Source organism: Pseudomonas fluvialis (assembly GCF_002234375.1).
GTDB lineage: Bacteria > Pseudomonadota > Gammaproteobacteria > Pseudomonadales > Pseudomonadaceae > Aquipseudomonas > Aquipseudomonas fluvialis.
In genome coordinates this window covers 1-55764 of record NZ_NMQV01000019.1, presented here as the reverse complement: position 1 = coordinate 55764, position 55764 = coordinate 1, and the positions used below count along the sequence as shown (strand labels likewise).

The following is a 55764-nucleotide window of genomic DNA, read 5'->3' as shown; positions in this document are numbered from 1 at the left end:
CTCGAGGGCTCGCCGACGATGCACCAGTCGAGCCGCTCGTTGCGCGCGCGCAGGCGTTCCACCACGGCGCGGGTGCCATGCTGGGCCGGCCCTTCTTCATCGCTGGTGATGAGGAAGGCAATCGCCCCCTGGTGGTTGGGATGGTCGGCAACAAAACGCTCAACGGCGGTGATCATCGCCGCCAGGCTGCCTTTCATGTCCGCCGCGCCGCGTCCGCGCAGCATGCCCTGGGCATCGATCTGCGGTTCGAAGGGCGGGTATTGCCAGGCCTCCAGGGGGCCGGTCGGCACCACGTCGGTGTGCCCGGCAAAGCACAGCACCGGGCCGTCGCCGCCGCGCCTGGCCCAGAAATTGTCCACTTCCTCGATGCGCATCGGCTCGATGTTGAAGCCCGCTGCCGCCAGGCGTTCGCACATCAGCGCCTGACAACCTTCGTCGGCCGGGGTGACCGAGGGGCGGCGGATCAGCTCGAAAGCCAGTTCCAGGGTAGGGGACAGCGCAGGCATGCAAGGCTCCAGCGGGCAGGTAAAAAAGGCCGGTCATATTAGCAGGCCAGTACCGGCCAGGGGTATCGGCCAAGCGTCGGGCACGCTGGGCTGCAAGCGCTGGGCTAGACTGTGGCAGTCCAACCAGGCAGGTGTCCTATGTTGCAGCGTGAACACTGTGGGCTGTTGATCATTGATATCCAGGGGCGTCTGGCGCAGACGGTGGAGGAGAGCGCGGCGCTGCTGGACAACTGCCGGCGGCTGATCCTCAGCGTACAGTGCCTGGGCCTGCCGATTGTCTGGGTGGAGCAGAACCCGCAGGGGCTGGGGGCGACCGTGCCTGAGCTGGCGGATTTGCTGACAGGTCTGCAGCCGATCAGCAAATACAGCTTTGATGCCTGTGGCGAACCGGCGGTTCTGCAGGCTGTGCAGGACAGCGGCCGGCAGCAGTGGCTGCTATGTGGCATCGAGGCACACATCTGTGTGTTCCAGACAGCCCGCAGCCTGTTGGCCCGCGGTTATCAGGTCGAGTTGCTGAGTGACTGCATGGCCTCGCGGCGCCTCGCCAACAAACAGCTGGCGCTGACCCGCCTGCAAGGGCTGGGGGCCACGCTGAGCAGCCTGGAGATGAGCCTCTACGAGTTGCTCGGTGATTGCCGCAGCGAGGCGTTTCGTCCCGTGCTGGCACTGCTCCGTTGAGGCTGGCGCTGCACGTATAATGCGCGCCCGGTTGGCGATGAGGTGGCGCAATGGCCCTTGATGATCAGCGTTTTGGTGGAATTGCCCGGCTGTACGGAAGCGATGGCCTGGCCCGCCTGCAGGCCGCACACGTGGCGGTGGTCGGTATCGGCGGGGTAGGCAGCTGGGTGGCCGAGGCGCTGGCGCGCACTGGCGTGGGTGAGCTGTCGCTGTTCGACCTGGATGACGTGTGCATCACCAACACCAATCGCCAGGTGCACGCCCTGCAGGGCGCGGTCGGGCGGGCCAAGGTCGAGGTCATGGCCGAGCGCATCCACGCCATCAATCCGGCCTGCCGGGTGCATGCCGTGGCGGACTTCGTGACCCGCGACAATCTCGCCGAGCTGATTACCCCGCAGCTGGACATGGTCATCGACTGCATCGATAGCGTGGCGGCCAAGGCGGCGCTGATTGCCTGGTGCAAGCGTCGCAAGATCGCCATCGTCACCACCGGCGGTGCGGGGGGGCAGATCGATCCGACCCGCGTGCAGGTGGTCGACCTGAACAAGACCTTCAATGATCCGCTGGCTGCCAAGGTGCGCTCCACCCTGCGCCGCGACTATGGCTTCTCGCGCACGCCCGGCAAGCATTACAGCGTGCCCTGTGTGTTTTCCAGCGAACAGCTGCGTTACCCCAAGCCCGACGGCACGGTCTGTCAGGCCAAGGGGTTTGTCGGCGAGGGGGTCAAACTGGACTGCGCCGGCGGTTTCGGCGCGGTGATGATGGTGACTGCTACCTTCGCCATGGCTGCCACTGCCAAGGCCGTGGAAAAACTGCTGGCCGGCGCACGTCGCCCGGCGGAACGCACGGCGTCATAACTGCCTGTCAGGCGTGCTTAAGGATGTGTTGCAGCACGGCATGCAGGCCGTTGCTGCGCGAGGGCGTGAGCTGGCGTTGCAGGCCCAGCTGGTTGAACCAGTCGGCGATATCCAGCTGGGCCAGCTCGCTGACCGGCAGTGTGTTGATGCGTGCCAGCAGTACCGCGAGCAGTCCGCGCAGCAGGCGGGCGTCGCTGTCGGCGCGCCACTGGCTGGCGCCGGCGGGGCCGTCGGCAACCAGCCAGACCTGGCTGCTGCAGCCTTGCACCTGGTTGGCCGTGCAGCGTTCGGCGTCACTGAGCGGCGCCAGGCGCTGCCCCCACTCGAGCAGCAGGCGGGCGCGCTGCTCCCAGCCGGCAGCCTGGCTGAATTGCTCAAGGGCGGTTTGCGCGGCGTCGGGTAAAGGGTTCATTGCAGCAGTGCCAGGGCGTTGTCGAGGGCGCTGAACAGCCGTGCCAGATCCTCGCCATCGTTGTACAGGCCGAGGGAGACCCGGCACGCCCCGGGCAGGCCGAGGCTGTGCAACAGCGGCTGGGCGCAGTGGTGGCCATGGCGGATGGCAATGCCCTGTTCGGCGAGCAGGTGTGCCAGATCGCTGCCATGCACGCCGTCGACGACGAAGCTGGCCAGGGCGCACTGTGGTGTGCCGAGCAGGCGCAGCGCCGGACGCTGGCGCAGGCCGTCGAGCAGCGCGTGGTGCAGGGCGGCTTCATGGCGTGCCACGGCCTGGGCATCAAGGCCATCCAGATAGCGCAAGGCCGCGCCCAGGGCGATCACCCCGGCGATGGGCGGGGTGCCGGCCTCCAGGCCCAATGGTGGCGGCAGGAAACTGGCCTGCTGGTAATCGGTGTGGCTGAGCATCTCGCCGCCGAACTGCCAGGGCCGCAACAGGCGGGCGGCCTGCTGGCGGGCGTACAGCACACCCACGCCATCGGCGCTGTACAGCTTGTGCGCGGAGAAAACGTAGAAATCGCAGCCCAGCGCGGCCAGGTCGGGGCGCTGGTGAACGCAGCCCTGGGCACCGTCCACCAGGGTCAGCGCGCCCTGTGCACGGGCCAGCTCAAGCAGTGCAGGCAGCGGGTTCCAGCGGCCCAGCACGTTGGACAGTTGGCTGACCGCGAGCAGGCGACAGCGCGGGCCGATCAGCGCGGCGGCCTGTTGCAGGTCGATCTCGCCTGCGGCGCTCAGCGGCAGGATGCGCAGGCTTAACTGCTGACGTTGTGCCAGCTGCTGCCAGGGCAGCAGGTTGGCGTGATGTTCCAGCGCGCTGATGACGATCTCGTCGCCGGCCTGCCAGGGGATGTCCAGGCTGTAGGCCAGCAGGTTGATGGCCTCGGTGCAGCTGCGCGTGAAGATGATCTCCCGGCTGTCGGCGGCGTTCAGCCAGCCGGCCAGCTGCTCGCGTACGCCTTCGAAGGCTTGGGTGGCGCGCTGTGCCGGAAGGTGCTGGGCACGGTGCACATTGGCGGCGCCGCGGCTGTAGTAGTCGCGCAGGGCGTCGAGCACGGCCTGCGGTTTCTGTGCCGTGGCCGCGCTGTCCAGATAGGTCTGGCCTTCGTCGTGCAGGGAGAGGATGCCGGGGAAGTCGGCGCGCCAGGGAGAAATGAGTGACATGGGCTGAACCGGTTCAAGCCTTCGCTACAGGCTGAAGGCGGGACGAGAGCGTGGGTTTCCTGTCCGGCCTGCAGCCTGTAGCGCTTTTATCGGCTTTTAGTTATGCGCGTGCAGAGCTTCGTTGAGCTCGATGGCCGACTTGTGGGTCTTGCACTCCACGGCGCCGCTCTGCGAGTTACGACGGAACAGCAGGTCCGGCTGGCCAGCCAGCTCGCGGGCCTTGACCACGCGCACCAGGTTGCCCTGCTCGTCGAGCAGCGCCACCTTGGTGCCGGCGGTGACATACAGGCCGGACTCCACGGTGTTGCGGTCACCCAGCGGAATGCCGATACCGGCATTGGCGCCAATCAGGCAGCCTTCGCCGACGCTGATGACGATGTTGCCGCCACCGGACAGGGTGCCCATGGTCGAGCAGCCGCCGCCGAGGTCCGAGCCCTTGCCGACGAATACCCCGGCCGAGACACGCCCTTCGATCATCCCCGGACCGGCGGTGCCGGCGTTGAAGTTGACGAAGCCTTCGTGCATGACCGTGGTGCCTTCACCGATGTAGGCGCCCAGACGGATGCGCGAGCTGTCGGCCAGGCGCACGCCACTGGGTACCACGTAGTCGGTCATCTTGGGGAACTTGTCCACGGAGAACACCTCCAGCAGCTCACCCTTCAGGCGGGCTTCCAGCTGGCGCTCGGCCAGTTCGCTGAGGTCTACCGCGCCCTGGCTGGTCCAGGCCACATTGGGCAGCAGCGGGAAGATGCCGGTCAGGTTCAGGCCATGCGGCTTGACCAGGCGATGCGACAGCAGGTGCAGCTTGAGATAGGCCTCGGGCGTCGAACTCAGCGCGCTGTCCTCGGCCAGCACGCAGACCACCAGCGGCTTTTCGCTTTCCGCGAGGCGCTTGAGCAGTGCCGACTGCAGCGGGTCGATGTGCTTCAGCGCAGCGGCCAGGTCACAGGCCTGGTTCTTGGTGATGGGCAGTGCCTGGTTGCCTTCCTGGTAACCGATCAGCGGGCAGACGGCCTCGACCAGTTCGGCGGCTGGATGCAGCAGCGGCTGGGCATAAAAGACTTCCAGCCAGGCGCCCTGGCGGTTCTGGGTGCCTACGCCGAAGGCGATGCTGAAGAGAGGAGTGGTCATGGGCAATGTCCTTGTAGCTAAGGGGGAAAAAGGTTCAGGCAAAGGCGCTGGCGTAGTGCTCGGGCTTGAAGCCCAGCAGGCTGCGTTCGCCCAGGTCGAGTACCGGGCGCTTGATCATGGACGGCTGGGCGAGCATCAGGGCAATCGCCTTGGCCTGGTCGAGATCGGCCTTGTCGGCGTCGCTGAGCTTGCGAAAGGTCGTGCCGGCACGGTTGAGTACCTTGTCCCAGCCGTGTTCCTCGCACCAGCGCTGCAGGTGCTGGGCGTCGATGCCGGCGACCTTGTAGTCGTGGAAGTGGTAGCCGATCGCCTGCTCGTCGAGCCATTGGCGGGCTTTCTTCATGGTGTCGCAGGCTTTGATGCCGTACAGGGTCGGGGTCATGGCGTGCAGATCCTGGCGCGGGATGGGGCGGCGATTATGCCACAGGCAATGGCCAGCTCAGCGGCTGGCCAGGTAGTTGCGAATGCGCTGGGCGGCTTCGATGCATTCCTCCAGCGGTGCGACCAGCGCCATGCGAATGCGCCCGGCCCCAGGGTTGATGCCCTCCACCTCGCGCGACAGGTATGAGCCGGGGACCACGGTGACATGCTGGGTGGCGAACAGCTCGCGGGTGAATTGCTGCTCGTCCATGCCGGTATTGGCCCACAGGTAGAAGCTGCCATCGGGACGCTGCACATCCAGAACCGGCGCCAGGATGTCCAGTACGGCTGTGAACTTGGCACGGTATTGCTCGCGGTTGGCGCGCACGTGCGCTTCGTCATGCCAGGCGGCGATGCTGGCCAGTTGCGTCTGCACCGGCATGGCACAGCCGTGATAGGTGCGGTAGAGCAGGAAGTCCTTGAGGATGGCGGCATCGCCAGCCACGAAGCCCGAGCGCAGCCCTGGCAGGTTGGAGCGCTTGGACAGGCTGTGGAACACCACGCAGCGGGCAAAGTCGCTACGTCCCAGTTCCACGCAGGCGCTGAGCAGACCGGGCGGCGGGTTGCCTTCGTCGAAGTACAGCTCGCTGTAGCACTCGTCGGCGGCAATGATGAAGTTGTACTGGTCGGCCAGGGCAATCAGCTGCTTGAGCGTGCTCATGGGCGTCAGCGCGCCGGTGGGGTTGCCCGGCGAGCAGAGGAAAAGAATTTGCGTGCGTTGCCATACCTCCGCCGGCACCGCGGCATAGTCCGGATTGAAGCCGTTTTCGGCCAGGCAGGGCAGGTAGTAGGGCGTAGCGCCGGCCAGCAGCGCGGCGCCTTCGTAGATCTGGTAGAACGGGTTGGGTGACAGCACCAGCGCCGGCTGCTGGCGGTCGATGACTGCCTGGGTAAAGGCGAACAGCGCCTCGCGGGTGCCGTTGACCGGTAACACATGGCGGGCACTGTCCAGCCAGCCAGCCGGCACGGCAAAGCGCCGCTGGCACCAGCCGCTGATGGCTTCGCGCAGGGCCGGCAGGCCCAGGGTGGTGGGGTACACGGCAAGCTGCGCGAGGTTGTCGGCCAGGGCCTGGGCAACGAAGGGCGGTGCCGGGTGCTTGGGCTCGCCAATCGACAGGGCGATTGGCCGCAGTTCAGCGGGGGGTTGAACATTGGCCAGCAGGGCGCGCAGCTTCTCGAAGGGGTAGGGGTGTAGCTGTTGCAGTGCGGGGTTCATCGGGCAAGGCTCCGGACAGAAGGCGGCGCGTGGCAGCACAGGCTGCCGCGCGGGTCAGAATTCGATACGTTGCGGCTCGCAGCCACCCTGGGCTTCGCTCAACTGGCCGACGATGGTCTGCTGCAGGCGGCTGCACAATTCAGGGTCGGCCAGTGGCTGGTTGTCGGCATCGGTAATGAAGAACACGTCTTCCACGCGTTCGCCGAGCGTGGCGATCTTGGCGTTCTGCAGCGACAGGTCGAAGTCGAGAAAGATGCGCCCCAGGCGGGCCAGCAATCCGGGGCGGTCGGGGGCGATGACCTCGAGAACGGTTACCGGGCGCTGTGCATCGTTATGGATGGTCACCTGCGGGGCGAAGGCGAAGTGCTTGAGCTGACGCGGTACGCGGCGCTGAATGATGGTTGGGTAGTCGTCGGGGTTCTTCAGCGCGGCGACCAGACCATCGCGAATTTCCCGGATACGCGCCGGGTTGTCGCCAATCGCTCCGCCATCGGCATCCAGCACCATGTAGGTGTCGAGGGTGAACTGACTGGTCGAGGTGATGATGCGCGCGTCCTGAATGTCCAGGTTGAGCTGACTCATGGCCGCCACGGTGACCGCGAAGAAGTCGTGCTGGTCCGGTGCGTAGATGAAGATCTGCGTCGCGCCGCCGAGTTCCTGCTGGCTGCTGCCGCGAATCAACACCAGCGGGTCCTGGCCATGGGGGTGCTGGAGAATGGCGGCGGTGTGCCAGGCCACATCGTCGGGGCTGTGGCGCAGGAAATAGTCATCGCCCAGCTGCGACCAGAGCAGCTCGGCCTGGTCAGCGTCCTGTTCGGCGGCAATCAATAGCTCGCGTGCACTGTCCTGGGTCTGGCGGATTTGCTCTTCGCGGTCCAGCGGGTTTTCCAGGCCGCGGCGCAGGGTAGCCTTGGTGGCACTGTACAGTTGGCGCAGCAGACTGGCGCGCCAGGCGTTCCAGAGGGTCGGGTTGGTGGCGTTGATATCCGCCACGGTCAGTACATAGAGGTAGTCCAGGCGGGTCTGGTCGCCGACACGCTGGGCAAAGTCGTAGATGACCTGAGGGTCGGAAATGTCCTGGCGCTGCGCGGTGGTCGACATGATCAGGTGATTGCGTACCAGCCATACCACCAGGCGGCTGTCCCAGGCCGGCAACTGGTGACGCAGGCAGAATGCCTCGGCATCCACCGCGCCGAGTTCCGAATGGTCGCCGCCACGGCCCTTGCCGATGTCGTGGTATAGCCCGGCGATGTAGATCAGTTCGGGCTTGGCCAGGGTGTCGATCAGCTCGGCGGCCAGCGGGAATTTCTCGGCCATTTCCGGCCAGCGGAACTTGCGCAGGTGCTTGATCAGGTTGAGGGTGTGCGCATCCACCGTATAGATGTGGAACAGGTCGTGCTGCATCTGTCCGACAATTCGCCCGAACTCCGGCAGGTAGCGGCCAAGAATGCCGTAGCGGTTCATGCGTCGCAGGTTGCGGTGGATGCCCTCGCGGCTCTTGAACAGCTCGATGAACAGGCTGGTGTTACGGATGTCGCGGCGGAAATCCTCGTCGATCAGGTGGCGGGCATCACGCAGCAGGCGGATAGTGCCGGCTTCCACGCCCTTGAGGTGTGGGTTTTGTGCGAGCAGTACGAAGATTTCCAGAATGGCGAAGGGCGTGCGCTGGAACACCTTGGGGTGTGCGGCGACCAGGAAGCGCCCACGCACCAGGAAACGACTGTTCAGCGGTTGTGCCAGGGGACTTTGTCCGGCATCGAGGATCACTTCCTGAAAATGCTGCATGATCAGGTCGTTCAGTTCGGCTACCGCCATCACGGCGCGGTAGTACTTCTGCATCATTTGCTCGACGGCCAGCTTGCCCGGCTGGTCGTGCAGGCCGAGCAGCTCGGCGATGCGATTCTGGTAGTCGAACAGCAGGCGGTCCTCGGCGCGGCCGGCGAGCATGTGCAAGGCATAGCGCACCTTCCACAGCAGGTCCTGGGAGGCGGTCAGCAGGCTGGCCTCGGACTCGATAAGGAATCCCTGGGCGGCCATGGCTTGCAGGTTGAGGGTGCCGAACTGGCGGCGGGCGATCCACAGGATGGTCTGGATGTCGCGTAGCCCGCCTGGCGAGCCCTTGACGTTGGGCTCCAGGTTGTACTCGGTGTCGTTGTACTTGCGATGGCGGGCGCGCTGTTCTTCGCGCTTGCCAAGAAAGAAGGCCCGGCTGGGCCACATCTGCTCCGCTGAAGTAGCGTCCTGCATGCGCTGGCGCAGGTGTTCGGGGCCGGCAATGGTGCGGCTTTCCATCAGGTTGGTGATCACCGTCAGGTCAGCCCGTGCCTCTTCGGCGCACTCGGCAACGCTACGCACGCTTTGTCCGACTTCCAGGCCGATATCCCAGAGCAGGGTGAGGAAGCCTTCGATGCTCTCGCGATGCTGCTCGTGGTTGGCCCGTTCCAGGAGGATCAGCAGGTCGATATCCGAGTAGGGGTGCAGCTCGCCGCGTCCGTAGCCGCCGACCGCCAGCAGGGCAATGTCGTCGGCCTCGCCCCAGGCAAAGCGTTGCCAGGCGGCGGCAAGCAGCTGGTCGACGAACCAGGCACGCTCATGGATCAGCCGGCGAATGTCGCGCTGGCTGCAGAAGCGCTGGTCCAGCACGCTGCGTGCCTGCTGGATGGCTTTCTTGAAGGCCGCAATCGGGCTGCTCTTGAGCGCGAGCTCTGCCTGAAACTGGCTGGGGTCGAACAGCTCCGGATCGGTGTGCGGCATGCGACTTCCTCGGGATGGGCTTAGGGCGCGCGGCGCGGCAGGGTGTCGTCGCTGCGCAGGGTGAAGATTTCGTAGCCGTCGGCGGTGACCAGTACGGTGTGCTCCCATTGCGCGGAGAGCTTGCGATCCTTGGTAATGGCCGTCCAGCCATCGCCCAGCAGGCGGGTTTCCGCGCGCCCCTGATTGATCATCGGTTCGATGGTGAAGGTCATGCCTTCCTTGAGTTCCAGGCCGGTGCCGGCCTTGCCGTAGTGCAGTACTTGCGGTTCTTCGTGGAACACGGCGCCGATACCGTGGCCGCAGTATTCGCGGACTACGGAGTAGCCGTGTTTCTCCGCGTGTTTCTGGATCACTTCGCCGATGTCACCCAGTCGGGTGCCGGGACGCACCAGTTCGATGCCCTTGTACAGGCATTCCTGGGTAATCCGGCAGAGCTTTTCCGCCCATTCCGGCACTTTGCCAACCAGGAACATCTTGCTGGTGTCGCCGTGGTAGCCATCCTTGATCACGGTGATATCGATATTGACGATGTCACCTTCCTTGAGTGGCTTGTCGTTGGGGATGCCATGGCAGACCACATGGTTGATCGACGTGCAGATGGACTTGGGGAAGCCCTTGTAGTTGAGAGGGGCGGGGATGGCTTGCTGTACGTTGACAATATAGTCGTGGCACAGGCGATCCAGTTCCTCGGTGGTGACCCCGGGCTTGACGTGTTCGCCGATCATCTCCAGCACTTCGGCGGCCAGGCGGCCGGCCACGCGCATTTTCTCGATTTCAGCGGGGGACTTGAGGGTGACGGTCATAGCAGCTCTCGGGGGGGCTAAACAGAAAGGCGCGTATATTAACAGCTACAGCTCGTAAGCCCCAAAGTGCAGCTGCACGCTTGGGCTCTTGCATTGCGGCGTGTAGCGTGTGGCGGTGTTCTGTGGTATAAAACGCACCGCTTTGCGGGCGACATGCCTGGAAAGCCTTAACTCCGCACACGCATCGACACGGTCGCCTGGGTGCCCGCAAGGGTTGGCAGCTGGGGTGCGTGGAGGCCTAACCCGTTTCTTTCGAGGAATAGCAATGACTCAAGTCACCATGCGCGACATGCTGAAGGCCGGTGTGCACTTCGGCCACCAGACCCGTTACTGGAACCCGAAAATGGGCAAGTTCATTTTCGGCTCGCGCAACAAGATCCACATCGTAAACCTGGAAAAAACCCTGCCGATGTTCAACGAAGCCCTGGCTTTCGTTGAAAAGCTGGCTGCTGGCAAGAACAAGATTCTGTTCGTCGGCACCAAGCGTTCGGCCAGCAAGATCGTTCGCGAAGAAGCCAGCCGTTGCGGCATGCCCTACGTTGATCATCGCTGGTTGGGCGGCATGCTGACCAACTACAAAACCATCCGTGCTTCGATCAAGCGCCTGCGTGATCTGGAAACCCAGTCCCAGGACGGCACCTTTGCCAAGCTGACCAAGAAAGAAGCGCTGATGCGTACCCGTGATCTGGAGAAACTGGATCGCAGCCTGGGTGGTATCAAGGACATGGGCGGCCTGCCGGACGCACTGTTCGTGATCGACGTTGACCACGAGCGCATCGCCATCACCGAAGCCAACAAGCTGGGTATCCCGGTAATTGGCGTGGTTGATACCAACAGCAGCCCGGAAGGCGTTGACTACATCATCCCGGGTAACGACGACGCCATCCGCGCCGTTCAGCTGTACCTGGCTTCCATGGCCGATGCCGTCATCCGTGGCCGTGGCAACGCTGCCGTGAGCGCTGACGAGTTCGTCGAGGAAGCTGCTTCCGAGGCCGCTGAAGGCTAAGTTCGGAGCGTCTGACGCAACCCGATCCGCAAGAAGGGGGCTAGGCCCCCTTTTTGCCAACTTCGAATTGCCGGTCTGTGTTTGTGCAGGTCGGATGAATGGTTGAATACCACTTCAAGAGGATTGTGACATGGCAGAAATCACTGCAGCCCTGGTTAAAGAACTGCGCGAGCGTACCGGCCAAGGCATGATGGAATGCAAGAAGGCCCTGGTTGCCGCCGGTGGCGACATCGAAAAAGCCATCGACGACATGCGCGCCTCCGGTGCCATCAAGGCCGCCAAGAAGGCTGGCAACATTGCTGCCGAAGGTTCGATTGCCGTGCGTGTCGAGGGTGGCCGCGGCATGATCATCGAAGTCAACTCGCAGACCGACTTCCTGGCCCTGCAGGATGACTTCAAGGCTTTCGTCAAGGAGAGCCTGGACGAAGCCTTTGCCCAGAAACTGACTGAAGCGGCTCCGCTGATCGCTTCCCGCGAATCTGCCCGCGAGGCGCTGGTCGCCAAGTGCGGTGAAAACGTGAACATCCGTCGCCTGGCGACCGTTGAAGGCGAGACCGTTGGCTCTTACCTGCACGGCCACCGCATCGGTGTTCTGGTTCAGCTCAAGGGTGGTAACGAAGAGCTGGCCAAGCACATCGCCATGCACGTAGCTGCCAGCAACCCGGCCGTACTGAGCCCGGCTGACGTTTCCGAAGAGCTGATCGCCAAGGAAAAGGAAATCTTCCTGCAGCTGAACGCCGACAAGATCGCCGGCAAGCCGGAAAACATCGTCGAGAACATGGTCAAGGGTCGTATCGCCAAGTTCCTCGCCGAAGCCAGCCTGACCGAGCAGGCCTTCGTCATGGATCCGGAAGTCAAGGTCGGTGAACTGGCCAAGAAAGCCGGTGCCGAGATCGTTTCCTTCATCCGCTTCGAAGTGGGCGAGGGCATCGAAAAGGCCGAGTCCGACTTCGCTGCCGAAGTGGCTGCCCAGGTCGCTGCTGCCAAGCAATAAGGCTGTTTGCCTGACCCCTGAAGAGGCTGCCCGCTCACGCGTGCGGCCTCTTCGTCAAAATGGCGGGCCACCTGGGGAGGCTCGGCGCGACGGCCCCGCTCGGCGGGTGACCTGGGCGCGTGCACCCTTGAGGTGCCCTGATCGCATGCGCCTGGCGCATGATTATTCAACGCCGCAGGAGAGAAAACGTCATGGCTCAGCAGCCGAACATTCGTCAAGCTCGCTATAAACGCATTCTGCTCAAACTCAGCGGCGAGGCCCTGATGGGCTCTGAGGAGTTTGGCATCGATCCCAAGGTGCTCGACCGTATGGCGCTGGAGATCGGCCAGTTGGTGGGCATTGGCGTACAGGTTGGTCTGGTGATTGGTGGCGGTAACCTGTTCCGTGGTGCCGCGTTGTCGGCAGCCGGTATGGATCGGGTGACTGGCGACCATATGGGCATGCTGGCCACGGTGATGAATGCGTTGGCCATGCGTGACGCGCTGGAGCGCTCGAACATCCCGGCGCTGGTGATGTCGGCCATTTCCATGGTGGGCGTGACCGATCACTATGACCGGCGCAAGGCCGTGCGCCATCTGAATGCCGGTGAAGTGGTTATCTTCGCTGCCGGCACTGGCAATCCGTTCTTTACTACTGACTCGGCGGCCTGCCTGCGCGGTATCGAGATTGATGCCGACCTGGTACTCAAGGCGACCAAGGTGGATGGCGTGTACACTGCCGATCCGTTCAAGGATCCGAATGCCGAGAAATTTGATCGCCTCACCTACGATGAGGTGCTGGACCGCAAGCTGGGTGTCATGGACCTTACCGCCATTTGTTTGGTGCGTGACCACAAGATGCCGCTGCGGGTATTCAACATGAACAAGCCGGGTGCCCTGCTCAATGTCGTGGTAGGGGGTGCCGAAGGTACGCTGGTCGAGGAGAGCGAAGCATGATCAATGAGATCAAGAAGGACGCGCAGGTGCGCATGCAGAAAAGTGTCGAATCGCTGGAGCACGCGTTCGCCAAGATTCGTACCGGGCGTGCGAGCCCGGCCATCCTCGACAGCATCATGGTGTCCTATTACGGCAGCGATACCCCGCTGCGCCAGGTGGCCAACGTGACGGTCGAAGATTCCCGTACCCTGGCGTTGACCGTGTTCGACAAGAGCATGATCCAGGCGGTCGAGAAGGCCATCATGACCTCCGACCTGGGCCTCAATCCGGCCACGGCCGGTACCACCATCCGGGTGCCGATGCCGGCGCTGACCGAAGAAACCCGCAAGGGCTATACCAAGCAGGCGCGCCAGGAAGCCGAGAATGCCCGCGTGGCGGTGCGTAATATTCGCCGTGATGCGTTGGCTCAGCTCAAGGATCTGGTCAAGGAAAAGGAAATCAGCGAAGACGAGGAGCGTCGTGCCGCTGATGAGGTACAGAAGCTGACTGACAAGTTCGTCGCTGAAGTGGAAAAAGCCCTGGAAGGCAAGGAAAAGGATTTGATGGCCGTTTGAGGGCCGGCCTCGTCATGGATAAGACCAATCCCGCTGTGCCGCGGCATGTTGCCATCATCATGGATGGCAACAACCGCTGGGCCAAGAAGCGCCTGCTGCCCGGTGTGGCTGGGCACAAGGCCGGCGTCGATGCCGTGCGTGCGGTCATCGAGGTGTGTGCCGATGCCGGCGTCGAGGTGCTGACGCTCTTTGCCTTTTCCAGTGAGAACTGGCAGCGCCCGGCGGATGAGGTCAGCGCCCTGATGGAGCTTTTCCTCGGGGCGTTACGGCGTGAGGTGAAGAAGCTCGACGAGCATGCGATTCGCCTGCGCATCATGGGCGATCGTTCACGTTTCCATCCCGAGTTGCAGGCGGCCATGCGCGAAGCCGAGCAGCGTACTGCCCGGCATACGCGTTTTACCCTGCAGATCGCCGCCAACTATGGGGGGCAGTGGGATATTACCCAGGCTGCACAGCGCCTGGCCCGCGAGGTGCAAGCCGGTCACCTGCGGCCGGAAGATATCAGTCCCTCGCTGCTGCAAGGCTGTCTGGCTACGGCAGACTTGCCGCTGCCCGATCTGTGCATCCGTACCGGTGGCGAACGGCGCATCAGCAACTTCCTGCTTTGGCAGTTGGCTTACAGCGAACTGTATTTTTCCGATCTTTACTGGCCCGACTTCAAGCAGGCTGCCATGCGTGAGGCGCTGGAGGACTTTGCCGGTCGCCAGCGGCGCTTTGGCAAGACCAGCGAGCAGGTCGAGGCCGAGGCGCGCTCCTGATGCTCAAGCAACGTGTGCTCACCGCGCTGTGGCTGTTGCCGCTGGCGCTGGCTGGTTTTTTCTATCTGCACGGGGCGGCTTTTGCCCTGTTCATTGGTCTGGTGGTTTGCCTGGGTGGCTGGGAGTGGGCGCGTCTGGCTGGGCTGCAGGGACAGCCGGCGCGACTGGCCTACAGTGCGCTGGTGGCCGCCTGGCTGTTGGGGCTCTATCAGCTGCCCAGCCTGGCGCCCTGGGTGTTGTGGCTGGCCCTGGCCTGGTGGCTGTGGGCGACTGTGCTGGTGCTGGGCTATCCGCGCAGCCAGCGTTTGTGGGCTGGGCGCCCCGGCAAGTGCCTGATGGGCCTGCTGATCCTGCTGCCGGCCTGGCAAGGGCTGGTGCTGCTCAAGCAGTGGCCGCAAGGTAATGCGCTGATTCTCGCCGTCATGTTGCTGGTGTGGGGGGCAGATATTGGTGCCTATTTTGCCGGCAAGACCTTCGGTAAGCGCAAGCTGGCGCCGCGGGTCAGTCCTGGCAAGAGCTGGGAAGGGGCCATTGGCGGGCTGTGCACCAGCCTGTTGCTGACCCTGGGCTTCGCGCTCTATCAGGGCTGGCCATGGGCTGCCAGTCTGCAGGCCATGCTGGGGGCTGCGCTGATCGTGGCGTTTTCCATCATTGGTGATCTCAACGAGAGCATGTTCAAGCGGCAGGCCGGTATCAAGGACAGCAGTAACTTGCTACCTGGGCATGGCGGCGTGCTGGACCGTATCGATAGCCTGACCGCGGCGGTGCCTTTGTTTGCCTTGTTGCTCTGGTTGGCTGGCTGGGCTGCGCCATGATGCCGGCGCGCGTGACGGTACTGGGTGCCACCGGCTCGATCGGCCTGAGCACCCTGGATGTGCTGGCGCGACATGCCGAGCGCTACGAGGTGTTTGCTTTGACGGCGTTCAGTCGGGTGGATGAGCTGGCAGGTCTGTGCCTGCGCCATCGTCCGCGTCTGGCGGTCGTCGCCGATGTACGAGCGGCTGCCAGCCTGCAGCAACGCTTGCGCGATGCCGGGTTGAACACCGAGGTGTTGTACGGCGAGCAGGCGCTGTGCGAGGTCGCCAGCGCAGCTGAAGTGGATGTGGTGATGGCGGCCATTGTCGGTGCCGCGGGCCTGCGTCCTACGCTGGCTGCCGTGCAGGCGGGCAAGCGTGTGTTGCTGGCCAACAAGGAAGCGCTGGTGATGTCCGGGGCGTTGTTCATGCAGGCGGTACGTCGGCATGCTGCGACCCTGCTGCCCATCGACAGCGAACACAATGCGATTTTTCAGTGTCTGCCGGAACGCACGGGCAGCCTGGAACAGTTGGGCGTGCGGCGTATCCTGCTGACTGCTTCGGGCGGGCCGTTCCGCGAGTTTACCCTCGAGCAGATGGCTAGCGTGACGCCGGCCCAGGCCTGCGCTCATCCGAACTGGTCGATGGGGCAGAAGATTTCCGTCGATTCGGCGAGCATGATGAACAAGGGGCTGGAGCTGATTGAGGCATGCTGGCTGTTCGATGTGCCGCCGGCACGGGTCGAGGTCGTGGTGCACCCGCAAAGCGTCATTCACTCGATGGTCGATTATCTGGATGGCTCGGTGTTGGCCCAGTTGGGCAATCCGGACATGCGTACACCCATCGCGCATGCGCTGGCCTGGCCGGAGCGCATCGACGCTGGCGTCAGTGCGTTGGACCTGTTTCGTATTGCTCGCCTGGATTTCCAGGCCCCGGACGAGCAGCGCTTTCCTTGCCTGCGTCTGGCGCGTCAGGCGGCCGAGCAGGGTGGTACGGCGCCTGCTTTGCTGAATGCCGCCAATGAAGTGGCGGTAGCCGCCTTCCTGGCCGGGCGTATCGGCTTTACGGCCATAGCTGCGTTGATCGAGGAGGTTTTGCAGCGTGAGCCAGTCGCTGCTGCCGATGACTTGCAGCAGGTGTTCGCCGCTGATGCACGGGCGCGTGAACTGGCGGACGCCTGGCTGGTCAGACAGGCAGGCTGAGCGGAGCCCTGGGGGCTAGCGCGTTTAACGGAGAACGACCATGTCGGCAATCTACATGCTACTGGGCACACTGGTGGCGCTGGGGGTGCTGGTCACCATTCACGAGTTCGGGCACTTTTGGGTAGCACGCCGCTGCGGTGTCAAAGTGTTGCGCTTTTCCGTGGGTTTCGGTACCCCGTTATGGCGCTGTCGCGATCGCCAGGACACCGAGTTCGTGATTGCCGCCATTCCGCTGGGCGGCTACGTGAAAATGCTCGATGAGCGCGAAGAGTCGGTTCCCGAGGCCTTGCGCGATCAGGCGTTCAATCGTAAGCCGGTAGGCCAGCGCATCGCCATTGTCGCGGCAGGGCCGCTGGCCAACTTCCTACTGGCACTGGTGTTTTTCTGGGTGTTGGCCATGCTCGGCAGCCAGCAGGTCAAGCCGGTGGTGGGTGAGCTGCTACCAGGTAGTCCTGCCGAACTGGCTGGGGTGCGACCCGGCGAAGAAATCGTTGCGGTAGATGGCAAGACCACTTCTGGCTGGTCGGCGGTCAATCTGCAATTGGTCAAGCGTCTGGGTGAAACCGGCAGTTTGCGCCTGGAACTGGTAACGCCGGGCGATAGCCTGGCGCGTCAGGTGGATGTGCCGCTGCAGGCCTGGTTGCGTGGCGCACATGATCCGGATCCGCTGGCTGGGTTGGGTATTCGCCCATGGCGTCCGCAGGTGACGGCGCGTCTGGCTCATCTTGATGAGAGTGGGCCGGCCGCCGCCGCCGGCTTGCGCCTGGGTGACCATTTGCTGAGCCTGGATGGCCAGCCGGTGGGTGACTGGGCAGATTGGGTGCGTGCTATCCAGCAACGCCCTGGGGAAGCTGTACGAGTGGGCTTCGAGCGTGACGGTCTGGTCCAGGAGCTGAGCATAACGCTTGCCGAACGTGGTCAGACTGGTTATCTCGGCGCCGGGGTGGCGGCAGGGGAGTGGCCGGCGCAGATGCTTCGTGAGGAGCGCTTCGGGCCCTTTGCGGGACTGCTCGAAGGTGCTCGGCGCACCTGGTCGATGACCCTGCTGACCCTTGATTCGCTGAAGAAAATGCTGCTCGGCGAGCTGTCGGTAAAAAACTTGAGTGGGCCGATAACCATTGCTAAAGTGGCGGGCGCTTCAGCCCAGTCCGGCCTTGGCGATTTTCTCCATTTTCTCGCCTACCTGAGCATCAGCCTGGGTGTGTTGAATCTGTTGCCGATTCCTGTCCTGGACGGGGGCCACCTGTTGTTGTACCTGGTCGAGCTGGTGCGCGGCCGGCCCTTGTCGGAGCGGGTGCAGACGTGGGGGATGCAGATCGGCATCAGCCTGGTCATTGGGGTGATGTTGCTGGCCCTGTTCAATGATCTGGGCCGCTTGTAACGCATCGCTGATTTTTCGGATCAGCCGTCGCTGACGGCCGGTTCTTTATTATTAGATGGAATAAAAGGACTTCATGAAACGCTTCCTGCTCCCCGCGGCTATGACCGCGCTCATGATCCCCGCAGTTCAGGCCGAGTCCTTCACCATCAACGATATTCGCGTCAATGGCTTGCAGCGTGTCTCGGCGGGCAGCGTGTTCGGCGCCTTGCCGTTGAGCGTCGGTGATCAGGTCAGCGACCAGCGTCTGGTAGAGGCCACCCGCGCGCTGTTCAAAACCGGCTTCTTCCAGGATATCCAGCTGGGTCGCGACGGCAACGTCCTGGTTATCAGCGTAGTTGAGCGGCCGTCCATTTCCGGTATCGAGATCGAGGGCAACAAGGCGATTTCCACCGAAGACCTGCTCAAGGGCCTGAATCAGTCCGGGCTGGCCGAGGGTGAGATTTTCCAGCGTGCCACGCTGGAGGGCGTGCGCAACGAGTTGCAACGCCAGTATGTGGCCCAGGGCCGTTATTCGGCGGAGATCCAGGCAGAAGTGATTCCCCAGCCGCGCAACCGTGTGGCCCTGAAGATCACCATCAACGAAGGCAGCGTGGCGGCCATCCAGCACATCAACGTGGTGGGTAACACGGTATTTGCTGACGAGCAGTTGATCGACCTGTTCGAGCTGAAGACCAGCAACTGGCTGTCTTTCTTCAAGAACGACGACAAGTATGCCCGCGAGAAGCTGTCCGGTGACCTGGAGCGGCTGCGCTCCTACTATCTGGACCGCGGCTACATCAACATGGACATCACCTCTACCCAGGTGTCCATCACGCCGGACAAGAAGCATGTCTACATCACCGTCAACGTCGACGAGGGTGAGAAGTACACGATCCGCGAAGTCAAGCTGACCGGCGATCTCAAGGTGCCGCAGGAAGAAGTCGAAGCCCTGCTGCTGGTCCAGCAAGGCCAGGTGTTCTCGCGCAAGCTGATGACGACGACCTCCGAGCTGGTGACTCGCCGTCTGGGCAACGAGGGTTATACCTTTGCCAACGTCAACGGCATCCCGCAGGCCCACGACGAGGACAACAGTGTCACCATCACCTTTGCCGTCGATCCGGGCAAACGCGCCTATGTCAACCGCATCAACTTCCGTGGCAATACCAAGACCGAAGATGAAGTGCTGCGCCGCGAAATGCGCCAGATGGAAGGCGGCTGGGCTTCGACCTACCTGATCGACCAGTCCAAGGCACGCCTGGAGCGCCTGGGCTACTTCAAGGAAGTCAACGTGGAAACCCCGGCCGTACCGGGTAGTGATGATCAGGTCGATGTTAACTACAGCGTCGAGGAACAACCCTCCGGTTCGATCACTGCCAGCGTCGGTTTCGCGCAGAACGCCGGTCTGATCCTCGGTGGTTCGATCAGCCAGAACAACTTCCTGGGTAGTGGTAACAAGGTCAGCATCGGTCTGACTCGCAGCGAATACCAGGAGTCGTACAATTTCGGTTTTGTCGATCCCTACTGGACCATCGACGGCGTCAGCCTGGGCTACAACGCCTTCTATCGCACCACCGATTACGACGAGCTCAACACCAGCGTGTCCAGCTATGCAGTAGACAGCTATGGCGGTGGCATCAACATCGGTTATCCGATTACCGAGACTTCGCGTATCAACTATGGGCTGAGTGTCCAGCAGGACGACATCAGTACCGGCATCTACACCGTCGATGAAATTTTCGATTTCATGAAGCAGGAAGGCGACAGCTACCTGAACTTCAAGGGCTCGATTGGCTGGTCGGAGTCGACCCTGAATCGTGGCACCATGGCGACCCGCGGTTATTCGCAGAGCCTGGTGCTGGAAACCACTCTGCCGGGTAGTGACCTGTCGTTCTACCGCCTCGACTATAACGGTCAGGTCTTCAAGGGGCTGACCCAGAACACTGCTCTGCGTTTCCATGGACGCCTGGGCTATGCCGACAGCTATGGCTCGACCAGCGAGCTGCCATTCTACGAACACTACTATGCCGGCGGTTTCGGCTCGGTGCGTGGTTACAAAGACAGCAGCCTGGGCCCGCGCAGTACGCCGAGCCGGGGTACCAATCCGGGGACTGCGCTCGATCCGGATCAGGATCCGTTGCCCTTTGGTGGTAACGTGCTGGTGCAGGGCGGCGTCGAGTACCTGTTCCCCATGCCGTTCGTCAAGGATCAGCGCTCGCTGCGCACCGTGCTGTTCTGGGATGTGGGCAACGTATTCGATACCAACTGCAGTGATACCCAGAAAAATGGCGTGCCTGGTGGCCGTAGCAAGGATGCCGCCTGTGACCTGGATCTGAGCAACCTGGCCAGTTCGGTGGGTGTCGGTCTGACCTGGGTAACCGCTCTGGGCCCGCTGAGTTTCAGCCTGGGCATGCCGATCATGAAGCCGGATGACGCAGATACCCAGGTGTTCCAGTTCTCCCTCGGCCAAACCTTCTAATTGCTACACCACTTGAACAGACAACAGTAATTGTTGCAGGAGTGCATCGTGCGTAAGTTGACTCAATGGGTTCTGGTTTCTGCTGCTCTGCTGGCCGCTACTCCGGCCCTCGCAGAAATGAAGGTGGCGGTGCTGAACTACCAAATGGCCCTCCTGGAGTCCGATGCCGCGAAGAAGTATGCCGTCGATGCGGAGAAGAAATTCGGTCCGCAACTCAATCGCCTGAAGGGTCTGGAATCCGATGCCAAGCGCATTCAGGACCGCCTGGTCAAGGATGGCGAGAAAATGCAGCAAGCCGAGCGTGAGCGCCTGGAGCTGGAGTTCAAGCAAAAGGCCCGTGACTTCCAGTTCCAGTCCAAGGAGCTCAATGAAGCCAAGGCACTGGCCGACCGCGACATGCTGCAACAGCTCAAGCCGAAGCTCGACAAGGCCGTGGAAGAGGTCATCAAGCAGGGTAATTACGATCTGGTGCTGGAGCGTGGTGCCGTGGTCGATGTCAAACCGCAGTTCGACATCACCCGCAAGGTTATCGAGCGCATGAACCAGTCGCGCTAAGCATGGCGGTCCTGTCTTTCAGTCTTGGCCAACTGGCCGAGCAGCTCGGCGCTACCCTGCAGGGTGATGCCGAGCTTCGTATCAGCGGGCTGGCTGCGTTGCAGCAGGCCCAACCCAGTGATCTGAGTTTCCTGGCCAATGCGCAGTACCGCAAATTCCTGGCGAGCAGCCAGGCAGGTGCGGTATTGCTGACCGAGGCAGACGCCCTGGGTTATAGCGGCAATGCACTGATCACTGCCAATCCCTACCTGGCCTATGCGCGACTGTCGCATCTGTTCGATCGCAAGCCTCAGGCGGTGCCGGGTATTCATCCCTCGGCGCTGGTGGCGGCAGATGCCCAGGTCGACCCAACGGCCAGCATTGGTCCTGGCGTGGTGATCGAGAGCCAGGCGCGGATCGGTGCCCAAGTAGTCATCGGTGCCTATTCGGTGGTTGGTGCGCGCAGCTCGATTGGCGACGGTGGCTGGTTGGCCCCGCGCGTCACCCTGTACCACGACGTGCAGATTGGTCAGCGGGTAGTGATCCAGTCCGGTGCGGTGATTGGTGGTGAAGGCTTCGGCTTTGCCAATGACAAGGGTGTCTGGGAAAAGATTGCGCAGATTGGCGGTGTACGCATTGGCGACGATGTGGAAATCGGTGCCAACACCACCATCGACCGCGGCGCGCTCTCCGATACCGTGATCGGCAATGGTGTGAAGCTGGATAACCAGATCATGATCGCGCATAACGTGCAGATTGGCGACCACACCGCCATGGCTGGTTGCGTGGGTATTTCCGGCAGCACCAAGATCGGTCGGCATTGCATGATCGCCGGCGGTGTCGGCATGGTCGGGCATATCGAGGTCTGCGATAACGTGTTTGTTACCGGCATGACCATGGTCACTCGCTCGATCAGCGAGCCTGGGGCCTATTCCTCGGGTACCGCCATGCAACCGGCGGGTGAGTGGAAGAAGAGTGCTGCGCGGATTCGTCAGCTCGACGACATGGCGCGCCGTCTACAGCAGCTGGAAAAACAGCTGGCTGCCGTGACCTCGGGCGGGGATACCTCATCAGAGGCCTGATCCTTTCGCATCCCCCCTATTTTTTAAGGCTCCTGGAACATGATGGACATCAACGAGATTCGCGAATACCTGCCGCACCGCTATCCTTTCCTGCTGGTGGATCGGGTAGTCGAGCTGGATGTCGAGGGCAAGCGCATTCGCGCCTACAAGAATGTCAGCATCAACGAGCCCTTTTTCAACGGTCATTTTCCCGAGCATCCGATCATGCCGGGTGTGCTGATCATCGAAGCTATGGCCCAGGCGGCCGGTATCCTTGGCTTCAAGATGCTCGATGTCACGCCGGCCGATGGTACGTTGTACTACTTTGTGGGTTCGGACAAACTGCGTTTCCGCCAGCCGGTGGTGCCGGGGGATCAGTTGATCCTCGAGGCGCATTTCCTCAGCTGCAAGCGTGGAATCTGGAAGTTCGAATGTCGCGCCAGCGTAGCTGACAAGGAAGTCTGCTCGGCGGAAATCATCTGTGCGGAACGCAAACTATGAGTTTGATTGACCCTCGTGCCATCATCGATCCTTCGGCCCGCCTGGCCGAAGACGTGCAGGTCGGCCCCTGGTCGATCATCGGTGCGGATGTCGAGATTGGCGAGGGTACGGTGATTGGTCCGCATGTGGTGCTCAAGGGCCCCACGCGGATCGGCAAGCACAATCGCATCTACCAGTTTTCCTCGGTTGGCGAAGATACGCCGGATCTGAAATACAAGGGTGAAGCCACCCGCCTGGTGATCGGCGACCACAACGTGATCCGCGAAGGGGTGACCATTCACCGTGGCACCGTGCAGGATCGTAGCGAAACCACCATTGGTGATCACAACCTGATCATGGCCTACGCCCACGTCGGCCATGACAGTGTGATCGGCAACCACTGCATCCTGGTCAACAACACCGCGCTGGCCGGGCATGTGTGGGTGGACGACTGGGCGATTCTTTCCGGCTTTACCCTGGTTCATCAGTTCTGCCGCATCGGCGCACACAGTTTCTCCGGTATGGGTACGGCCATCGGCAAGGATGTACCGGCGTTTGTTACGGTATTTGGCAACCCGGCCGAAGCGCGCAGCATGAACTTCGAAGGCATGCGTCGCCGGGGTTTCTCCAACGAGGCGATCGCCGCGCTGCGTCGCGCCTACAAGGTGGTGTATCGCCAGGGACTGACCGTCGAACAGGCCATGGCCGAACTGGCCGAGAGTGCCGCCAGCTTTCCTGAAGTGGCGGTATTCCGTGACTCGATTCTCGCCTCGACCCGTGGCATTACCCGCTGAGCATGGCTAGTTCGCGTCCCTTGCGGGTTGCCTTGCTGGCTGGCGAGGCCTCTGGCGATATTCTCGGTGCCGGTCTGATGGCGGAAATCCGCGCCCGCCACCCCGATGTGCAATTCATTGGTATTGGCGGGCCGCGCATGATCGCGGCCGGTCTGCACAGTTATTTCCCCATGGAGCGCCTGTCGGTGATGGGCCTGGTGGAAGTGCTGGGACGGCTGCCGGAGTTGCTGGCCCGTCGCCGCCGCCTGCTGCGTACCCTGCTGGCGGAGCGCCCGGACGTATTCATCGGCATCGATGCACCGGACTTCAACCTGACCCTGGAACTCAAGCTGCGCCGTGCCGGGATCAAGACCGTGCACTACGTCAGTCCATCCGTCTGGGCCTGGCGGCAGAAGCGTGTACTGAAGATTCGCGAAGCCTGCGACCTGATGCTGACCCTGTTCCCCTTCGAAGCACAGTTCTACGATGCCCAGCAGGTGCCGGTACGTTTTGTCGGCCACCCGCTGGCCGATAGCATTCCCTGCGAAGTGGATCGCTTGGCGGCACGCCAGCAGCTGCAATTGCCTGCCGATGAGCCGGTCGTGGCCTTGTTGCCCGGCAGTCGTGGCGGAGAGGTGGCCAAGCTCGGCGAGCTGTTCCTCGATGCGGCTGAACGCTTGCGCGCCATGCGCCCGCAACTGCAGTTCGTGTTGCCCTGTGCCAACGCCGAGCGGCGTGCCCAGTTGGAAAGCATGCTGGCCTCGCGCAACCTGCCGCTGCGCCTACTCGATGGCCAGTCCCACGAAGCGCTGGCCGCCTGTGATGCGGTGCTGATCGCCTCCGGTACCGCGACCCTGGAAGCGTTGCTGTTCAAACGGCCGATGGTGGTGGCCTATCGCCTGGCGCCCTTGACCTATAGCATCCTGCGGCGCCTGGTGAAGAGTCCCTATGTGTCGCTGCCCAACCTGCTCGCCGAGCGCATGCTGGTGCCGGAACTGATTCAGGAAGCGGCCACGCCGGACGCTTTGGCGCAGAGCCTGTATTCGCTGCTGGAGGGCGGCCAGGCGCAGACCGATGGCTTCGAAGTCATCCACCGTGCGTTGCGCCGTGATGCCTCTGTGCAGGCTGCCGAAGCGGTGCTGCAACTGATCGAGCCACTCTGATGCAGTTGGGCATGGACTTTGCGCAGGTCGAGGCGCTGGTTGCCGGGGTCGATGAGGTTGGACGCGGACCGCTGTGCGGCGCGGTGGTCACTGCGGCGGTGATCCTCGATCCGCAACGGCCGATCCTCGGTCTCAATGACTCGAAGAAGCTCAGCGAAGCGCGTCGCGAACAGCTGTTCGAGGAAATCCGCGAGAAAGCCCTGGCCTGGTGCATTGCCCGGGCTGAGGTGGAGGAAATCGACCGGCTGAACATCCTCCAGGCCACCCTGCTGGCCATGCAGCGCGCCGTTGAAGGCTTATCCGTGACCCCGCGCCTGGCGCTGATCGATGGCAACCGCTGCCCACGCCTGGCAGTACCCTGCAGCGCCGTGGTCAAAGGTGACAGCCAGGTGCCGGCGATTGCCGCTGCGTCGATCCTTGCCAAAGTCAGTCGTGACCGCGAGATGCATGAGCTGGACCGCCAGTATCCCGGCTATGGCCTGGCCGTGCACAAGGGTTACCCGACCGCCATGCACCTGCAGGCATTGCGCGCCCTGGGGCCTACGCCGATCCACCGGCGCTCCTTTGCCCCGGTGCGGGCACTCCTCGAACCGTCCTGATACACGCCTGAGCGGCTGTTTTGTCGCCTGACGACAAGCATTGGTCGATCCCTGAAAAGTCAGCTATCCCTGCAATAGCGGAAAGTGCCCGACCGCGCAGGCGAGTCCGCTCGCCTGCCTGCGGTTCCTGCCCGGCCAACCCGGGCCCATCACAACAGGCCGCCACAAGCGGCAGGGGAGTTGTCCATGCAAGACATTGCCACTCAGGTCGTCGACCTGCTCAATGGCCTCATCTGGGGCAAGGTGCTGATCTGGTTGCTGGTAGCCTGCGGGGTGTATTTCACCTTGCGCCTGGGCTTTATCCAGTTCCGCCATTTCGGCCACGCCTTCAGCATCCTCAAGGGCAGCCGCCGTTCCGACGAATCCGGCATTTCTTCCTTCCAGGCGCTCTGTACTTCGCTGGCGGCACGCGTCGGTACCGGCAATGTGGCCGGTGTAGCGGTAGCCATTACCCTGGGTGGCCCCGGGGCGATCTTCTGGATGTGGGTGATTGCCCTGCTGGGCATGGCCACCGGCTTTGTCGAAGCCACCCTGGCGCAACTGTTCAAGACCCGCGATGACCGTGGTCAGTACCGTGGCGGCCCGGCCTACTACATGGAAAAGGGCCTGAATGCCCGCTGGATGGGCGTGCTGTTCTCGATCTTCCTGATCATCGCCTTCGGTTTCGTGTTCAACTCGGTGCAGGCCAACACCATCAGCGGTGCTTTACAGGGTGGCTTCGGCATGCCGGAGTGGCTGACCGGTGTAGTGCTGGTACTGGTTACCGCGTTGATCATCTTTGGCGGCCTGCGCGCTATCGCGCGTTTTTCCGAGTTGGCCGTACCGTTCATGGCGGTGGCTTACCTGCTGGTAGCCGTAGCGCTGATCCTCCTCAACCTGGAAAAGATCCCCGGCATCCTCAGCCTGATCGTGCAGAGCGCCTTTGGCCTGCATGAAGCGGCGGCGGGCGGGATTGGCGCGGCCATCCTCAACGGCTTCAAGCGCGGCCTGTTCTCCAACGAAGCCGGCATGGGCTCGGCGCCCAACGCGGCGGCCTCGGCCACGCCCTATCCGCCGCATCCGGTGTCGCAGGGCTATGTGCAGATGGCTGGCGTGTTCATTGACACCCTACTGATCTGTACCGCGTCGGCTGCGATCATCCTGCTGGCCGGTCCGCAGGAGGGCGAGGGCATCATGCTGGTGCAGAATGCGCTGACCCATCAGGTCGGCGACTGGGGCAAGTATTTCCTCACCCTGATCATCCTGTTCTTCGCCTTTACCTCGATCGTCGCCAATTACTTCTACGCGGAGAACTGCCTGGTGTTCATCGAGCACAACCACCCGGCCGGATTGTTGCTGTTCCGCCTGATCGTACTGGGTATGGTGATGTTCGGGGCGATGGCCTCGCTGCCCTTCGTGTGGAACCTGGCTGACCTGTCGATGGGCCTGATGGCCATCACCAACCTGATCGCCATCCTCCTGCTGTTCCCTCTGGTGCTCAAGCTGGCGCGCGACTACAACGCGCAACTCAAGGCCGGCAAGCTGCCGACCTTCGATGCGGCGCAGTACCCGGAAGTGCAGGACAAGCTGGAACCGGGTGTCTGGGACCAACGTTAAGCCACTGACGCCGCAGCGTTGTGCTGCGGCGTCTGCTTACGCGCCAGTCAGGCTGGCCAGGCGTGCCTCGACATCGGCCAGGCGCGCCTCCAGCAAGCTCAAACGTTCCTCCAGTGCGCCGCGTGCTTCCGCGCTCGCGACCGCGCTGCTGCCCAGCGCGGCAATGCGCTCGGCACGTTCCTCGGCATCGCCGAGCAGGTGCATATAGCGGTCCTCGCGTTGCCCGCCCTGGCGGGCCACCTGCATCACCCACTGATGACCGATCAACCGCTGCAACTGATGCAGCAGCTCTTCGCCATCCTCGAAGGCATGCAGACGCTGGCTGCGCGTGAGCAGTTCATTGACCGTCTGCGGGCCGCGTAGCAACAGCAGGCCGAGCAGGCACAACTGCGGCGGGGTCAGTCCGAGTGCCTTGTCCAGGCGTTGTTCCCAGCGATCGGCGCGACTGCCCATGACCAGGCGCACCAGCTGGCGGTTTTCCAGTTGGCGCAAGGCGGCGCCGATCGGCCCGCTATCCAGGTTCATCAATGGCTCGCGGCTGGTCTTTTGGTTGCAAGCCAGTTGCAGGGCATTGAGGGTCAGGGGATAGCTTTCCGGCGTGGTGGCCTGCTTCTCGATCAGGCTGCCGAGCACGCGTACTTCCACCGGGCTCAGCGGATGTTCATCGAAGGGAGGGATATCGCTCATGGTCTGTCTCACTCGGCTGGCAGGGGAGTGCAGCCTAACCCGTGACGCCGCGACTGCCCAGCCAAGCGCGCAACAGCCTGCTAAGATGCGCGCCGCACTGACAGAGGCCAGACACCATGCACGGGCATGACCGCCAGACAGACTATGACGTAATCATCATCGGTGCTGGCGCTGCCGGCCTGATGTGTGCCTGGCAGGCCGCCGCACGCGGGCGCCGCGTGTTGCTGCTGGACCATGCCAACAAACCCGGCAAGAAAATCCTCATGTCCGGTGGCGGGCGCTGCAACTTCACCAACCTGTACGTCGAACCGGGCAACTACCTGTCGGCCAACCCGCATTTCTGCAAGTCGGCACTGGCCCGCTACACCCAGTGGGACTTTCTCGAAGCGGTCAACCGGCATGCGGTGCCTTATGAAGAGAAGAAGCTGGGCCAACTGTTCTGCGTCAACAAGGCCAGCGACATCCTCAACCTGCTGCTCGACGAGTGCCAGCAGCACGGCGTGTGCCTGCGTATGGAAACCCACGTAGAGCGCATCGACGCCCGCGCGCAGGGCGGTTACCAGCTGGTCAGTAGTGGCGGAACCTGGCAATGCCAGTCGCTGGTGGTAGCCACCGGCGGCCTGTCGATCCCGACCCTCGGCGCCAGCGGCTTTGGCTACCAGGTGGCCCGTCAGTTCGGTCACCAGGTACTGTCTACGCGCGCCGCGCTGGTGCCGTTCACTATTACCGATCCGGCGCTCAAGGCATTGTGCAGCGAGTTGTCCGGCACCTCGGTGGAAGACTGCCTGGTCAGCTGTAACGGCCAGCAGTTCCGCGAGAACATCCTGTTCACCCACCGCGGTCTGAGTGGCCCGGCCATCCTGCAAATCTCCTCCTACTGGCAGGCTGGCGAAGAAATTCACATCAACCTGCTACCGCATCTCGACCTGCCGGAATGGCTGGTCGAGCAGCAGCAACAGCGCCCGAATATCGAGCTGCGTACCCTGCTTGCCGAATGCTTCACCAAGAAGATGGCCGGCCTGCTGTGCGAGCAGTGGTTTGTCTCGCGTCCACTCAAGCAGCTCACGCCGGCTGAGTTGCAGGCGATTGCCGAGCGGCTGGGCAATTGGCGGCTGGTGCCGGCCGGCACCGAGGGTTATCGCACCGCCGAAGTTACCCTGGGCGGGGTGGATACCCGCGAAGTGTCGTCCAAGACCATGGAATCGCAAAAAGCCCCCGGCTTGTATTTCATCGGCGAAGTGCTGGATGTCAGTGGCCAGCTGGGCGGCTTCAACTTCCAGTGGGCCTGGGCCTCGGGCTACGCCGCCGGACAGTACGCCTGAACCACGTGCAACACGGCTAGGCACCTTTTCGCGGCGGTTTGGCAGGCTGTTTACCTGGCCTGTGGCGGCGGGCCAGTTGCAGGGCTTGCTGCCAGATTGCCTCGCGCGCACCGGCGCGGGCCAGGTCGGCCGCGGTCTGGCCGAATTCGGACAGGCTGTCCAGCCGTGCGCCGGCACAGAGAAGCCGGGCAAGGGTTTCGGCCGAGGCCTGGCGTGCTGCGACATGCAGCGGTGTCTCGCCCATTTCCCCCGCTGCATTGACCTCAGCTCCCGCGTCGATCAACAGCTGTGCCGCTGTCTCATTGCCTTGCCAGAGCACTACATGCAGCGCGCTATCGCCGTCATAACCGCGGCTTTGCAGGGTAACGGGCTGCTCCGGGTGGTCAGGGAACATTACACAGGCAAGATCTTGCAGCAGTTGTTGCAGTTCCGGGCTTGGCTCAGACATACAGAGAGCGCCTTGCTGGTGAAGGGGATGGGGTTTTGGCGGGTTCAGGCCCCGGCTACTGGTTGATCTGCGCCTGCCGCTCAAGTACCCAGCAGCGCGGATTATGGCTGTAGCCAATATGTGCGTAATACGCCTGCGCAGCGGGAGCAGCGATCAAAATGAGCTTGCAGCGCGGCCCGAGCTGTTGCTGTGTGAGCCTTTGCAGCTGCTTGCCAATCCCGGACTGCTGATAGGCGCTGCACACCGCCAGGTCAGACAGGTAGCAGGCATAGTGAAAGTCGGTCAACGCACGGGCCATGCCCACCAGCTGTTCACCAGCCCAGGCGCTAACGGTCAGGTTGCTGTTGGCGAGCATGCCCTCGATACAGGCCAGGTCATCAATCGGCCGGCGCGCCCCGAGCGTGGAGCGCTCCAGCAAATCAATAAACTGCGCGGCACTGACCGGGGCGTTGATTGTGTAGTCGATGTGCATGGGTGGCCTTGGTATCTGACGGTGCGCTGCGGATTGGCAACGGGTTTGTTTTCGGCTGGTTGGCGGCTGTTCAAGTGTGACCGGCCTGGGCATTGAGCACGGCATGTTCCTCAAGCTCGGCCTCAATGAACGCCGACATAGCATTGCCCCGCGTCTGTTTTGCGCGGTTGTTGGATTGAGGCACGGCAGCGTGGTTGGCGGGGTAGGTGAGCTGGCGGGGTGACGAGTAGGCTGGGCATGCATGTCCTTATGCGGGTAGCCACGGCGGGGATGAGCCGACCTTAATTTCTGTGCGGGCAAAGGGCAAGCGTGCGGCAGCACAAAAGAAAAGGGCACCTTGCGGGTGCCCTGAAGATACAGCTGTGGAGTCGTCGATTATTCAGAGCCACCTTGGCGGCGGAAATTCCCTTCAGGGTTGCGCCGGCACCAGCAACAGGCGGCGCTGGCCATACACCTTGTCGATGTTCTCCGGGCGTAGCGGGAAGCTCTGGTAATGGCCCTGGCGCCAGGCATCTATGCCGTCGGCATAGTGGCGGCTGGCCGGGTTGCCGGACTGGCCGCTGCTGTTCAGGCCGAGCATCGGCTCGTCGCGGCCGAAGTCGACGATCAGGCGCATGGCGGGGATCAGCCAGGTGTCGAAGTCCTGTCCCCAGGCATAGGCCGAGACGTTGAGGGTGCTGTGGTCGCCGCCGGCCGGGTAGGGGCCGCGGTTCAGGTAGCCGGACAGGGCATTGACGCTGGCGCGCTGGCTGGCCGGCAGGTGGGCGGCCAGTTTGCTGCTGTCGCTGCGCCAGTAGTAGCTGTGCAGCTTGCCCCACTGCCAGTGCTGGCGGTCGCTGCCCAGGCGGGCTTCCAGCAGCTCCACGGCGGCGGCCAAGCTGCGGGCGAGGATGGTTGGCTTGTCTTCCTGGCTGGCGGTGCGCTGGTCGTTCCAGAACGGGCTGTCTTCCCGGCCGAGCAGGTGGTCGGCTTGAGCCGAGTAGGAGAGGTTGGCGGTTTCCACCAGGGCCTGCCAGGCCGGGCTGTGCAGCGGGCCGAGTTCGTCGAGGAAGATTTCCTGGGCGCTGCTGTGCAGGAGGGCGCCATACAAGGCGGCGTCGGCAGAGCCGGCAGCGAGCTGGCCATCGAAGGCCAGCAGGCGGCGCAAGGCTTCTTCGGCGCGGGCGCGTCGTTCGCCGGGCAGGGCGGCAATGGCCTGCTGCAGACCTTCGGCCATGCCGGGTGCCTGGAACATGGCCTGCAGCTTGCCAACGAAGGGTGAGTGTTGGTCGTATTGCATGCTGATCATGCTGCGCGTGTCGTGGCGCGAGCTGGCTTCGGCCAGTTGCGCGATGCGCTCGGCGCGTTCCGGGTAGTACCAGGAGCTGGACAGCTGCACGCCATAGCCGGCCGGTACGCTGCGCTGGTTGGCAGTGCCCAGCCAGCCCTGTGGTGGGTCCTGGTCGTAGGGGTGGAGCATCGGGTCGGCATAGCCATCCCAGGCGAAACGCTTATCCCAGCCGGGGGAGGGCAGCAGGCCGCGGCCCTGGCGGCGGTTAGGGAAGCGTCCGCTGACCTGCCAGGCGATGTGTTGTGCATCGGCATACACCAGGTTGAGAGCCATGGCGCGGATCTGGCTGGTCGCGGCATGGGCCTGGTCGACCGACTGGGCGCGCGACAGGGCGAAGAAGGCGTCGAGGGTCTGGTCCTGTTCCAGTTGGATATGCCGCAGGGCCAGGCCGTAGCGGCTGTTCAGCGGCAGTGGCTGCATGGCGTGCTGGCGTTCGCTGCCGCGGCTATTGAGCAGCGGACCGTTGCGGGTTTCATGGATGACTTCGCGCTGCGGGCGCTGGCCCTTGATGAAGAAGGTTTCGTGGCGTTCGCGGGTGGGCAGCCACTGGCCGTCGGCCAGGTACAGCAGGCGGCCGTTTTCTTCGCGCAGTTGTTCCAGGTAGAGATCCTGGTTGTCGCCCATGACCATGGTCATGCCCCAGGCCAGCTTGCCGTTGAAACCGGCCACCACGGCGGGAATCCCGGCCAGGGTGACGCCGGCGGCCTGGTAGCGCGGCGCGCGGATCTGCATGAAGTTCCACAGCGACGGCTGGCTGAGCGGCAGGTGGGTGTCGTTGGCCAGCAGGGTCTTGCCGCTGGCGCTGCGCGACGGGGCGATGGCCCAGTTGTTCGAGGCGGCAGTGCCGAACAGCTGCAGGCCAGCCAGTTGCTGGCCGGTCTGTTGCAGCTGCGCCAAACCGGGAATTTGCCCGTGCAGAGCCAGGCCGGCGAGCTTGTCCGCTTCGTCGAAGGGCAGCGCTTCGTCCGGGTAGATGGGCAGCAGCCAGGCCAACTGCGCGTTGCCGACCCGTTCGGCGAGCAGCAGCGCGGCGATTTCTTCCTTGAGGTTGGCGGCCAGGCCGAAGTTGAGCAGGCAGAATAGCAGCGCCGAGTCCTCAGCCTGCCAGTAGGCGGGGCGATGGCCGGCTTCGGCGAGGTCCATGGGCAGCTTGTCGCGGTGGCGGAACAGGTAAGCGTTCACCCCACGGGCATACACCTGGAAGATTTCCTGCAGCTGTGGCGAGGCATTGCGGTACATCTGCTCGGCGCTGGCGCGCAGGTTGACGGCACGCATGAAACGGTCGACTTCCAGCACGCCGGGACCGGCCAGTTCGGCCAGGCGGCCCTGGGCCAGCAGGCGCATGCTGACCATCTGGCTGAGGCGGTCGGCGGCATGCAGGTAACCCATGCTGAACAGCGCATCGTGGAAACTGTTGCTCTCGATCAGCGGCATGCCCAGCGCATTGCGGCGCACGACAACGTTTTGCCCGAGGCCCTGGATGCGTACCACGCCCTGATCGGGGTGCACGCTGTCGGCATAGCGGCTATTGAGCAGCGACTGGCAGCCAGTCAGGCCGAGCAGGCTGCCCAGCAGGGCGCCCAGGGCCAGGGGACGAAGCAGCGAGGTGGCGGGCATGACGAAGTTCCTGGGCGGGGCCAATGGGCGGTGGGTCAGGCGCGGGCGGCCAGTTGCTGTTGCAGGTGCAGGACGGCCTGGCGTACGGCGATCTTGTGTTGCAGCTCCAGCTCGCGGAAGCGCTGCTCGTGGGCCTTGCGCTCGCGGCTGGGCAGGTCTTTCCAGGCCTGGTGGCTGGGCACGTCGGCGACCTCGGCATGCACGGTGTGCAGCACGGCAAAGGGCGCGGAGCAGGACAGGCTGGCGTCGTAGTGGTCGAGGAGCACCTTGAGGCGGATGCAGCCTTCGATCCACGGCATCTGTTCATCGAGCAGGCAGCCGGCAATGATCTGCAAGTCGCCCGCCAGGCGCTGCTGGCGTTCAGCCTGTTGCTGCTGGCGGGCTTTCTGTTGCTGGGCGACGCGCCGCCAGAGCAGCGCGGCGTAGCCGGCCAAAGCCAGGATCAGCAGGGTAGCGAACAGGCCGGCCAACCAGTAGAGCGTCATGCAAGGTCCTCATGCCCGGCGCGGGCAATTGCCGTGCGCGGTCAGTCGTTGATCAGGGTGCCGGGGATTATCTCGCCATTCCGCCGCAACTGCACGCTGCGGGTGAACAGGAAGCCGGTTTTGACCTGGCCGGTGAACTGGTAGCGCACCGCTTCATCGGGCTTTTCCAGCCAGCGCACGATGCGCCTTACGTGCCGCCACAGGTTGGTCTGTACCGGCACCTGGAAGTCATGGCGCCCGCCGGCCGGCACGGTGAACCAAGTGTTGTTCTGCCCGCTGGCGAAGGGTACGCCGTTCAGCTCGACGCGGTAGGCCAGGCCGCGCACCGGCAGGCTGAAGTCGTTGGGGTTTTCAATACGCATGTGCAGGATGAAGGACTGTTCGAGCAGCTTGGCCTTGACCACTTCCACGCGCAGCAGTTGCACCTGCGGATCGGCGAAGTCGTCGCTGACCCAGGTGGAGCAGGATGCCAGGCTGCTGCCGAGCAGTGCGATCAGCACTAATCGGATAAAGTTTCTCATTTGCGCCTGGTATAACATCGCGATACTCCGAAGACGCACCAGTGTAACAAGCAACTGCTCGGTCGCAAGTGCTTGTTGCAGTAAAAAAAGCTGCGCCATACTGCTGTCATTGTGAAGGGCCCGGCAGCAGCGCAGGGAGCCGGCGCGGTAGCGTGCGGGGGCGAATAATGGCAAGCGCAAAGGACAGGAGTGTGACCATGCAATGCTTTGAAATAGCTTTTTCCGGAGAACTGGTGGAAGGCGCGCGGGTCGAGGTGGTCAAGGCCAACCTGGCCAAGCTGTTCCAGGCCGACGAGCAGCGGATTGCCTTGCTGTTTTCCGGGCGGCGCGTGGTCATCAAGAGCGGCCTGGATGCCGCCGGGGCGGAGAAATACCGCATGACCCTGGAGCGCGCCGGGGCGCGGGTCGAGGTGTGTGATCTGAGTGCCGAGGTCGAGGAAATCGAGCTGGCCGCACCGCCGCCCGCTGCACCGCTTGCCGCCGCGCCTGCGGCTCGCCCGGGACGCCTGCAGGTGACGCCGCGTGACGAGGTGATGGCGGCCTTTAGTGACGTGGATGCACCGGACTTCGGCCTGGCTCCGGTAGGTGCCGATCTGCAGGACGACAAGCCCGAGGCGCCGGCGCCGCATCTCGATCTCAGTGGCCTCAGCGTAGCTCCGGTAGGCAGTGACATGGGCCAGGCCAAGGCCGAGCCGGCACCGCCGGCACCGGACACCTCGCACCTCAAGGTGCTCTGATCAGGGCAGCAGCGGGCCGCAGCACTTCTTGAACTTGCCGCCCCCGCCACAGGGGCAGGGGTCGTTACGGCCGGCCTTGAGCGGCACGCCGGGGTCGAGGAAATACCACTGCCCCTGGTGCTCCACGAAGGCGGAGCACTCATGCTGGCTATGTTCGCCCTGTGCGTCGGCCCAGCGGGCGATGAAGCTGACCCGTGCATGCGCCGGTTGGCCGCCGAGCGGTTCATGCTGCAACACCTCCAGGCCCAGCCAGCGGCTGTTTTCACTCCACAGGCGCATGGCCGGCAGGTCCAGCCCGGCCTGCTGTGCCGGCAGGGTGCTGCGCTGCAGGTAATCGATAGCGCCCAGGACATAGGCGCTGTAGCGCGAGCGCATCAATTGCTCGGCACTGGCTGCTGGCGTACCGCGGTGTAGCCGTGCGCAACAGTCGTCTAGGTTGAGCGCGCTGCCGCAGGGGCAGGGTGCGTTGTCAGGCATGCTTACCACCAGTACTTGCCAAAATTTTCCGGGTTGGCCCAGAACTTGGCGTTGAGCCAGTCCGGTGCCTGTTTGTAGGCCAGCAGGTCGTAGGTGAACAGGCTCAGCGTCTGCTTTTCGCGCAGGAAGCTGTCGCTGGCCTGCATGGCCAGGGCATAGAAGTCGGTGGGCGTCCAGCCACTGGCCTGCAGATCGACCAGCACGGCCAGGCGGCTGCTGTTGAGGTTGCGGATGCTGCCGAGTAGTTGCCGGCCCTGCGCCGGGCTGAGGTGTTCCAGGCAGTCGACGACAATCGCCAGGTCGTAGCGTTGGCTGGCCAGTGTCTCGGGCAGGCGCGCGCTGGCCGGGCAATGCACTAGCTCGGCCTGGGCATGGGCCTGGCAGTAGGCCGTGATAGTCGGCAGTGGGCTGTTGCCGACCAGCAGCAGCCGGCTGGGTTGGTACTGCTCAAGCAGGGCGGCCAGCGCGCCTTGCGGGCTGGGCGATGAAGAAGGCATGGGTTGTCCTGTCGGTAATGGGCAAGGCGAGGGCGATTGAACTGCAAAAGCGCCTGGCGGGGAAGGGCGTAAGCGCGCTTGCCGGTAAAGCCGGGACAGCCGGTGGCTGCTTTGGGTAGACTACTGAAAATTTATCCAGTGACCGGCGCGGCATGCTCAGTAGCGAACTCAAGTCCCAGATCCAGGGCGCCTATACCCGTTTTCTCGAAGCCAAGGGCCTCAAGCCACGTTATGGCCAGCGCCTGATGATTGCCGAGGTGGCCAAGGTGTTGGGTGCCATCCGCAGCGATGAGGAAGGCCGGCGCCTGGGTGATCCGGCCGTGGTGGCGGTGGAGGCCGGCACTGGCACCGGCAAGACGGTGGCCTACAGCCTGGCCAGCATTCCCACTGCCAAGGCGGCCGGCAAGCGCCTGGTGATCGCCACCGCGACGGTGGCGCTGCAGGAGCAGATCGTCCACAAGGATCTGCCCGACCTGCTGCGCAACAGTGGGTTGAACTTCAGCTTTGCCCTGGCCAAGGGGCGCGGTCGCTACCTGTGCCTGTCCAAGCTCGATCTGCTGCTGCAGGAGGGCCATGCGCAAAGCGCCACCGCCCAGTTGTTCGCCGACGAAGGCTTCACCATCGAGGTGGACGAACGCAGTCAGAAGTTGTTCAACCAGATGATCGAGAAGCTCGCCGGCAACCGCTGGGACGGCGACCGCGACGCCTGGCCGGAGGCCATCGAAGACGGCGACTGGCAGCGCCTGACCACCGACCATAGCCAGTGCACCGGCCGGCATTGCCCGAACTTCCAGCAGTGCGCCTTCTACAAGGCCCGCGAAGGCATGGGCAAGGTCGATGTGATCGTCACCAACCATGACATGGTGCTGGCCGACCTGGCGCTGGGCGGCGGTGCGGTGCTGCCCGACCCGCGCGATACCCTGTATGTGTTCGACGAAGGCCACCACCTGCCGGACAAGGCCATCGGCCACTTTGCCCATTACACCCGGCTGCGCTCCACCGCCGACTGGCTGGCGCAGATCGATAAGAACCTCACCCGCCTGCTGGCCCAGCATCCGCTGCCGGGTGACCTCGGCCGGCTCATCGAGCAGCTGCCGGAGCTGGCCCGCGAGCTGCGCGGCCAGCAGCAGTTCATGTTCAGCGCCTGCGAGGAGCTGGCCGAGTTTCGAGCCGGCGAAGACATGCAGGGCAGCGAGCGGCCGCGTCATCGCTTTGTGGCCGGGGTGGTGCCCGAGCACCTGCGCGAGATGGGCATGGAGCTGAAGAAAGGCTTTTCCCGCCTGGCCGAACTGCTCGGCCAGGTCAGCGAACTGCTCAAGCAGGTCATGGATGGCGAAGCCGGCCTGGGCCTGGCGGGGCAGCAGGCCGAGGAGTGGTATCCGCTGTTTGGCAGCCTGCAGGCGCGTGCCCAGGCCAACTGGGAACTGTGGCTGGCCTTCAGCAGCGAAGACCCTGCCGACAGCCCGCCGATGGCTCGCTGGCTGACCCTGGCCGAGGGCGGCGCGCTGTATGACATCGAAGTGAATGCCAGCCCGATCCTCGCGGCGGAAACCCTGCGCCGCAACCTGTGGAATGTCGCCTACGGCTGTCTGGTGACCTCGGCCACGCTGACCGCGCTGAACCGCTTCGACCGCTTCAGCATGCGCGCCGGGCTGCCGCGCAACACGGTGACCAGCGTGGTGCCCAGCCCGTTCCGACATGCCGAGGCCGGCGTGCTGCGGGTGCCCGACCTCAAGGCCGACCCGCGTGACGCGGCGGCGCACACCGCGGCGATCACCCGTCATTTGCCCGAGCTGGTGGAGGGCGCGCGCGGCAGCCTGGTGCTGTTTGCCTCGCGCAAGCAGATGCAGGACGTGTTCGACGGCCTGGAGCGTGACTGGCGCAAGCGCGTGCTGATCCAGGGCAACCTGTCCAAGCAGGAAACCCTCAATCGGCACAAGGCGCGGGTCGACGAAGGTCAGCCCAGCGTGCTGTTTGGCCTGGCCAGCTTTGCCGAAGGGGTGGACTTGCCGGGTGCCTATTGCGAGCACGTGTTGATCGCCAAGATTCCCTTTGCCGTGCCGGATGACCCGGTGGAAGCCGCGCTGGCCGAGTGGATCGAGGCACGCGGTGGCAATCCGTTCATGGAGATTGCCGTGCCGGATGCCTCGCTGCGCCTGGTGCAGGCCTGCGGCCGTCTGTTGCGCAGCGAGGAAGATCGTGGACAGATTACCCTGCTCGACCGGCGGGTCGTCACCCAGCGCTATGGCCGGGCGATTCTCGATGCGTTACCACCGTTTCGCCGGCAGATCGACTGATCAGTTGAGCAGTTCGGCAAAGGCCTTGTCGGCTTCCAGTACCTCGGGCAGCTTGTCGAACAGGGCCGGCAGGTCGAGGCCTTCGCAGAGCGGATTGTCCAGTTCGGCCTGGGCGGCCTGCAGGTCGTCCGGGTGTTGCTCGAGGGCTTCGGCGATCAGCACGGCCTGGGCCAGCAGGCGCGGCAGCGGCCTATCTTCACTGGACTCATGGGGGCGCGCCTGCAGGGCAATGGCCTGCTGGATCACGCCCGGCAGTTGCCAGCGGCGCGCCAGTTCGGCGCCCACCTCCGGGTAGCCAAAGCCCAGTTGCAGGGTCTCCTGGGCGACCCGGCCGGCTGAGTCGCTGGCCCCCTTGCGGTTGAGGCGTGCGGCGATATCTGCTGCGCCGGTCTGGATCAGCAGTTCGCCGATGTTGTGCATCATCCCGCAGGTAAAGGCGGTCTCGCTGGCCACGCCACGCTGCTTGGCGAGCAGCCGGCACAGGCTGGCGACCTTGAAACTGTGCAGCCAGAACCCTTTGAGATCGAAACCATTGCTGCTCTGGAACGCCCCGGTGACCGCCGAGGCCAGTACCAGGGTACGCAGGGTATTGATACCCAGACGGGTGGTGGCGTCTTCCACGCTGGCAGCTTCACGCGCGCCGCGAAAGCGTGCCGAGTTGGCCAGGCGCAGCACCTTGGCGGCGATCACCGGGTCCAGGGCAATGTTACGCGCTACGTTGTCGAGGTTGGCGTTGGGGTCATCAAACTGCAGGATCAGATCCTGCGCCACCTTGGGAATGGTCGGCAGGCTGTGCAGTTGGTCAAACAGGCTGTTCAATTCCATGGCGCACTCCACTGTGCTGGGACGGTAACTGACAAGATAGTTAGCGTCCGAGTGGCCTGCCCGGTGCAGCACCGTTTTTTTTCTGTGCCTCAGCGTTCTCCCGGTGGTGGCTGGCTGGCGCGCTGCAGGTCGTCGCCAAGAGGGCCCAGTCGGGGCTTGTCGCCGGCGCGGTAGGCCGCGCGTGCAATGGCGTGGGCACCCAGCGGGGCACTGAGCAGCAGGGCAAGGATGCCGGCGAGTGCCGGCCACGACCACGCGCCGGCGCTGCCCAGGGCCGCTCCAGCAAACAGCAGCATGGCGCCCAGCGCACCGGCCTTGCTGGCGGCATGCAGGCGACTGTAGGCATCCGGCAGGCGCCACACGCCCAGCGCGCCGAGCAGTGAAAGCAAGGCCCCCAGCAGCAGGCACAGGCTGGCCAGCCAGGGCAACAGGTGATCCGGCAGGTTCATTGTGGTGGCTCCTGGTCATGCGTCTTGCTGAACAACAGGGCATAGGCGGCACTGCCGATGAACGACAGCAGCGCCAGCAGCACCGCCACATCCAACAGCACGCGCTGGCTCTGCCAGAGGCTGAACAGCACCAGGGCAGCGACACCCAGCAGGGTCAGCGCGTCGATGGCCACTGCCCGGTCGGCCTGGCTGGGGCCGCGCCACAGGCGCAGGAGAATCAGGCTCATGCTGGCCAGCAGCAGGCTACCGACCAGTGGCAGCAGCCAGTCGGCACCGGCCAAGGTGATCGTCGCGTTCATTGGCTTATCTCCGCAGGGTGCCGGCGTAGCCAGCCGAGCAGGCGTGTCTGCAGGGCATCGACCGCCTGCTGGGCCTGCTCGGCCTGCCGGCAGTCGAGCAGGTGCAGGAACAGGCAGCGCTGTCCGGGACGATAGTCCAGGGCCAGGCTGCCGGGCGTGAGGGTCAGCAACGCGGCGATCAGTGTGGCCTGCCGGGGGTTATCCACCGCCAGCTGCACGGCAACGATGGCTGGCGCCACCTGCGCGGGCCGGCTCAGCGCTAGCCAGGCTACCTGCAGGCTGGCAATCAGCAGCTGGCCGGCATACCAGCCGACAAACCCCAGGGCCTGCTCGGCCCGCCAGGCCAGGTGGCGTGCCGCAGGCAGCAGCAAGCCGAGCAGGCGTAGCAGCAGGTGCATGGCCAGCACACTGAGCAGGGCCGGATAGGGCAGCCACAGGCTGGCCAGCAGCAGGCAGAACAGATACACACGCATGCTTCAGTCTCCCGCAGGTGGCGCGAGCAGCGCCAGGTGGGCTTCGCCGCTGAGCAGTTGGCTGGCGCTGGCCTGTGCGTAGTCGAGTACCGGCCCGGCGGCCAGGCCGATCAGCAGGGTCAGGCCGGCCAGCACGGCAATGCAGGCCAGCGCCAGGCGCAGGCCGGCGCTGTTGCCCAGCGCTGCCTCGCCTTCCGGGTGCGGCTTGAGGAAAGCTTCGTTCCAGATCTTGCTCATCGACAGCAGGGTGAACACACCGGTGAGCAGGGCCACGGCAGCGGCTGTCCAGGCGGCGAGGTCGAGGCTGGCCTTGACCAGCAGGAACTTCGCCCAGAAGCCAGACAGTGGCGGAATACCCGCCAGGGATAGGGCCGGGATGGCAAACAGCAGGGCCAGCCAGGGGGCGCGGGCATACAGCCCGCCCATCGCAGCCAGTCGCTCGGAACCACACAACAGGGCAGCCAGGCCGCCGATGAAGAACAGGTTGGCTTTCACCACGATGTGATGGATCAGGTAGAACACCGCGCCGGCCAGCGCCAGCGGGCTGGCCAGGGCCAGGCCGAGGACCATGTAGCCGACCTGGCTGACCACATGGAAGGACAGGATGCGCCGCACCTCGGTTTGTGCCGCGGCACCCAGCACGCCGACCAGCATGCTGGCGCAGGCCAGCCACAGCAGCACCTGGTGCAGCGCGCCAGGTTCCGGCCAGAGCAGGGTGACCAGACGGATCAGCGCGTACACGCCAACCTTGGTGAGCAAGCCGGCGAACAGCGCGGAGATCGGCGTCCAGGCCACGTGGTAGGTGGCCGGCAACCAGCCGAATACCGGGAACAGCGCGGCCTTGATGGCAAACGCCAGGAGCATCAGCAGCACCGCCAGTTCGGCGCCGGCGCTGGCCTGGCCGCTGCGGAACTGCACGGCCAGTTCACCCATGTTGAGCGTGCCGGCGCTGCCATACAGCAGGCCGGCGGCCAGCAAGAAGACCAGGGTGGCCAGCAGGTTGAGCGCCACGTAAGTCAGGCTGCCGGCCAGCCGGCGTGGGCCGCCACCCAGCGAAATAAGGGCAAACGAGGCGATCAGCAGTACCTCGAACCACACATATAGGTTGAACAGGTCGGCGGTGATGAAGGCACCGCAGATGCCCGCCATCAGGCCATGCACGAACAGGTGGAAATGCCGCTCCAGGCGCCCGTGGCCGTGGTGGGTGAGGCCGTAGAGCAGGGTGGCCAGGCCGATCAGCGCGCTGATGGCGATCAGTGCAGCGGCCAGCCGGTCGATCACCAGGCTGATGCCGTACGGCGCCTGCCAGCCGCCCATCTGCGCACTGAGCACCTGGCCCTGCGCGGCCTGCCAGAGCAGCACCCCGGCGCAGCCGAGCAGCAGCACACTGCCCAGCAGGCTGGCGCGGATCACCCAGGCGCCCTGGCGACGCAGCAGGATGCACGCCACCAGGGTCAGCAGCGGCAACAGCACAGGGCTGATCAGCAGTAGCGCCTTCATGCCTGGCCCTCCCGGTCCGGGCCCTGGCGCAGATCCGGGGCGGGTTCCTCGGTGACGGCGCTGACGTGGTCGGTTTCCCGGTCGCCGTGCAAGTCACGGCTGCGCTTGAGCAGCGCCAGGGCAAAGGCGAACAGGGCAAAGCCGATGACGATGGCGGTCAACACCAGCGCCTGCGGCAGCGGATTGGCGGCGGCCAGCGGCACCTGGCCGGCCGGGGTGAAGGCGGCCTGTTCGGCGCCCAGGCGGCCGGCGGCGAACACCGCCAGGTTGATGGCATTGCCCAGCACCGCGATGCCCAGCACCACGCGCTTGAGATTGCGGTCGAGGAGCATCCACAGGCCCAGTGCGGCCAGCCCGGCGACGGTCAGTGCGGTGAGCCAGATCATGCGGCATGCTCCTCGGCAGTCAGGCGCTGAAACAGGTGCAGGCTGGCGCCGAATACACACAGGTACACGCCCAGGTCGAACAGTAGGGGCGTACCCAGCGGTAGTTCGCCGAGCCACAGCCAGTGCGCCTGGAAGAACGCGCCGCCGCCGAGCAGGCCCAGGCTGGCGGCCAGCAGGGCCACCGCCAGGCCAATCCCCATCAACGTGCGTGGGCGCAGGCGAAGCAGGCGTTCGGCGCTTGCCGGGCCGTGCATCAGCACCAGCAGCACACAGCCGGCCGCCGCCGTCAGGCCGCCGATAAACCCGCCGCCGGGCAGGTTGTGGCCGCGCCAGAGGAGCAGCAACGAGGCACCGAGGAGCAGCCAGACCAGGGGTTTGAGGCCTTCCAGCAACAGGCTGGAGGCAAACACCGGATCACCCGTGCCGAGCTTGGCCGGGGTACGCCCGAGCAGGCTGGCAGCGGCCAGCATGGCCAGCGCCACCACGACGATTTCCCCCAGGGTGTCGAAGGCGCGGAAGTCCACCAGAATCACATTGACCACATTGGCACCGTGGCCCTGGCCGTAGCTGTTGGCCAGATACCACTGTGCCAGGTCGCCGGGCAGCGGCGCGGCGCTGCTGACCAGCAAGGCCAGGCCGATGCTCAGGCCAAACAGGCCGGCCAGCAGGGCGCGTGGCCAGGCTAGGCCGCGGCCCTGTGGCGCCACGCGGGGCATGCGCCGGTAGATCAGGGCCAGCAGCACCACGCCGAGGCTTTCCACCATGAGCATGGTCATCGCCACGTCCGGCGCCTGCATCAGGAAGAACAGCAGCGTCAGGCCCAGCCCGCTCAGGCCGAGGGCCGCCACCAGGCTCAGACGACCCGGCAACCAGGCCGCGCCCAGCGCGCCAAGCAGGCTCAGGCTGGCGGCCAGCAGTGCCGGCAGGCTGGCCTGGTGCAGGTCGAATGGCGCCAGTGGCCAGCCCAGCCAAGTGATCCCGATGCCCAGCAACAGGCTGATGCACAGCGCCAGCAGGGCCAGATGCTGGCGGAGCGAGCCATGCTGGAAGGCGCTGGCGGTGAGCGCGGCCACGGCGAAGACGCGTTTCAGCAGGCGGTCCCAGAGCAGGTCGCCACTGAATTGCCAGAACCACTGCAGACGCCCGAGCAGCTTGAGCAGCAGATCGCGGCGCAGGTAGAAGGCCAGCCCCAGGCTGATGGTCAGCAGGCTGGCGAGCAAGGCCGGGGTGAAACCGCCCCACAGGTACAGGCTGACATCCACCGGGCCGCTGGCAATGTTCTGTACCGCGGTGTTGACCAGCCAGGTTTCCGGCCAGCTGTTCCACGCACCGAGCAGGAAACCACCGAGCGCCAGCAACAGCGGGCCGAGCCAGAGTGGCAGGCTGACTTCGTGGGGCTGGCGCGGATAGGCACCCGGCGGGCCGAGGAAGCTCTTGACGAAGACCAGCCCGGCAGCGGCGAACAGCAGGGCGTTGGTGAGGATCATCACCGTGGTGATCAGCCCGCCGACCAGGCCCAGTTCGAGCAGCCCGCTGTACTTGAACTCCTTGGCGATGAAGCCGAAGAACGGTGGCAACCCGGCATTCGAGAACGCCGCCAGGGCCACCGCGCAGCCGGTCAGTGGCATGAACCGCCACAGGCCGCCCAGCCGCGGATATTCACGGGTGCCGGTGGCATGGTCGATGGCGCCCACCGCCATGAACAGGGCCGCCTTGTACAGCGAGTGGGCAACCAGATAAAGGACGAACGCCTGCAGGCCATAAGGCGTATTGCTGCCGATCAGCATGGTCAACTGGCCGAGCACCGCCACCGTGGTGTACGCCAGCAGACGTTTCAGGTCGGTCTGGCGAATCGCCAGCAAGGCGCCGAGCAGCGCCGTGGCAGCGCCGAAGGCAATCAGCAGGCTGCTCCAGCCCAGCGAGCCGCCCAGGCTGGGGTTGAGCCGGGCGAGCAGGAAGACCCCGGCCTTGACCATGGTGGCCGAGTGCAGGAAGGCCGACACCGGAGTCGGCGCATTCATCGCATTGGGCAGCCAGAGATGGAAGGGCAGTTGTGCGGATTTACTGAAGCAGCCCAGCAGCACCAGCAGCATGATGGCCGGGAACAGCGCATGGCCCTGCACCTGGGCTGCGTCGAGGCTGGAGATCTGCCAGGTCTGCGCCACGCCGCCGAGCAGGAGCAGGCCGGCCAGTAACGCCAGGCCGCCACCGCCGGTAATCAGCAGCGCCTGCAAAGCGGCGCGGCGCGCCTCAGGCTTGTCATGCTGGAAGCCGATGAGCAGGAAGGAAGCAACGCTGGTCAGTTCCCAGAACACGAACAGCAGGATCAGGTCATCGGCCAGCACCAGGCCGAGCATGGCCAGCATGAACAGCAGCAGATAGGCATAGAAGCGTCCCAGCTGGCGGTGCTGCTCCAGGTAGCCGGCGGCATACAGCACGATCAGGCTGCCGATACCGCTGATCAGCAGGCCGAACAGCAGGCTCAGGCCGTCCAGACGCAGGTGCACGGCAATCTGTAGCGCCGCTATCCAGCTCACCCGCTGCTCGAGGACCTGACCGTCGGCAATGCTGCCCATGTGGCTCAGCAGCCAAAGGAAAATGCCCAGCGGCAGCAGCGCCAGGCACGCCCCGGCGTGCCGGGGCAGCAGGCGGGTCAGCGCCGGTGCCAGCAGGGCGGCGAGCAGTAACAGCAACAGTGCTTGCAGCATCGTCAGGGGTGTTTTCCAGGTCAGGGTGTTTTTAAAACTCAACAAAAAAAGCCGTGCTTGTCAGCTGCCAAGGCATGTACGAATGTTGCACGGCGGCTTGCCGCCAGGCGGTGTACAAGCCGGCAACGGCGCGGCACCATGGCGGCTTTGCCGACCAGCCGGGGAGTTGCCGCGTGCACGTTCAGGGTTATTTCGATCTGCGTTTTGAAACATTGCGCGACGCTTTTGCCGCGCTGTTCGACAACCCCCAGCAACGTGGCGCGGCGTTGTGCGTGCAGGTTGAGGGCGAAACGGTGGTCGACCTGTGGGGCGGCGTGGCCGACCGCGACGGACAGCAGGCCTGGCACAGCGACACGCTGCTTAACCTGTTCTCCTGCACCAAACCGTTTGCCGCCGTGGTGGTGTTGCAACTGGTCGGTGAAGGCAAGCTGGAGCTGGATGCGCCAGTGGCGCGCTACTGGCCGGAGTTTGCTGCCGCCGGCAAGGCACAGATCAGCGTGCGCCAACTGCTCTGCCACCAGGCCGGCCTGCCGGCGATTCGTGCCAACCTGCCGGCCGAGGCACTCTACGACTGGGCGCAGATGTGTGCCGCGCTAGCCGCCGAGCAGCCCTGGTGGACGCCCGGCGACGGCCATGGCTACGCGCCGATCACCTACGGCTGGCTGGTTGGCGAACTGCTGCGCCGGGTGACCGGACAGCCCCCGGGCGAGCTGATCGCCGCGCGTATCTGCCAGCCGCTCGGCCTGGATTTCCACGTCGGCCTGGCCGACAGCGAGTTTCACCGGGTGGCGCACATCGCCCGTGGCAAGGGCGACCTGGGTGATGCCGCCGCGCAACGTCTGTTGCAGTGCATGATGAGCCAGCCACAGGCAATGACCACGCGGGCCTTCTGCAACCCGCCGTCGATCCTTACCAGTACCAACCGCGACGAGTGGCGGCGCATGCAGCAACCGGCGGCCAACGGCCATGGCAATGCCCGCTCGCTGGCCGGGTTCTACCACGCACTGCTGGACGGCCAGTTGCTGTGCGCCGAGCTGCTCAACGAAATGACCCGCGAGCACGCCTGCGACGCAGACCGCACCCTGCTCACGCCCACGCGCTTTGGCCTGGGTTGCATGCTCGACCAACCGGCGCTGGCCAATGCCACCTATGGGCTGGGCAGCCAGGCCTTCGGGCATCCGGGGGCGGGCGGTTCGGTGGGCTTTGCCGATCCGCAGCGCGGCCTGAGCTTCGCTTTTGTCACCAACACACTGGGCCCCTACGTGCTGATGGACCCGCGCGCCCAGCAACTGGCCCGGGTACTCGGCGCATGCCTGTGACACGGCCTCTCGCCCTGCGTCGCGCATCCTTCTAGAATGCGCTCATTCCTTGCCTTGCGGAGCGTCACCCCCATGCGTCATTCCCTGCTTGTCCTGCTGCTGGCCAGCGTCACCCTGGCGGGTTGTGCCACGGAAAAAGCCCAGGCCCCCACGGCCAAGCGCAAGGCCCCGGCCACCGACTTGCACAGCCAGCAGGAGGCCGAGCAGGCCCGCCTGCAACGCTGGCTCGACGAGCACCAGCCGCGCCTGCAAGCCGCCGTCCAGGACAGCGCATTCGAGGTGCGCCGTGAAGCCCATGTACTGATCGTCACCGCGCCGGCCGACAGCACCTTCAACCCGGACCGCCCGCATATGCTGGTGCCAGCCAGCCTGGCGCCGCTGACCCGCCTGGCCAAGGAGCTGGAAAAGGACCCCGAGGCTGCCGTGCTGATCCTTGGCCATGCCGACAGCAGCGGCAATGCCAAGCACAACGACGAACTGAGTGGCCAGCGGGCCCAGGCCGTGGCCTCGATCTTCCGCCTGACCGGCTTCCAGCGTGACCGCCTGTCCTTGAAAGGCCTGGGCTCGCTGATGCCGCGTGCCGCCAACGACAGCCTGGCCGGGCGCAAGCTCAACCGCCGCGTGGACATGATCGTGACGCCGCGGCACACCCTGGAAGAGCGCCTGGCCTACTTCAGCCAGCCGCAGCCGGCTGCCCCGCAACTGGCCAGCGCCGATCTGCCGGCCAAGAGCGCTAGCAAGGCCAAGGCCAAGGCCAAGAGCAAAACCACCAGCCAGCCCTGAGTGATTGCCGCGGCCTTGTCGCCGGTCAATGGGCGTCGTGAAATTGCCGCTATGGTCAGCGCAGTAACAGGAGAACTTCCCGATGCAACAATCCCTCAGTGACATGCGCCGTGACTACACTCGCGACGGCCTGTGCGAATCGCAGGCACCGCTGGACCCCTTCAAACTGTTCCGCCAGTGGCTCAGCCAGGCCGTGGAAACCGAGCAGCCGCCGGTCGAGGCGAATGCCATGACCCTGGCTACGGTGGATGCTGACGGTCGCCCGCATTGCCGCGTGCTGCTGCTCAAGGGGCTCGACGAGCAGGGTTTCACCTTCTTTGGCAACTATGAGAGCGCCAAAGGCGAACAGCTGGCGGCTCGCCCCTTTGCCGCGATGACCTTCTTCTGGCCGGGCCTGGAGCGTCAGGTGCGTATCGAAGGACGGGTCGAGCGGCTCAGCAGCGAAGAGTCGGCGGCCTACTACCAACAGCGCCCGCTGGGTAGCCGCCTGGGTGCCTGGGCCTCGCCGCAAAGCCGGGTAGTGGCCGACCGCAGCGCCCTGCAGCAGCTGGTGGCGGTCACCGAAGCACGCTTTGCCGGCCAGGAACCGCCCTGTCCGCCGCACTGGGGCGGCTATCGCCTGCTCCCCGATCGCCTGGAGTTCTGGCAGGGTCGGCCGAGTCGCCTGCATGACCGTCTCAACTACCGCCTGAACGACGGGCAGTGGTTGCGCGAACGCCTGGCCCCCTGAGACAGACCGTGCTGCAGGCTGGCGCACAGTGGCTCAACGCTCTGCTGTTGCGCTATCGCCTGCGCCTGCTGTTCGCTGCCAGCGTACTGCTGACGGCGGTGCTGGGCTGGCCCAAACCGGCCCTGTGGCTGGCCTGGGGCAGCTTGTTGCTGGTTCTCCTGGCCAGCCTGAATACCCTGCGTCACAAGCGCACCCTGCGCGGGCTGATCGGCTTGCTGGGGCTGGCCAGCCTGGCCCTGTTGGTCCTGGAACGGGTACTGCAATGGCACCCGCTGTTCGGTCAGGGGGTGGGCATGATGGTCTTCTACCTGGCCATGGTGGCCTCGCTGTTCAACCGGGTCATCCATGAGCGCCCGGTCACCGGCGAGCTGATCTATGGCCTGCTGGCGCTCTACCTGTTGCTGGCGCTGGCCTATGCCATGGCCTATCAGTTGATCAACAGCCTGCAACCGGACGCCTTTCGCAGCCTGCATGGGCCGTTGCAGATCAATGACTTCGTCTATTACAGCCTGGTGACCCTGACCACCCTCGGCTATGGCGACATCCATGCCCTGGCCCCCGCCGCGCGCCTGCTGTCGGTCAGCGAGGCGGTGGCCGGGGTCATGTTCATCGCCATCGCCGTGGCGCGCAGCCTGATGCTGATCAACGACCGCGACGACAGCGCCTGACCGGCCGGCTCGCCTGGGCTCAGCGCGGCGCCGGCTGCGGGCGGATGCCGAACAGCAGCGTGTAGAGTACCGGCACGATCACCAGGGTCAGCAAGGTGGCTGCCGCCAGGCCGAACATGATCACCACGGCCATGCTCTGGAAGAAGCCGTCGGTAAGCAGCGGCGCCATGCCGAGGATGGTGGTCAGCGCCGCCATCGCCACCGGGCGTACCCGGCTGATCGCCGCATCCACCACACAGGCATAGGGCTCCTTGCCGCTGCCCAGCTGCAGGTTGATCTCGTCAACCAGCACGATGCCATTCTTGATCAGCATCCCGGACAGGCTGAGCAGGCCGAGCAGGGCCATGAAGCCGAAGGGAATACCGGTCAGCAGGAAGCCGGCGGTCACGCCGATCAGCGCCAGTGGCACGGTCAGCCAGATCACGCTGGCCTGCTTGAACGAGTCGAACAACAGCACAGTGATGATGAACATCAACAGGAAACCCAGCGGCAGCGCGCCGAATACCGCGCCCTGTGCATTGCTCGAATTTTCCTTCTCGCCGCCCCATTCCATGCGGTAGCCAGGGGGCAGGGCAATGGCTTCGATCGGCGCCTGCACGCGCGCCATCATCTGCGGCGCGGTCTCGCCACTGACGATGCTCGGGTCAGCCATCACGGTCAGCGTACGGTGCCGGTTGCGCCGCACCACCAGTGGGTTTTCCCATTCCGTCTCGAAGCGCGTGACCACCTGGCCCACCGGGATATAGGCGCGCAGCGCCGGGCTCCACAGTTGCAGGTTGTTGATCTGGCTGGCGTCCAGGCGCTCTTCGGCGGGCGGTCGGGCGATGATCGGCAGCATCCGCGTGCCATCGCGGTACAGGCCCACCTGCATGCCGGAGAAATTGCTCAGCAGCGTCTGGTCGAGGTCGTCCTTGTTGATGCCGGTGGCGCGTGCCTGCGCCTCGTCCAGTTGCGGGCGGATCACCTTGGTGCGGTTGCGCCAGTCATGCACTACACCGCTGGCCACCGGGTCGCCGCGCAGAATCTGCTCGGCCTGGTAGCCGAGCTGGCGCAGCACGTCGGGGTCGGCACCACTGAAGCGCACTTCGATCTTCGCGCCACCCCCTGGGCCGAGCATCAGCTGGCGAAACTTCAGGCGTACATTGGGCAGGGCGCTGCCCAGTTGCCCGTCGAGCTGTTCGATCAGCGGCAGGATATCCGCCTGGTTGTGGCTGCGTACCAGGATCTGTGCGTAGTTGGCGTAGCTCTTCTCCGGGTCGTAGGTCAGGATGAAGCGCATCGCCCCGCGGCCGATGGTGCTCACCGCACGATCAATGCGCGGGTCGGCGAGCAGCACCTGCTCCGCCTCGATCACCGCCTGCTCGGTGGCGCGGATATCGCTGCCCTGCGGCAACCACAGGTCGATGAAGAACATCGGGGTGTTGGAGGGCGGGAAGAAGCTCTGGCGCACCTGGCTGAACCCCAGCAGCGCGGCAAGCAGCAGCCCGGCGAGCAGTGCCAGGGTGAGCAGGCGGTAGCGCATGCACAGCTCCAGCAGCCGCCGGTAAAGCACGAACATCAACCCCTGGTAGGGGTCGCTGTGCGGCGCGCTGCCTTCGGCTATTTGCTCCTTGAACAGCAGCGAGCAGAAGAACGGCGTGATGGTGATTGCGGTGACCCAGCTGAGCATCAGCGAAATCAGCAACACCTGGAACAGCGAGTAACAGTATTCCCCCGTGGAGTCGCTGGACAGGCCGATGGGGGCGAACGCCAGCACCGCGATCACCGTGGCGCCGAGCAGCGGCAGGGCGGTCTGGCGCACGATGGCATTGGCGGCCTGCAGCCGGCTTTGCCCACGTTGCAGGCCAACCAGCACGCCCTCGACGACCACGATGGCGTTATCCACCAGCATCCCCAGGGCGATCACCAGCGCGCCCAGGGAGATGCGCTGCAACTCGATGCCCCACAGCTTCATGAAGATGAAGCTGCCCAGCACCGTCAGCGCCAGCACCAGGCCAATCAGCAGGCCGCTACGCGCGCCCATGAAGATCAGCAGGATGCCCACCACGATCACCACCGAGGCAATGAAGTTGAGCACGAAGCTGCGCACCGAACTGTCCACTTCCACGGCCTGGTTATAGAAAGTATCGATGTGCATGCCCGCCGGGCGCAGGGCATCCAGCTCGGCCAGGCGCTGCATCACCGCCTGCCCGGCGTTGACCACGTTGACCTTTGGTGCGAAGGCCACACCCAGCGCCAGGGCGCGCTCGCCGTTGTAGCGGTAGAGATTGTTCGGCACTTCGGCGTAGCCGCGGCGTACCTGGGCGATATCCCCCAGGTAGATCAGCTGGGTGGCCCCCGGCTCGCTGATCAGCAGGCGCTCCAGTTCGGCCACGTCTTGAAACTCGCCGGTAGGGTGCAGGCGGATGTATTCGCTGCCGGCACGGATGCTCCCGGCATTGGAAACCACGTTCTGCTTCTGCAGGATGCCGAATACCTGCTCGGGCGGTAGCCCCAGGGCAGTCAGCTTGCTGCGGGAAATCTCGATCTGCACCTCTTCCTGCAAGGTGCCGTTGAGACTGACCTTGCCGATGCCTTCCACCAGTACCAGCTCGCGCCGCAGCAGGTCGGCTAAGTCGCGCAGCTCCTGGTAGCTGTAGCCGGCGCCGCTGATGTTCAGCCAGATCCCGAACACATCGCCGAAGTCGTCGTTGACCACCGGCGTCTGCACGCCCGGCGGCAGGCGTGGCGCCAGGTCATTGACCTTGCGACGCAGCTCGTCCCAGATCTGCGGCAGGTCGTCCGGCCCATAGTGGTTCTGCACATCCACGGTAATCTGGGTCAGCCCGTTGCTGGAAATCGAACGGATCTTGTCGATATAGGGCAGTTGCTGGATGGCATTCTCCAGCGGATAGGTGACTTCCTCCTCGACCTGCTGAGGCGAGGCACCGGGGTACTGTACGGTGATAATCGCCGTCTTCAGGGTAAAGGCAGGGTCCTCCAGGCGGCCCAGCTCAACAAAGGCAATTAGCCCGCCCAGGCCCAACAACAGGGTGACCAGCCAACTGGTGACGCGCCGCTGGATGAAATAACCGGCCAGATTGTCCATTACAGCCCCCGCTCACGAACCCAGGGCTTGACCGCCGCACCCTCGCTGAGCTCGCGCCCGCCAGCGGCGACCACCTGTTCCCCGGCCTGCAGGCCTTCGAGCACCTGGATGCCGTCGCCACTGATCTGCCCGACCTTCACCGGCCGCTGGCGAACCCGCAGCACACCCTCGGCATCGGCTGCCGCCACCCACACCACCTGGCTGTCCGGCGCGCTATTGTCGGGGCTGAAAACCGCCTCGACAGGAATCAGCAACGGCACCTCGCGGCGCTCGTACAGCTCGGCGAAATCCACGATCACCGTAGCGCTCATGCCGGGCAGGGCGGTAAAGCCGCTGGGCGTGTCGAAGCTGACACTCACCTGATAGGACAGCGTCTTGGCATCCGGCACGGTGGAAAACTCCTTGAACTGGGCCTCGATCAGCTTGCCGTCGGCCCCCTCCAGGCGTACCTGCGGGCGATAGTCGCGCGCGCCGCGACTCACCCCGGTGAGCAGGTTTTCCGGAATCTGGAAACTGGCATCCAGGCGCTTGCCCGCCTGGATACGCGCCACCACTTGATTAGCCTGCACCACCTGGAAGTTATCCAGGTAGGTGGCGGCAATCACCCCGTCGAAGGGCGCGCGCAGCTGGGTGTAGTCCAGCTCCTGGCGGGCCAGCTTGAGCGCTGCCTCAGCCGAGCCCAGTTGGGCCTTCTTCTGGTCATACTCGGCGCGTGAGACCAGCTGGCGCTCCACCAGCTTGGCCATGCGCTGGAACTGTGCCTGGGCCAGGTCATAACTGGCCTGGCGATCCTTGACGCGCAGGTTGAAGTCGGCCGGATCGAGACGCGCCACCAGCTCACCCTGCTTGACCTGCTGGCCGGGGCGTACCGGCAGGGCCTGCAACTCGCCGGACACGCGGAACGACAACTCCGCCTCCTGGCTGGCCTGGATACGCGCAGGAAACTCACGAACCAGGCTACCGCCGAAATCCGCCACGCTGATCAGCTTGACCGGGCGCACCACCTCGACAGCGGCAGGCGGTTGCTCATTGCCACAGGCAGCCAATAACAGGGGAAGCACAAGGACGGCAAGGCGGGTGGGACTGGACATGGTCTCTCCTGAGAGCGCAAGGAAACAGTGGCCTGTGCCACACAGGCTGGCAAAGCATGGCTGATCGCCGCGCGCTCAGCCAGTCATCCGTGCGCACAGCGCCAAGCCATTCCCGCCAAGGCCCGCGACTGCGCCTGGCCTTGCACCCTGCGCGCCCATGCCGCAGCACTGGGCGGGCCGGCCCGGCTTGTGCTTTGCCGGCCGAGAAATTAACGTCCCAACCTAGCGGGCCTTGCTGCCCACCTGCGCAAAAGGACGTGCATGCCCATTCCCAGCCATCAGGCCCAATTACCTCCACCACCGCTGCGTAGCGCGCCGCACCGTCTGGGCAATCGCCTTGCCTGTGCTGGCCTGCTGACGAGTGCTGAGTATCCGTACAGTGGTAATGCTTGCACAAAAAGAAGAAGTCGCCCGAATACGGCATGGCGCCAAGCGTGCGAGGTAATGCATTGATTGTTAGGGATTTTTTGATTTTGCAGGGTGAGCGAATGCGGACTTATGAGGAAGTCGCTACTATCGCGTTAGTAAAGAACACCATCTAATCACTGTTAGGGAAACTCTGAAGAAGACTTCCTGATTTTGGCAAAATGTCTGGACTCCACCCGCCGAGTTTTCCGATGAAGCAGATGACCTTCGCCGACGCCGAGTACGCCGGCAAGCGCAAACAGACCCGCAAAGAGCTGTTCCTGATCGAGATGGATCAGGTAGTGCCGTGGAAAGGTTTGGTCGCTCTGATCGACCCGCACTACCCCAAAGGCGAGGGTGGTCGTCCGGCGTACCCGTTGATGGCGATGCTGCGCATACATCTGATGCAGAACTGGTTTGGCTACAGCGACCCTGCGATGGAGGAAGCGCTGTACGAGACCACCATCCTGCGCCAGTTTGCCGGACTGAGCCTGGAGCGCATTCCGGATGAAACCACCATCCTCAACTTCCGCCGCCTGCTGGAGAAACACGAACTGGCTGCCGGCATCCTGGCTGTGATCAATGGCTACCTAGGTGACCGAGGTTTGTCGTTGCGCCAAGGCACTATCGTCGATGCAACGCTGATCAATGCGCCAAGTTCGACCAAGAATAAGGACGGCAAGCGTGACCCGGAAATGCACCAGACCAAGAAGGGAAACCAGTATTACTTCGGCATGAAGGCGCATATCGGCGTTGATGACGAGTCCGGCCTGGTGCACAGCGTGGTGGGGACGGCAGCCAACGTTGCAGACGTTACCCAGGTCGACAAACTGCTGCACGGTGAGGAAAACATGGTCGGTACCGACGCGGGCTACACCGGCGTAGAGAAGCGCCCGGAACATGAAGGCCGTGAGGTGATCTGGCAGATCGCGACCCGTCGTAGTACGTACAAGAAGCTGAGTAAGCGCAGCGCGCTGTACAAAGCCAAGCGCAAGATCGAGAAAGCCAAGGCCCAGGTGCGTGCCAAGGTCGAGCATCCGTTCCGGGTGATCAAGCGCCAGTTCGGTTATGTGAAGACGCGCTTCCGGGGGCTTGCGAAGAACACCGCGCAACTGGTGACACTGTTCGCGCTGTCGAACCTGTGGATGGTGCGCCGGCATTTGCTGACGAATGCGGGAGAGGTGCGCCTGTAATGTGGGAAATGGCCGCTGCGAGGTTATCGCGGCGGCCAGAAACACTGAAATGAGCGGGTGATCTGATCGTTTTTGATTGGTTTGCCGCTTTCAAAATCGGCGACGGCTGAAGTCGACTGAAAATACAGGACTACTTCAGACCATCCTTAGGCGAGAAGAGCATAAAAGGAAGTATTGATGAAATTAGATAATGTGAATATTAAGGATATTACATTTGGGCATGTTATACGCTTGATTCGTGAAATCGCCATCATAGGAGTTTCATCATACTTAGCTATTCGTATTTTTAGTGGTGACTTGAGCTTGGATTTTACGAAACTTTCACCATCCGAGCTGGTTTCTATATTGTTGGCTTTTTTCTCAATTGCTTTGGCAGCTGCGTTTTATTTTGCTGCAACAAACGCTAGTAACCAATTTTACGACAATATTAATAAGTTCAATAAAGATACATCAGAGCTTCTTGGCCGGTTAGACGAACAGATTAAGCATGTAAATACACGCCAGAAAGAGCTGGGAGATAGGATTGATAAAAGGTACTTGTCCTCAAGTGATCATGAGGAAGAGTCAAAGCGCAAAGAGAATGAAGAGCAAATAGCTGAAGCACAAGCTAAATGGCAGGAATCCCTAGATAAAATATTGAACTCTGCAACGATCGAACCGGAGGAAAAACAAAGGCTGGAATCTGAGCTGAAAAGAAAAGATGAAGAGTTAAATTTTCTAAGGGAAGAACAAGCAAAAATTGAAGCCAAGAAAATCTTTCAGTTAAAGAGTTATTTCCGTCGCAAGATTGAGAGTTTTAATTTAAATGAAGCAGCTACATATAGTCCTGATGAACTTCTGTTTTTACTTATAAAGAAAGCAATTCCTCCAGTACGTAGAGATATGTTTAAGTACGGGCTTATAGAAAGTGAGCAACCTGTTAGTCCCGAACAAATAACTATAAAAGGCCAAGAGTTTATATCTTCAATTGTGTCTAGAATGCTGGAAAACGATGCCTAACAAATTGCTGCACTCGGAAAAATTACTCGCTGCGCTCCTAATTTTCCGGTGAGCAAGGCGTTAGGGAAGGTCTGCACAAATGAGCACTGACCATGATTGGGGGCACTGATATGAGCAGAAAGGCGGCTGGACGCACCTCTGGACAGCGAAGAAACTCAGGAATCGAAATGCCGTGCTGGAACTGAATCTGGTTGAAGGCCATGGTGCTCACCCCACTGTAAGAGGACTCCAGGTTAGTGGGGTACAAGCTCATGGGGCGAGCCTCGCTGAGGCAGGTTTCTAATCAGGCCTTGTTTAGTGAACGGTTTTGTTTAAATTTCTAAATCGGGTTTTCGATTTGACCCGCCCCCTTTTTAGCATCATGAAAAACACGGGCATTTCCGCGCTGACTGATATGACAAAAATCGACGATCAATCTCCCGAAAGCACGCAGGCTGCCCGCTTGCGAGATACTTTCTTCAACACCCGGCAATCCATCAATGAACAATACGGACTGACCTGTTGGGGACGCGACGGGGACGACCGCCTATGGTCTATCTGGCGTGACGATGGCGACGTTCAGCTTACGCCCTGGCAGGATCTCGGACCGCACGGCCTGATCTGGGTTGTATGGGCGGATGAGCATGATCCTGAAAAACTGGTATTGGCGCTGGAGCGCCGGGATGACGACGCGCAACCGCCGATGGCCGAGGTTTATCTGCTGCGTCTCCCCGATGGTGAACGCGCGTCACAACGTTTGTCTGCGGATTATTCGGTGCAGGTGGAAGCGTTTCCATACGCTGACGGACAGGTGTTGCTGAAATGGCTCCCGCATGAAGAAGATGCTGATATGCGGACAGGTTTTGGTCTGATGGATCTTGAATTCCGGGAGCGGGTGCCGCCAATTGCGCACGCCCCCAAGGTGGTCTGGGAGCACCCGCATCTGGTTCGTTATCTGGTGCGAGACGATGCAGGCAAGGTTGCCTGGGCGGTGAGCGACGTTCACACAGGTCAACAGGTGATTCCACCCGTTTATGAGGACCTCACCCTGGATGTTGATCGCTGGATCGGCAACCGGCGGGAAGGCGGGTGTGACGTGTTGTCGCTGGATGGTCGACGGCTCATGCACCATGACCATTGGCTGCACCCGGGGAATGGTGACGGAAGGTGGTTTTTTGAAAAAGACGGGCTATGGGGGTATGCATCACCGGATGGCCATCCGCTGGCGGAACCCCGCCATGAAAGCCAGCAAGCCCTGTGGGACGAGCCGGTTGCTCTCGGGACGCTGCTGTTTCCCGCTGAGGGCAACCGTTGCACAGTGCTGCCGGCATCGCTACTGAAACGCTTGCGCGCCGAAGCGGCAAAGGGTGGAACCACCTACAAATTCGAAGGATTGGCCAATGTTTGCCCGCCCCTGCCCGGCGATGGCTATGTCGATTTGTGCCGCGCCTTGATGCCAGATGGCCATAAGGCTCTGCTGCTGACGCTGCGTTACGAGTCTGAACGCTGGCTGGTGCTGACACACCCCTGGCAAGGACTGCGCACCGGCAGTCTACTGAGGCTGGGCGCTCCGACTGTAGCGGGAGACACACCCTTGATCGCCTGCTTGCCGGAAAGTGGCGATGAGAGCTTTGTGCGGGCGATCGTTGATTACTGTTAATGAAACGGCGTACGCACTGAGCAAAGACACCTCTCCACTCCCCCCACCCCGACCG

The 55764-nt window shown here is 63.6% G+C and carries 53 protein-coding genes (1 of these 53 only partly in view); 28 read left to right on the top strand and 25 right to left on the bottom strand.

The window, feature by feature from the left end:
• A protein-coding gene (gene dapE / locus CFY91_RS10300) for a succinyl-diaminopimelate desuccinylase (protein ID WP_093986279.1) crosses the window boundary here: on the bottom strand, window positions 1-506 show its start. The gene continues 637 nt to the left of window position 1, outside the view; 506 of the gene's 1143 nt are visible here — the first part of the coding sequence; it begins with the start codon at window positions 504-506; the stop codon falls past the left edge of the window.
• Between the two features lie 138 nt (window positions 507-644).
• Here dapE and CFY91_RS10295 point away from each other — a divergent pair, with 138 nt between their 5' ends.
• Window positions 645-1184 (top strand): isochorismatase family protein, encoded by a 540-nt coding sequence (locus CFY91_RS10295; RefSeq protein WP_093986278.1) that lies wholly within the window; start codon window positions 645-647, stop codon window positions 1182-1184.
• Between the two features lie 50 nt (window positions 1185-1234).
• Window positions 1235-2041 carry a tRNA cyclic N6-threonylcarbamoyladenosine(37) synthase TcdA gene (tcdA, locus tag CFY91_RS10290; protein ID WP_093986277.1) on the top strand — a complete coding sequence of 269 codons (807 nt, stop codon included), beginning with the start codon at window positions 1235-1237 and terminating at the stop codon, window positions 2039-2041.
• A gap of 7 nt (window positions 2042-2048) precedes the next feature.
• On the opposite strand, the gene CFY91_RS10285 is transcribed toward tcdA, so the two are convergent.
• From CFY91_RS10285 to map, 7 genes are all read right to left on the bottom strand, one after another.
• Window positions 2049-2453 carry a SufE family protein gene (locus CFY91_RS10285; protein ID WP_093986275.1) on the bottom strand — a complete coding sequence of 135 codons (405 nt, stop codon included), beginning with the start codon at window positions 2451-2453 and terminating at the stop codon, window positions 2049-2051.
• Window positions 2450-3655, bottom strand: a complete 1206-nt coding sequence (locus tag CFY91_RS10280) for an aminotransferase class V-fold PLP-dependent enzyme (RefSeq protein ID WP_093986274.1) — start codon at window positions 3653-3655, stop codon at window positions 2450-2452. The genes CFY91_RS10285 and CFY91_RS10280 overlap by 4 nt, the downstream gene beginning before the upstream one ends.
• A gap of 96 nt (window positions 3656-3751) precedes the next feature.
• Window positions 3752-4786 carry a 2,3,4,5-tetrahydropyridine-2,6-dicarboxylate N-succinyltransferase gene (dapD, locus tag CFY91_RS10275; RefSeq protein ID WP_093986273.1) on the bottom strand — a complete coding sequence of 345 codons (1035 nt, stop codon included), beginning with the start codon at window positions 4784-4786 and terminating at the stop codon, window positions 3752-3754.
• A gap of 34 nt (window positions 4787-4820) precedes the next feature.
• Complete coding sequence (locus CFY91_RS10270) at window positions 4821-5168, bottom strand: ArsC family reductase (protein WP_093986272.1); 348 nt, start codon at window positions 5166-5168, stop codon at window positions 4821-4823.
• Between the two features lie 57 nt (window positions 5169-5225).
• Window positions 5226-6422, bottom strand: coding sequence for a succinyldiaminopimelate transaminase (dapC, locus tag CFY91_RS10265; protein WP_093986271.1), 1197 nt, complete (start codon window positions 6420-6422; stop codon window positions 5226-5228).
• A gap of 54 nt (window positions 6423-6476) precedes the next feature.
• Window positions 6477-9176, bottom strand: a complete 2700-nt coding sequence (locus CFY91_RS10260) for a [protein-PII] uridylyltransferase (RefSeq protein WP_093986270.1) — start codon at window positions 9174-9176, stop codon at window positions 6477-6479.
• 20 nt (window positions 9177-9196) lie between these two features.
• Window positions 9197-9979 (bottom strand): type I methionyl aminopeptidase, encoded by a 783-nt coding sequence (gene map / locus CFY91_RS10255; RefSeq protein WP_093986269.1) that lies wholly within the window; start codon window positions 9977-9979, stop codon window positions 9197-9199.
• A 265-nt stretch (window positions 9980-10244) separates the two neighbouring features.
• Here map and rpsB point away from each other — a divergent pair, with 265 nt between their 5' ends.
• The 16 genes from rpsB (at window position 10245) to CFY91_RS10175 (ending at window position 26264) form a co-directional block, all read left to right on the top strand.
• Window positions 10245-10985: a 30S ribosomal protein S2 gene (gene rpsB, locus CFY91_RS10250; RefSeq protein WP_093986268.1), complete on the top strand. Its 741-nt coding sequence runs from the start codon at window positions 10245-10247 to the stop codon at window positions 10983-10985.
• Window positions 10986-11115: 130 nt separating this feature from the next.
• Window positions 11116-11979 carry a translation elongation factor Ts gene (gene tsf / locus CFY91_RS10245; protein ID WP_093986267.1) on the top strand — a complete coding sequence of 288 codons (864 nt, stop codon included), beginning with the start codon at window positions 11116-11118 and terminating at the stop codon, window positions 11977-11979.
• Between the two features lie 191 nt (window positions 11980-12170).
• Complete coding sequence (gene pyrH, locus CFY91_RS10240; RefSeq protein ID WP_093986266.1) at window positions 12171-12914, top strand: UMP kinase; 744 nt, start codon at window positions 12171-12173, stop codon at window positions 12912-12914.
• On the top strand, window positions 12911-13468 hold the full coding sequence (frr, locus tag CFY91_RS10235; protein WP_093986265.1) for a ribosome recycling factor: 558 nt from the start codon (window positions 12911-12913) through the stop codon (window positions 13466-13468). Before pyrH ends, frr begins: the two co-directional genes overlap by 4 nt.
• A 14-nt stretch (window positions 13469-13482) precedes the next feature.
• Complete coding sequence (gene uppS / locus CFY91_RS10230) at window positions 13483-14226, top strand: polyprenyl diphosphate synthase (protein WP_093986264.1); 744 nt, start codon at window positions 13483-13485, stop codon at window positions 14224-14226.
• The gene (locus tag CFY91_RS10225; protein ID WP_093986263.1) at window positions 14226-15041 is read left to right on the top strand and encodes a phosphatidate cytidylyltransferase; all 816 of its coding nucleotides are present in this window, start codon (window positions 14226-14228) and stop codon (window positions 15039-15041) included. Before uppS ends, CFY91_RS10225 begins: the two co-directional genes overlap by 1 nt.
• Complete coding sequence (gene ispC / locus CFY91_RS10220; RefSeq protein ID WP_093986262.1) at window positions 15038-16222, top strand: 1-deoxy-D-xylulose-5-phosphate reductoisomerase; 1185 nt, start codon at window positions 15038-15040, stop codon at window positions 16220-16222. Before CFY91_RS10225 ends, ispC begins: the two co-directional genes overlap by 4 nt.
• 40 nt (window positions 16223-16262) lie before the next feature.
• Entirely contained in the window at window positions 16263-17603 is a 1341-nt protein-coding gene (gene rseP, locus CFY91_RS10215; RefSeq protein ID WP_093986261.1) for an RIP metalloprotease RseP, read from the top strand.
• Between the two features lie 73 nt (window positions 17604-17676).
• Window positions 17677-20058, top strand: coding sequence for an outer membrane protein assembly factor BamA (gene bamA, locus CFY91_RS10210; protein WP_093986259.1), 2382 nt, complete (start codon window positions 17677-17679; stop codon window positions 20056-20058).
• Window positions 20059-20106: 48 nt separating this feature from the next.
• Window positions 20107-20613: an OmpH family outer membrane protein gene (locus CFY91_RS10205; protein ID WP_093986258.1), complete on the top strand. Its 507-nt coding sequence runs from the start codon at window positions 20107-20109 to the stop codon at window positions 20611-20613.
• Between the two features lie 2 nt (window positions 20614-20615).
• On the top strand, window positions 20616-21674 hold the full coding sequence (gene lpxD, locus CFY91_RS10200; RefSeq protein WP_093986257.1) for a UDP-3-O-(3-hydroxymyristoyl)glucosamine N-acyltransferase: 1059 nt from the start codon (window positions 20616-20618) through the stop codon (window positions 21672-21674).
• A gap of 39 nt (window positions 21675-21713) precedes the next feature.
• The gene (fabZ, locus tag CFY91_RS10195; protein ID WP_093986256.1) at window positions 21714-22154 is read left to right on the top strand and encodes a 3-hydroxyacyl-ACP dehydratase FabZ; all 441 of its coding nucleotides are present in this window, start codon (window positions 21714-21716) and stop codon (window positions 22152-22154) included.
• A complete protein-coding gene (gene lpxA, locus CFY91_RS10190; protein WP_093986255.1) occupies window positions 22151-22927 on the top strand; it encodes an acyl-ACP--UDP-N-acetylglucosamine O-acyltransferase in 777 nt (258 codons plus the stop codon). Before fabZ ends, lpxA begins: the two co-directional genes overlap by 4 nt.
• Before the next feature lie 2 nt (window positions 22928-22929).
• A complete protein-coding gene (gene lpxB, locus CFY91_RS10185; protein ID WP_093986254.1) occupies window positions 22930-24069 on the top strand; it encodes a lipid-A-disaccharide synthase in 1140 nt (379 codons plus the stop codon).
• Window positions 24069-24668, top strand: a complete 600-nt coding sequence (gene rnhB, locus CFY91_RS10180) for a ribonuclease HII (RefSeq protein WP_093986253.1) — start codon at window positions 24069-24071, stop codon at window positions 24666-24668. The genes lpxB and rnhB overlap by 1 nt, the downstream gene beginning before the upstream one ends.
• Before the next feature lie 186 nt (window positions 24669-24854).
• On the top strand, window positions 24855-26264 hold the full coding sequence (locus CFY91_RS10175; RefSeq protein ID WP_093986252.1) for an alanine/glycine:cation symporter family protein: 1410 nt from the start codon (window positions 24855-24857) through the stop codon (window positions 26262-26264).
• Between the two features lie 36 nt (window positions 26265-26300).
• On the opposite strand, the gene CFY91_RS10170 is transcribed toward CFY91_RS10175, so the two are convergent.
• Complete coding sequence (locus CFY91_RS10170) at window positions 26301-26951, bottom strand: YceH family protein (protein WP_093986250.1); 651 nt, start codon at window positions 26949-26951, stop codon at window positions 26301-26303.
• Window positions 26952-27067: 116 nt separating this feature from the next.
• Between CFY91_RS10170 and CFY91_RS10165 the strand changes: the two genes are divergently transcribed.
• Window positions 27068-28273: a BaiN/RdsA family NAD(P)/FAD-dependent oxidoreductase gene (locus CFY91_RS10165; RefSeq protein ID WP_093986248.1), complete on the top strand. Its 1206-nt coding sequence runs from the start codon at window positions 27068-27070 to the stop codon at window positions 28271-28273.
• A gap of 16 nt (window positions 28274-28289) precedes the next feature.
• Here the strand turns inward: CFY91_RS10165 and CFY91_RS10160 are convergent, their stop codons facing one another.
• The 5 genes from CFY91_RS10160 to CFY91_RS10140 all read right to left on the bottom strand — a co-directional run bounded on the left by CFY91_RS10160 (window position 28290) and on the right by CFY91_RS10140 (window position 33164).
• A complete protein-coding gene (locus tag CFY91_RS10160; RefSeq protein ID WP_093986247.1) occupies window positions 28290-28721 on the bottom strand; it encodes an ankyrin repeat domain-containing protein in 432 nt (143 codons plus the stop codon).
• Between the two features lie 55 nt (window positions 28722-28776).
• On the bottom strand, window positions 28777-29193 hold the full coding sequence (locus tag CFY91_RS10155) for a GNAT family N-acetyltransferase (RefSeq protein WP_093986246.1): 417 nt from the start codon (window positions 29191-29193) through the stop codon (window positions 28777-28779).
• A gap of 409 nt (window positions 29194-29602) precedes the next feature.
• Entirely contained in the window at window positions 29603-32140 is a 2538-nt protein-coding gene (locus CFY91_RS10150; RefSeq protein WP_093986244.1) for a penicillin acylase family protein, read from the bottom strand.
• 35 nt (window positions 32141-32175) lie between these two features.
• Window positions 32176-32625: a DUF2489 domain-containing protein gene (locus CFY91_RS10145; protein WP_093986243.1), complete on the bottom strand. Its 450-nt coding sequence runs from the start codon at window positions 32623-32625 to the stop codon at window positions 32176-32178.
• A 41-nt stretch (window positions 32626-32666) separates the two neighbouring features.
• Window positions 32667-33164 (bottom strand): LEA/WHy family protein, encoded by a 498-nt coding sequence (locus tag CFY91_RS10140; RefSeq protein WP_093986242.1) that lies wholly within the window; start codon window positions 33162-33164, stop codon window positions 32667-32669.
• A 179-nt stretch (window positions 33165-33343) separates the two neighbouring features.
• On the opposite strand from CFY91_RS10140, the gene CFY91_RS10135 reads away from it, so the two are divergent.
• Window positions 33344-33883 (top strand): hypothetical protein, encoded by a 540-nt coding sequence (locus CFY91_RS10135; RefSeq protein WP_093986241.1) that lies wholly within the window; start codon window positions 33344-33346, stop codon window positions 33881-33883.
• Here CFY91_RS10135 and CFY91_RS10130 read toward each other — a convergent pair whose 3' ends face one another.
• A complete protein-coding gene (locus tag CFY91_RS10130; protein WP_093986240.1) occupies window positions 33884-34360 on the bottom strand; it encodes a YchJ family protein in 477 nt (158 codons plus the stop codon).
• Window positions 34361-34362: 2 nt separating this feature from the next.
• Window positions 34363-34857 (bottom strand): DUF6231 family protein, encoded by a 495-nt coding sequence (locus CFY91_RS10125; RefSeq protein WP_093986239.1) that lies wholly within the window; start codon window positions 34855-34857, stop codon window positions 34363-34365.
• Window positions 34858-35009: 152 nt separating this feature from the next.
• Here CFY91_RS10125 and dinG point away from each other — a divergent pair, with 152 nt between their 5' ends.
• On the top strand, window positions 35010-37154 hold the full coding sequence (gene dinG / locus CFY91_RS10120; protein ID WP_093986238.1) for an ATP-dependent DNA helicase DinG: 2145 nt from the start codon (window positions 35010-35012) through the stop codon (window positions 37152-37154).
• On the opposite strand, the gene CFY91_RS10115 is transcribed toward dinG, so the two are convergent.
• From CFY91_RS10115 to mbhE, 7 genes are all read right to left on the bottom strand, one after another.
• Window positions 37155-37979, bottom strand: a complete 825-nt coding sequence (locus tag CFY91_RS10115) for an HDOD domain-containing protein (RefSeq protein ID WP_093986237.1) — start codon at window positions 37977-37979, stop codon at window positions 37155-37157.
• 89 nt (window positions 37980-38068) lie between these two features.
• Window positions 38069-38428, bottom strand: a complete 360-nt coding sequence (gene mnhG / locus CFY91_RS10110; RefSeq protein ID WP_093986235.1) for a monovalent cation/H(+) antiporter subunit G — start codon at window positions 38426-38428, stop codon at window positions 38069-38071.
• Window positions 38425-38727 (bottom strand): MrpF/PhaF family protein, encoded by a 303-nt coding sequence (locus CFY91_RS10105; protein WP_093986234.1) that lies wholly within the window; start codon window positions 38725-38727, stop codon window positions 38425-38427. Before CFY91_RS10105 ends, mnhG begins: the two co-directional genes overlap by 4 nt.
• Entirely contained in the window at window positions 38724-39200 is a 477-nt protein-coding gene (locus tag CFY91_RS10100) for a Na+/H+ antiporter subunit E (RefSeq protein ID WP_093986233.1), read from the bottom strand. The genes CFY91_RS10105 and CFY91_RS10100 overlap by 4 nt, the downstream gene beginning before the upstream one ends.
• Window positions 39201-39203: 3 nt before the next feature.
• A complete protein-coding gene (locus CFY91_RS10095; protein ID WP_093986232.1) occupies window positions 39204-40700 on the bottom strand; it encodes a proton-conducting transporter transmembrane domain-containing protein in 1497 nt (498 codons plus the stop codon).
• Window positions 40697-41086 carry a sodium:proton antiporter gene (locus CFY91_RS10090; protein ID WP_093986230.1) on the bottom strand — a complete coding sequence of 130 codons (390 nt, stop codon included), beginning with the start codon at window positions 41084-41086 and terminating at the stop codon, window positions 40697-40699. Before CFY91_RS10090 ends, CFY91_RS10095 begins: the two co-directional genes overlap by 4 nt.
• Window positions 41083-43794, bottom strand: coding sequence for a hydrogen gas-evolving membrane-bound hydrogenase subunit E (gene mbhE, locus CFY91_RS10085; RefSeq protein ID WP_093986229.1), 2712 nt, complete (start codon window positions 43792-43794; stop codon window positions 41083-41085). The genes CFY91_RS10090 and mbhE overlap by 4 nt, the downstream gene beginning before the upstream one ends.
• Window positions 43795-43967: 173 nt before the next feature.
• Here mbhE and CFY91_RS10080 point away from each other — a divergent pair, with 173 nt between their 5' ends.
• From CFY91_RS10080 to CFY91_RS16095, 4 genes are all read left to right on the top strand, one after another.
• On the top strand, window positions 43968-45113 hold the full coding sequence (locus CFY91_RS10080) for a serine hydrolase domain-containing protein (RefSeq protein WP_093986321.1): 1146 nt from the start codon (window positions 43968-43970) through the stop codon (window positions 45111-45113).
• 72 nt (window positions 45114-45185) lie between these two features.
• Entirely contained in the window at window positions 45186-45896 is a 711-nt protein-coding gene (locus CFY91_RS10075; protein ID WP_093986228.1) for an OmpA family protein, read from the top strand.
• Window positions 45897-45978: 82 nt separating this feature from the next.
• The gene (gene pdxH / locus CFY91_RS10070) at window positions 45979-46626 is read left to right on the top strand and encodes a pyridoxamine 5'-phosphate oxidase (RefSeq protein ID WP_093986227.1); all 648 of its coding nucleotides are present in this window, start codon (window positions 45979-45981) and stop codon (window positions 46624-46626) included.
• A gap of 8 nt (window positions 46627-46634) precedes the next feature.
• Window positions 46635-47294 carry a potassium channel family protein gene (locus CFY91_RS16095; RefSeq protein WP_170307371.1) on the top strand — a complete coding sequence of 220 codons (660 nt, stop codon included), beginning with the start codon at window positions 46635-46637 and terminating at the stop codon, window positions 47292-47294.
• Window positions 47295-47313: 19 nt separating this feature from the next.
• Here the strand turns inward: CFY91_RS16095 and CFY91_RS10060 are convergent, their stop codons facing one another.
• On the bottom strand, window positions 47314-50382 hold the full coding sequence (locus CFY91_RS10060) for an efflux RND transporter permease subunit (protein WP_093986226.1): 3069 nt from the start codon (window positions 50380-50382) through the stop codon (window positions 47314-47316).
• Entirely contained in the window at window positions 50382-51473 is a 1092-nt protein-coding gene (locus CFY91_RS10055) for an efflux RND transporter periplasmic adaptor subunit (RefSeq protein ID WP_093986224.1), read from the bottom strand. The genes CFY91_RS10060 and CFY91_RS10055 overlap by 1 nt, the downstream gene beginning before the upstream one ends.
• 617 nt (window positions 51474-52090) lie before the next feature.
• On the opposite strand from CFY91_RS10055, the gene CFY91_RS10050 reads away from it, so the two are divergent.
• From CFY91_RS10050 to CFY91_RS10040, 3 genes are all read left to right on the top strand, one after another.
• Window positions 52091-53071: an IS5 family transposase gene (locus CFY91_RS10050; protein WP_093986223.1), complete on the top strand. Its 981-nt coding sequence runs from the start codon at window positions 52091-52093 to the stop codon at window positions 53069-53071.
• Between the two features lie 177 nt (window positions 53072-53248).
• Window positions 53249-54070: a hypothetical protein gene (locus CFY91_RS10045; RefSeq protein WP_093986222.1), complete on the top strand. Its 822-nt coding sequence runs from the start codon at window positions 53249-53251 to the stop codon at window positions 54068-54070.
• Window positions 54071-54407: 337 nt separating this feature from the next.
• Window positions 54408-55709, top strand: coding sequence for a hypothetical protein (locus tag CFY91_RS10040; RefSeq protein ID WP_133063682.1), 1302 nt, complete (start codon window positions 54408-54410; stop codon window positions 55707-55709).
• Window positions 55710-55764: the final 55 nt, after the last annotated feature.

Excerpts from the sequence above, each read along its gene's own strand:
- CFY91_RS10295 (WP_093986278.1), top strand. The coding sequence starts at position 645 with ATGTTGCAGCGTGAACACTGTGGGCTGTTGATCATTGATATCCAGGGG.
- tcdA (WP_093986277.1), top strand. The coding sequence starts at position 1,235 with ATGGCCCTTGATGATCAGCGTTTTGGTGGAATTGCCCGGCTGTACGGA.
- CFY91_RS10285 (WP_093986275.1), bottom strand. The coding sequence starts at position 2,453 with ATGAACCCTTTACCCGACGCCGCGCAAACCGCCCTTGAGCAATTCAGC.
- CFY91_RS10280 (WP_093986274.1), bottom strand. The coding sequence starts at position 3,655 with ATGTCACTCATTTCTCCCTGGCGCGCCGACTTCCCCGGCATCCTCTCC.
- dapD (WP_093986273.1), bottom strand. The coding sequence starts at position 4,786 with ATGACCACTCCTCTCTTCAGCATCGCCTTCGGCGTAGGCACCCAGAAC.
- CFY91_RS10270 (WP_093986272.1), bottom strand. The coding sequence starts at position 5,168 with ATGACCCCGACCCTGTACGGCATCAAAGCCTGCGACACCATGAAGAAA.
- dapC (WP_093986271.1), bottom strand. The coding sequence starts at position 6,422 with ATGAACCCCGCACTGCAACAGCTACACCCCTACCCCTTCGAGAAGCTG.
- CFY91_RS10260 (WP_093986270.1), bottom strand. The coding sequence starts at position 9,176 with ATGCCGCACACCGATCCGGAGCTGTTCGACCCCAGCCAGTTTCAGGCA.
- map (WP_093986269.1), bottom strand. The coding sequence starts at position 9,979 with ATGACCGTCACCCTCAAGTCCCCCGCTGAAATCGAGAAAATGCGCGTG.
- rpsB (WP_093986268.1), top strand. The coding sequence starts at position 10,245 with ATGACTCAAGTCACCATGCGCGACATGCTGAAGGCCGGTGTGCACTTC.
- tsf (WP_093986267.1), top strand. The coding sequence starts at position 11,116 with ATGGCAGAAATCACTGCAGCCCTGGTTAAAGAACTGCGCGAGCGTACC.
- pyrH (WP_093986266.1), top strand. The coding sequence starts at position 12,171 with ATGGCTCAGCAGCCGAACATTCGTCAAGCTCGCTATAAACGCATTCTG.
- frr (WP_093986265.1), top strand. The coding sequence starts at position 12,911 with ATGATCAATGAGATCAAGAAGGACGCGCAGGTGCGCATGCAGAAAAGT.
- uppS (WP_093986264.1), top strand. The coding sequence starts at position 13,483 with ATGGATAAGACCAATCCCGCTGTGCCGCGGCATGTTGCCATCATCATG.
- CFY91_RS10225 (WP_093986263.1), top strand. The coding sequence starts at position 14,226 with ATGCTCAAGCAACGTGTGCTCACCGCGCTGTGGCTGTTGCCGCTGGCG.
- ispC (WP_093986262.1), top strand. The coding sequence starts at position 15,038 with ATGATGCCGGCGCGCGTGACGGTACTGGGTGCCACCGGCTCGATCGGC.
- rseP (WP_093986261.1), top strand. The coding sequence starts at position 16,263 with ATGTCGGCAATCTACATGCTACTGGGCACACTGGTGGCGCTGGGGGTG.
- bamA (WP_093986259.1), top strand. The coding sequence starts at position 17,677 with ATGAAACGCTTCCTGCTCCCCGCGGCTATGACCGCGCTCATGATCCCC.
- lpxD (WP_093986257.1), top strand. The coding sequence starts at position 20,616 with ATGGCGGTCCTGTCTTTCAGTCTTGGCCAACTGGCCGAGCAGCTCGGC.
- fabZ (WP_093986256.1), top strand. The coding sequence starts at position 21,714 with ATGATGGACATCAACGAGATTCGCGAATACCTGCCGCACCGCTATCCT.
- lpxA (WP_093986255.1), top strand. The coding sequence starts at position 22,151 with ATGAGTTTGATTGACCCTCGTGCCATCATCGATCCTTCGGCCCGCCTG.
- lpxB (WP_093986254.1), top strand. The coding sequence starts at position 22,930 with ATGGCTAGTTCGCGTCCCTTGCGGGTTGCCTTGCTGGCTGGCGAGGCC.
- rnhB (WP_093986253.1), top strand. The coding sequence starts at position 24,069 with ATGCAGTTGGGCATGGACTTTGCGCAGGTCGAGGCGCTGGTTGCCGGG.
- CFY91_RS10175 (WP_093986252.1), top strand. The coding sequence starts at position 24,855 with ATGCAAGACATTGCCACTCAGGTCGTCGACCTGCTCAATGGCCTCATC.
- CFY91_RS10170 (WP_093986250.1), bottom strand. The coding sequence starts at position 26,951 with ATGAGCGATATCCCTCCCTTCGATGAACATCCGCTGAGCCCGGTGGAA.
- CFY91_RS10165 (WP_093986248.1), top strand. The coding sequence starts at position 27,068 with ATGCACGGGCATGACCGCCAGACAGACTATGACGTAATCATCATCGGT.
- CFY91_RS10160 (WP_093986247.1), bottom strand. The coding sequence starts at position 28,721 with ATGTCTGAGCCAAGCCCGGAACTGCAACAACTGCTGCAAGATCTTGCC.
- CFY91_RS10155 (WP_093986246.1), bottom strand. The coding sequence starts at position 29,193 with ATGCACATCGACTACACAATCAACGCCCCGGTCAGTGCCGCGCAGTTT.
- CFY91_RS10150 (WP_093986244.1), bottom strand. The coding sequence starts at position 32,140 with ATGCCCGCCACCTCGCTGCTTCGTCCCCTGGCCCTGGGCGCCCTGCTG.
- CFY91_RS10145 (WP_093986243.1), bottom strand. The coding sequence starts at position 32,625 with ATGACGCTCTACTGGTTGGCCGGCCTGTTCGCTACCCTGCTGATCCTG.
- CFY91_RS10140 (WP_093986242.1), bottom strand. The coding sequence starts at position 33,164 with ATGTTATACCAGGCGCAAATGAGAAACTTTATCCGATTAGTGCTGATC.
- CFY91_RS10135 (WP_093986241.1), top strand. The coding sequence starts at position 33,344 with ATGCAATGCTTTGAAATAGCTTTTTCCGGAGAACTGGTGGAAGGCGCG.
- CFY91_RS10130 (WP_093986240.1), bottom strand. The coding sequence starts at position 34,360 with ATGCCTGACAACGCACCCTGCCCCTGCGGCAGCGCGCTCAACCTAGAC.
- CFY91_RS10125 (WP_093986239.1), bottom strand. The coding sequence starts at position 34,857 with ATGCCTTCTTCATCGCCCAGCCCGCAAGGCGCGCTGGCCGCCCTGCTT.
- dinG (WP_093986238.1), top strand. The coding sequence starts at position 35,010 with ATGCTCAGTAGCGAACTCAAGTCCCAGATCCAGGGCGCCTATACCCGT.
- CFY91_RS10115 (WP_093986237.1), bottom strand. The coding sequence starts at position 37,979 with ATGGAATTGAACAGCCTGTTTGACCAACTGCACAGCCTGCCGACCATT.
- mnhG (WP_093986235.1), bottom strand. The coding sequence starts at position 38,428 with ATGAACCTGCCGGATCACCTGTTGCCCTGGCTGGCCAGCCTGTGCCTG.
- CFY91_RS10105 (WP_093986234.1), bottom strand. The coding sequence starts at position 38,727 with ATGAACGCGACGATCACCTTGGCCGGTGCCGACTGGCTGCTGCCACTG.
- CFY91_RS10100 (WP_093986233.1), bottom strand. The coding sequence starts at position 39,200 with ATGCGTGTGTATCTGTTCTGCCTGCTGCTGGCCAGCCTGTGGCTGCCC.
- CFY91_RS10095 (WP_093986232.1), bottom strand. The coding sequence starts at position 40,700 with ATGAAGGCGCTACTGCTGATCAGCCCTGTGCTGTTGCCGCTGCTGACC.
- CFY91_RS10090 (WP_093986230.1), bottom strand. The coding sequence starts at position 41,086 with ATGATCTGGCTCACCGCACTGACCGTCGCCGGGCTGGCCGCACTGGGC.
- mbhE (WP_093986229.1), bottom strand. The coding sequence starts at position 43,794 with ATGCTGCAAGCACTGTTGCTGTTACTGCTCGCCGCCCTGCTGGCACCG.
- CFY91_RS10075 (WP_093986228.1), top strand. The coding sequence starts at position 45,186 with ATGCGTCATTCCCTGCTTGTCCTGCTGCTGGCCAGCGTCACCCTGGCG.
- pdxH (WP_093986227.1), top strand. The coding sequence starts at position 45,979 with ATGCAACAATCCCTCAGTGACATGCGCCGTGACTACACTCGCGACGGC.
- CFY91_RS10060 (WP_093986226.1), bottom strand. The coding sequence starts at position 50,382 with ATGGACAATCTGGCCGGTTATTTCATCCAGCGGCGCGTCACCAGTTGG.
- CFY91_RS10055 (WP_093986224.1), bottom strand. The coding sequence starts at position 51,473 with ATGTCCAGTCCCACCCGCCTTGCCGTCCTTGTGCTTCCCCTGTTATTG.
- CFY91_RS10050 (WP_093986223.1), top strand. The coding sequence starts at position 52,091 with ATGAAGCAGATGACCTTCGCCGACGCCGAGTACGCCGGCAAGCGCAAA.
- CFY91_RS10045 (WP_093986222.1), top strand. The coding sequence starts at position 53,249 with ATGAAATTAGATAATGTGAATATTAAGGATATTACATTTGGGCATGTT.